General features: G+C 74.6%; 47 protein-coding genes, 1 other RNA gene and 1 pseudogene (1 of these 49 running past the window's edge). 25 read left to right on the top strand and 24 right to left on the bottom strand.

Annotated features, from left to right (window positions below):
• The 6 genes from JN535_RS21675 to JN535_RS19720 all read left to right on the top strand — a co-directional run.
• Positions 1-3284: the 3' portion of a DUF4132 domain-containing protein gene (locus JN535_RS21675; RefSeq protein WP_205207511.1), read on the top strand. 445 nt of this gene lie to the left of the window's left edge; only the last 3284 of its 3729 coding nucleotides appear in the window; its start codon lies off the left edge, out of view; it ends in the stop codon at positions 3282-3284.
• Positions 3285-3439: 155 nt separating this feature from the next.
• Positions 3440-4576, top strand: coding sequence for an ATP-binding protein (locus tag JN535_RS19735; RefSeq protein ID WP_205207510.1), 1137 nt, complete (start codon positions 3440-3442; stop codon positions 4574-4576).
• Complete coding sequence (locus JN535_RS21055) at positions 4567-7077, top strand: DUF5682 family protein (RefSeq protein WP_307869025.1); 2511 nt, start codon at positions 4567-4569, stop codon at positions 7075-7077. The genes JN535_RS19735 and JN535_RS21055 overlap by 10 nt, the downstream gene beginning before the upstream one ends.
• On the top strand, positions 7074-8318 hold the full coding sequence (locus tag JN535_RS21050) for a VWA domain-containing protein (protein ID WP_307869024.1): 1245 nt from the start codon (positions 7074-7076) through the stop codon (positions 8316-8318). Before JN535_RS21055 ends, JN535_RS21050 begins: the two co-directional genes overlap by 4 nt.
• A complete protein-coding gene (locus JN535_RS19725; protein WP_205207508.1) occupies positions 8315-10483 on the top strand; it encodes a hypothetical protein in 2169 nt (722 codons plus the stop codon). The genes JN535_RS21050 and JN535_RS19725 overlap by 4 nt, the downstream gene beginning before the upstream one ends.
• On the top strand, positions 10480-12177 hold the full coding sequence (locus JN535_RS19720) for a bifunctional 3'-5' exonuclease/DNA polymerase (RefSeq protein ID WP_205207507.1): 1698 nt from the start codon (positions 10480-10482) through the stop codon (positions 12175-12177). The genes JN535_RS19725 and JN535_RS19720 overlap by 4 nt, the downstream gene beginning before the upstream one ends.
• Positions 12178-12234: 57 nt before the next feature.
• Here the strand turns inward: JN535_RS19720 and JN535_RS19715 are convergent, their stop codons facing one another.
• Together JN535_RS19715 and JN535_RS19710 are read right to left on the bottom strand one after the other, a co-directional pair.
• Complete coding sequence (locus JN535_RS19715; protein ID WP_240201499.1) at positions 12235-12699, bottom strand: VOC family protein; 465 nt, start codon at positions 12697-12699, stop codon at positions 12235-12237.
• Complete coding sequence (locus JN535_RS19710) at positions 12665-13573, bottom strand: AraC family transcriptional regulator (protein ID WP_205207506.1); 909 nt, start codon at positions 13571-13573, stop codon at positions 12665-12667. Before JN535_RS19710 ends, JN535_RS19715 begins: the two co-directional genes overlap by 35 nt.
• A 94-nt stretch (positions 13574-13667) precedes the next feature.
• Between JN535_RS19710 and JN535_RS19705 the strand changes: the two genes are divergently transcribed.
• Genes JN535_RS19705 through JN535_RS19695 form a run of 3 tightly spaced genes read left to right on the top strand, consistent with a single transcriptional unit; the run spans position 13668 to position 16709 of the window.
• On the top strand, positions 13668-14678 hold the full coding sequence (locus tag JN535_RS19705) for a Nif3-like dinuclear metal center hexameric protein (RefSeq protein WP_205207505.1): 1011 nt from the start codon (positions 13668-13670) through the stop codon (positions 14676-14678).
• 52 nt (positions 14679-14730) lie between these two features.
• Entirely contained in the window at positions 14731-15474 is a 744-nt protein-coding gene (locus JN535_RS19700) for a zinc ribbon domain-containing protein (protein ID WP_205207504.1), read from the top strand.
• Positions 15471-16709 carry a bifunctional RNase H/acid phosphatase gene (locus JN535_RS19695; RefSeq protein ID WP_205207503.1) on the top strand — a complete coding sequence of 413 codons (1239 nt, stop codon included), beginning with the start codon at positions 15471-15473 and terminating at the stop codon, positions 16707-16709. Before JN535_RS19700 ends, JN535_RS19695 begins: the two co-directional genes overlap by 4 nt.
• Positions 16710-16833: 124 nt before the next feature.
• On the opposite strand, the gene JN535_RS21325 is transcribed toward JN535_RS19695, so the two are convergent.
• The 3 genes from JN535_RS21325 to JN535_RS19685 form a co-directional block, all read right to left on the bottom strand.
• A complete protein-coding gene (locus JN535_RS21325; protein WP_275892272.1) occupies positions 16834-16962 on the bottom strand; it encodes a hypothetical protein in 129 nt (42 codons plus the stop codon).
• Complete coding sequence (locus JN535_RS19690) at positions 16959-17180, bottom strand: hypothetical protein (RefSeq protein WP_205207502.1); 222 nt, start codon at positions 17178-17180, stop codon at positions 16959-16961. The genes JN535_RS21325 and JN535_RS19690 overlap by 4 nt, the downstream gene beginning before the upstream one ends.
• A gap of 76 nt (positions 17181-17256) precedes the next feature.
• Positions 17257-18099, bottom strand: a complete 843-nt coding sequence (locus JN535_RS19685; RefSeq protein WP_205207501.1) for a YaaA family protein — start codon at positions 18097-18099, stop codon at positions 17257-17259.
• 86 nt (positions 18100-18185) lie between these two features.
• On the opposite strand from JN535_RS19685, the gene JN535_RS19680 reads away from it, so the two are divergent.
• Positions 18186-18569 carry a tautomerase family protein gene (locus tag JN535_RS19680; protein ID WP_205207500.1) on the top strand — a complete coding sequence of 128 codons (384 nt, stop codon included), beginning with the start codon at positions 18186-18188 and terminating at the stop codon, positions 18567-18569.
• A gap of 66 nt (positions 18570-18635) precedes the next feature.
• Here the strand turns inward: JN535_RS19680 and recQ are convergent, their stop codons facing one another.
• Together recQ and JN535_RS19670 are read right to left on the bottom strand one after the other, a co-directional pair.
• Entirely contained in the window at positions 18636-20465 is a 1830-nt protein-coding gene (recQ, locus tag JN535_RS19675; RefSeq protein ID WP_307869021.1) for a DNA helicase RecQ, read from the bottom strand.
• Between the two features lie 67 nt (positions 20466-20532).
• Positions 20533-22611, bottom strand: a complete 2079-nt coding sequence (locus JN535_RS19670; protein WP_307869020.1) for a HelD family protein — start codon at positions 22609-22611, stop codon at positions 20533-20535.
• Between the two features lie 118 nt (positions 22612-22729).
• Here JN535_RS19670 and rnpB point away from each other — a divergent pair.
• An RNA gene (rnpB, locus tag JN535_RS19665) (RNase P RNA component class A) lies at positions 22730-23142 on the top strand.
• Between the two features lie 194 nt (positions 23143-23336).
• On the top strand, positions 23337-23933 hold the full coding sequence (locus tag JN535_RS19660) for a hypothetical protein (protein WP_205207498.1): 597 nt from the start codon (positions 23337-23339) through the stop codon (positions 23931-23933).
• 110 nt (positions 23934-24043) lie between these two features.
• Here the strand turns inward: JN535_RS19660 and JN535_RS19655 are convergent, their stop codons facing one another.
• The 4 genes from JN535_RS19655 to JN535_RS19640 all read right to left on the bottom strand — a co-directional run bounded on the left by JN535_RS19655 (position 24044) and on the right by JN535_RS19640 (position 25521).
• Entirely contained in the window at positions 24044-24643 is a 600-nt protein-coding gene (locus JN535_RS19655; RefSeq protein ID WP_307869018.1) for a hypothetical protein, read from the bottom strand.
• Between the two features lie 92 nt (positions 24644-24735).
• A complete protein-coding gene (locus JN535_RS19650; RefSeq protein WP_205207496.1) occupies positions 24736-25029 on the bottom strand; it encodes a hypothetical protein in 294 nt (97 codons plus the stop codon).
• 65 nt (positions 25030-25094) lie between these two features.
• Positions 25095-25316 carry a hypothetical protein gene (locus JN535_RS19645; protein ID WP_205207495.1) on the bottom strand — a complete coding sequence of 74 codons (222 nt, stop codon included), beginning with the start codon at positions 25314-25316 and terminating at the stop codon, positions 25095-25097.
• 1 nt (position 25317) lies between these two features.
• Positions 25318-25521, bottom strand: a complete 204-nt coding sequence (locus JN535_RS19640) for a hypothetical protein (RefSeq protein ID WP_205207494.1) — start codon at positions 25519-25521, stop codon at positions 25318-25320.
• A gap of 309 nt (positions 25522-25830) precedes the next feature.
• Between JN535_RS19640 and thiD the strand changes: the two genes are divergently transcribed.
• From thiD to JN535_RS19625, 3 genes are all read left to right on the top strand, one after another.
• Positions 25831-26649, top strand: coding sequence for a bifunctional hydroxymethylpyrimidine kinase/phosphomethylpyrimidine kinase (thiD, locus tag JN535_RS19635; RefSeq protein ID WP_205207493.1), 819 nt, complete (start codon positions 25831-25833; stop codon positions 26647-26649).
• 237 nt (positions 26650-26886) lie between these two features.
• Positions 26887-29508, top strand: coding sequence for a phosphoenolpyruvate carboxylase (locus tag JN535_RS19630; RefSeq protein ID WP_205207513.1), 2622 nt, complete (start codon positions 26887-26889; stop codon positions 29506-29508).
• A 328-nt stretch (positions 29509-29836) separates the two neighbouring features.
• Positions 29837-30202 (top strand): STAS domain-containing protein, encoded by a 366-nt coding sequence (locus JN535_RS19625; RefSeq protein ID WP_307869015.1) that lies wholly within the window; start codon positions 29837-29839, stop codon positions 30200-30202.
• A 52-nt stretch (positions 30203-30254) separates the two neighbouring features.
• Here the strand turns inward: JN535_RS19625 and ppgK are convergent, their stop codons facing one another.
• Both ppgK and map read right to left on the bottom strand, forming a co-directional pair.
• Complete coding sequence (gene ppgK, locus JN535_RS19620; RefSeq protein WP_205207491.1) at positions 30255-31052, bottom strand: polyphosphate--glucose phosphotransferase; 798 nt, start codon at positions 31050-31052, stop codon at positions 30255-30257.
• Entirely contained in the window at positions 31049-31960 is a 912-nt protein-coding gene (map, locus tag JN535_RS19615) for a type I methionyl aminopeptidase (RefSeq protein ID WP_205207490.1), read from the bottom strand. The genes ppgK and map overlap by 4 nt, the downstream gene beginning before the upstream one ends.
• A 68-nt stretch (positions 31961-32028) precedes the next feature.
• Between map and JN535_RS19610 the strand changes: the two genes are divergently transcribed.
• Together JN535_RS19610 and JN535_RS19605 are read left to right on the top strand one after the other, a co-directional pair.
• The gene (locus tag JN535_RS19610; protein WP_205207489.1) at positions 32029-32250 is read left to right on the top strand and encodes an SPOR domain-containing protein; all 222 of its coding nucleotides are present in this window, start codon (positions 32029-32031) and stop codon (positions 32248-32250) included.
• Positions 32247-33164 (top strand): N-acetylmuramoyl-L-alanine amidase, encoded by a 918-nt coding sequence (locus tag JN535_RS19605; RefSeq protein WP_205207488.1) that lies wholly within the window; start codon positions 32247-32249, stop codon positions 33162-33164. Before JN535_RS19610 ends, JN535_RS19605 begins: the two co-directional genes overlap by 4 nt.
• Before the next feature lie 26 nt (positions 33165-33190).
• Here the strand turns inward: JN535_RS19605 and panB are convergent, their stop codons facing one another.
• Both panB and JN535_RS19595 read right to left on the bottom strand, forming a co-directional pair.
• The gene (gene panB / locus JN535_RS19600) at positions 33191-34039 is read right to left on the bottom strand and encodes a 3-methyl-2-oxobutanoate hydroxymethyltransferase (protein ID WP_205207487.1); all 849 of its coding nucleotides are present in this window, start codon (positions 34037-34039) and stop codon (positions 33191-33193) included.
• A gap of 58 nt (positions 34040-34097) precedes the next feature.
• The gene (locus JN535_RS19595; protein WP_205207486.1) at positions 34098-35801 is read right to left on the bottom strand and encodes an NAD+ synthase; all 1704 of its coding nucleotides are present in this window, start codon (positions 35799-35801) and stop codon (positions 34098-34100) included.
• Positions 35802-35918: 117 nt separating this feature from the next.
• Here JN535_RS19595 and glnA (JN535_RS19590) point away from each other — a divergent pair, with 117 nt between their 5' ends.
• The 3 genes from glnA (JN535_RS19590) to JN535_RS19580 are packed head-to-tail and all read left to right on the top strand — an operon-like array spanning position 35919 to position 40794.
• Positions 35919-37256: a type I glutamate--ammonia ligase gene (gene glnA / locus JN535_RS19590; RefSeq protein WP_205207485.1), complete on the top strand. Its 1338-nt coding sequence runs from the start codon at positions 35919-35921 to the stop codon at positions 37254-37256.
• The gene (locus JN535_RS19585) at positions 37253-40402 is read left to right on the top strand and encodes a bifunctional [glutamine synthetase] adenylyltransferase/[glutamine synthetase]-adenylyl-L-tyrosine phosphorylase (protein WP_205207484.1); all 3150 of its coding nucleotides are present in this window, start codon (positions 37253-37255) and stop codon (positions 40400-40402) included. The genes glnA (JN535_RS19590) and JN535_RS19585 overlap by 4 nt, the downstream gene beginning before the upstream one ends.
• 2 nt (positions 40403-40404) lie before the next feature.
• Positions 40405-40794: a hypothetical protein gene (locus tag JN535_RS19580; RefSeq protein ID WP_205207483.1), complete on the top strand. Its 390-nt coding sequence runs from the start codon at positions 40405-40407 to the stop codon at positions 40792-40794.
• 23 nt (positions 40795-40817) lie between these two features.
• On the opposite strand, the pseudogene JN535_RS19575 reads toward JN535_RS19580, so the two are convergent.
• Positions 40818-41480: pseudogene (locus JN535_RS19575) on the bottom strand (NADPH-dependent F420 reductase); the annotation flags it as partial.
• Positions 41481-41545: 65 nt separating this feature from the next.
• Here JN535_RS19575 and JN535_RS19570 point away from each other — a divergent pair.
• The gene (locus JN535_RS19570; protein WP_240201498.1) at positions 41546-43141 is read left to right on the top strand and encodes an SLC13 family permease; all 1596 of its coding nucleotides are present in this window, start codon (positions 41546-41548) and stop codon (positions 43139-43141) included.
• 122 nt (positions 43142-43263) lie between these two features.
• Positions 43264-44952, top strand: coding sequence for a flavin-containing monooxygenase (locus JN535_RS19565; protein WP_205207481.1), 1689 nt, complete (start codon positions 43264-43266; stop codon positions 44950-44952).
• Positions 44953-45016: 64 nt separating this feature from the next.
• Here the strand turns inward: JN535_RS19565 and JN535_RS19560 are convergent, their stop codons facing one another.
• Both JN535_RS19560 and glnA (JN535_RS19555) read right to left on the bottom strand, forming a co-directional pair.
• Positions 45017-45928: a glycoside hydrolase family 19 protein gene (locus JN535_RS19560; RefSeq protein ID WP_205207480.1), complete on the bottom strand. Its 912-nt coding sequence runs from the start codon at positions 45926-45928 to the stop codon at positions 45017-45019.
• 158 nt (positions 45929-46086) lie between these two features.
• Positions 46087-47511: a type I glutamate--ammonia ligase gene (gene glnA, locus JN535_RS19555; protein WP_141390845.1), complete on the bottom strand. Its 1425-nt coding sequence runs from the start codon at positions 47509-47511 to the stop codon at positions 46087-46089.
• Positions 47512-47771: 260 nt separating this feature from the next.
• Between glnA (JN535_RS19555) and JN535_RS19550 the strand changes: the two genes are divergently transcribed.
• Positions 47772-48248, top strand: coding sequence for an RDD family protein (locus tag JN535_RS19550; RefSeq protein WP_205207479.1), 477 nt, complete (start codon positions 47772-47774; stop codon positions 48246-48248).
• Positions 48249-48378: 130 nt separating this feature from the next.
• Here JN535_RS19550 and JN535_RS19545 read toward each other — a convergent pair whose 3' ends face one another.
• The 5 genes from JN535_RS19545 to JN535_RS19525 form a co-directional block, all read right to left on the bottom strand.
• The gene (locus JN535_RS19545; RefSeq protein ID WP_205207478.1) at positions 48379-49122 is read right to left on the bottom strand and encodes a DUF4191 domain-containing protein; all 744 of its coding nucleotides are present in this window, start codon (positions 49120-49122) and stop codon (positions 48379-48381) included.
• Positions 49123-49132: 10 nt separating this feature from the next.
• Positions 49133-50143 carry a lipoyl synthase gene (gene lipA / locus JN535_RS19540; protein WP_205207477.1) on the bottom strand — a complete coding sequence of 337 codons (1011 nt, stop codon included), beginning with the start codon at positions 50141-50143 and terminating at the stop codon, positions 49133-49135.
• Positions 50144-50251: 108 nt separating this feature from the next.
• Positions 50252-51604, bottom strand: coding sequence for an MFS transporter (locus JN535_RS19535; protein WP_205207476.1), 1353 nt, complete (start codon positions 51602-51604; stop codon positions 50252-50254).
• 83 nt (positions 51605-51687) lie between these two features.
• Positions 51688-52374: a lipoyl(octanoyl) transferase LipB gene (lipB, locus tag JN535_RS19530; protein WP_205207475.1), complete on the bottom strand. Its 687-nt coding sequence runs from the start codon at positions 52372-52374 to the stop codon at positions 51688-51690.
• Positions 52375-52383: 9 nt separating this feature from the next.
• Positions 52384-52887: a MarR family winged helix-turn-helix transcriptional regulator gene (locus tag JN535_RS19525; RefSeq protein WP_240201497.1), complete on the bottom strand. Its 504-nt coding sequence runs from the start codon at positions 52885-52887 to the stop codon at positions 52384-52386.
• A gap of 38 nt (positions 52888-52925) precedes the next feature.
• Here JN535_RS19525 and JN535_RS19520 point away from each other — a divergent pair, with 38 nt between their 5' ends.
• A complete protein-coding gene (locus tag JN535_RS19520) occupies positions 52926-55295 on the top strand; it encodes an MMPL family transporter (protein ID WP_240201496.1) in 2370 nt (789 codons plus the stop codon).
• On the opposite strand, the gene JN535_RS19515 is transcribed toward JN535_RS19520, so the two are convergent.
• On the bottom strand, positions 55208-55921 hold the full coding sequence (locus JN535_RS19515; protein WP_240201495.1) for an HNH endonuclease family protein: 714 nt from the start codon (positions 55919-55921) through the stop codon (positions 55208-55210). The two genes, JN535_RS19520 and JN535_RS19515, sit on opposite strands and share 88 nt — an antisense overlap.
• Before the next feature lie 151 nt (positions 55922-56072).
• Between JN535_RS19515 and JN535_RS19510 the strand changes: the two genes are divergently transcribed.
• Complete coding sequence (locus JN535_RS19510; RefSeq protein WP_205207471.1) at positions 56073-57113, top strand: Gfo/Idh/MocA family protein; 1041 nt, start codon at positions 56073-56075, stop codon at positions 57111-57113.
• Positions 57114-57314: the final 201 nt, after the last annotated feature.

Raw genomic sequence — 57314 nt, 5'->3', positions numbered from 1 at the left:
TGCTGGTCAACGACATGTCGCGGCGCGCGAGCGACCGCCGCAGGGGCAAGAATGGGAAGGGCGCGCCGGACCGCTGGACGCCGGACCTGCTGCTGGCGCTCGCGGTCGAGGGCGGCGTACCGGAGGCGGACGCGACGGCGGTCGTGCTGCGCGAGCTCTTCGAGCGCCCGACGTCGGCGGGCTGGGCTTCGCGGCACCTCGGCCCGGCGCTCCTCGGCGCCCCGGCGCGCGAGTTCGTGGTCGCGCACGTCGACGTCGCGACGCAGGCGCTGCCGGGCGTGAGCGCGGCCGGCCGGACGGAGCTGGTCGAGCTCGTCGCGGGCGACGCGGAAGCGACGGACGCGCTCGCCCCGCTGTTGGCGCGGCTTGCGGCGGACACGAGCAAGGGGGTCCGCGAGGCGGCGGTCGCCGCAGTCGCGCAGCTCCCCGGTGAGCGCCAGCGCGAGATCCTCACCCCGCTCCTCACGGTCCTCGCGCCGGCCCGGCTCGGGGCGGTCGTGACGCGTCTCGCGGAGGTCGACGGCGGGCTGGCCGACCTCGAGCAGGCCGCCGAGCAGTCGACCGGGGCACGCGCAACGCTCCTGCGCGACACGGTCGAGCGCGCCCGCGTGCTCGACGCCGCGCGGGACGACGAGCCCGAGATCGACGTGCCGCCCTTCGAGCCGCTGCCGGAGACGGTTCTCGGCGACGAGTTCGTGCAGGCCGCGCGGGCCGCGATCGACACCGCCCTCGAACGGGCCCGAGCCGAGCAGGCGGCACACCCCGGCAGGAAGGACGACGACGGGTGGCCGCGGTGGCGGCGCCTGGCCGTCGAGCAGGACCTCAAGGAGCTGCCCGGCATCACCGACGAGGACCTCCGGGTCTTCGCGGCGTTCCTGTCCGGGACGAGCACCCGTCGTCCCGGCGGCGTCGCGATGCGCCGGCTGTCGGCACCGGGCGTCTTCTCGCGCCTCCCTGGCGTCACCCTGCTGCACCGGCTGCGGCTGCAGGCGAACGAGGCGCGCGGCCACAGCGAGCGGTTCGGCTGGCACCGGCTCAACGAGGGCGACATGCTCGACGTCGACCTGCGCGTCCTCGACGAGGCGCTGCGGCGCATCGGTCGCGACGACGCCGAGGCGCTGATCGACCAGCTGTACTTCTCGTCGTGGTGGGCGACCGACACGGTGACGCCCGAGAACGCGTGGCCGTACTACGCGGGTCGGCTCGACCGGCTCGCCGCGGCGCTCGACGACCGTGAGCGCACCTACGGCACCACCAAACCTGCCCGGGCGCTCGCGGTCCTCGCGCAGCTCCCGCACGTCCCGCGCCGGTTCCTGCCGCGACTGACCGAGCTCGCGCTCGGCGAGGGCCGCACCTACCGCGCAACGGCGCAGGAGGCGCTGAGCACCCACCCCGGCGTGCGGGGACTGGCCGAGCAGGGGCTCGCGAACGGCCGGTCGGAGGTGCGCCGGACCGCGGCGGAGTGGCTCGCCCGGCTCGGTGACGCGGGCGCGGTCCCCGCACTGCGGGCCGCTCTCGCGAAGGAGCGCAGCGAGGTCGTCCGGGCGGCGCTCCTCACCTCCCTCGAGAGCCTCGGCGAGGACATCTCGGTCGACCTCGCACCGGCGGCGCTGCTCGCCGAGGCGACCAAGGGCCTGCGCGCCAAGGCCCCGGTGAGCATGGCGTGGTTCGACCTGGGCTCCCTGCCCGACGCGCGCTGGGCCGCGGACGGTTCACCGGTGGACCCCGCGATCCTGCGCTGGTGGGTCGTGCTCGCGGTCAAGCTCAAGGACCCGAGCGGTGCCGGGCTCCTCGAGCGGTACCTCTCCCTCCTCCAGGAGGAGGACCGCGCTCGGCTCGGTGCGCACGTCCTCAGCTCCTGGGTCGCGCAGGACACGCGCAACCCGTCGCCGCAGGAGAGCGACGCGTACGCCGCCGCGGGGGCACAGCTGCGCTACGACCAGTACCAGGCGTGGGCCAAGCGTTCGCCGGAGTACTACTCGGTCGAGGCATCCAAGACGGTCGAGGACCACCACCGCGACCTCTACCGGGAGCACCAGGCGACCTACCTCGGCTCGGCGGTCAAGGACAAGGGCATGCTCGCGCTCACCGTCGCGATGCCGGGCGGCGAGCTCGCCGCGACGTTCCAGCGCTACGCGAAGGCGCACGTCGGTCGCCGGGCGCAGACCGAGGCGCTCGTCCACGCGCTCGCGGCGAACGGGCAGCCTGCGGCGATCCAGGAGCTCCTGGCGGTCTCGCGCCGCTTCCGGCAGGCGACGGTGCAGGAGACGGCGCAGCGCCTCGCGGCCGAGCTCGCGGACCGGCGCGGCTGGACCGCCGACCAGCTCGCGGACCGGACCGTGCAGACGGCGGGCTTCGAGGACGACGGCCTGCTCCACCTCGACCTCGGGTCGCGCGAGTACGTAGGGCGCATCACGCCCGCGTTCACGCTCGAGCTCACGAGCGACGCGGGCAAGGTCGTCAAGGCGCTCCCGGCCGCGCGGGCGCAGGACGACCCCGAGCTCGTCGCGGCCGCGAAGAAGCAGCTCACCGCGAGCCGCAGAGAGCTCAAGGCGGTCGTCACGCTCCAGACGCAGCGGCTCTACGAGGCGATGTGCGTGGGCCGCACCTGGACCGCGCAGGAGTGGCAGGAGTACCTGCTCGGTCACCCGGTGATGTCGCGGCTCGTCGAGCGGCTCGTGTGGGTCGAGAACCCTGGCACGGACGAGGCTCGCCCGTTCCGTCCCGACGGCGGCGCGCTCGTCGACGCGGACGACGAGGACGTCGAGCTCGGCGAGGGTTCGACGGTCGGTCTCGCCCACGCGGTGCTGCTCGGTCCGGAAGCCACGGCCGCGTGGGCGGCACACCTCACGGACTACGAGGTCACCCCGCTCTTCGCGCAGCTCGACGTCGCGACGCCGGACGTCCCGGCGGGCGCGACGGCGATCGACGACCACAAGGGCTGGTTCTCCGACAGCTTCTCCATCCGGGGGCGCGCCACCAAGCGCGGCTACACGCGCTCGCAGGCGGAGGACGCCGGGTGGTTCAGCGCGTACACGAAGTCGTTCGCGAGCGCGGGGATCGTCGTGCAGATCGAGTTCACGGGGTCGTTCGTCCCGGAGGAGAACATCGCGGCCGCGGTGACCGCGCTGACGTTCGAGCGGACCGGCCGCGGGTCGGGTCGCGGGACCGCGCGGATCGCGGACCTCCCGCCCGTGCTCGTCGCGGAGGCGTACCGCGACTACGTCGCCGTCGCCGAGGCGGGCGCCTTCGACCCCGACTGGGAGCGCAAGAGCCAGTACTGACCGTCCCGGTCGGCCCGCACCAGGGCCGACCGGTACGGCGCGGTGCGGGCGCCGGGTGGCGGCGCCCGCACCGCCCGTCGTGTGGGACGCGGCTCCTACGCTGACCTGCAGGACCACGGGCACGGCGCCCGCGACCCGACGAAGGAGGAGCCCGGGTGACGAGCACGACGACCGGTGATGCGCAGGTCGCGGCCGGAGGACCGGGCGAGCTGCGGCCGCCCGCCGAGGTCCGGTACGCCGACGAGCTCGCGGCGCTCGCCGAGGCGGACGCGCGGCGCGGCGCCGACGTCCCGCCCGGATGGCGCCTGAGCCCCCGCGCGGTCCGCGCGTTCGTCGTGGGCGACGCCGAGCTGGGCGTGAGCCGCAAGTTCTTCGGCGACGACCCGCTCGTCGACCGCGCGGTCGTGTCGCTGCTGGGCCGCCAGGGACTCATGCTCGTCGGCGAGCCGGGCACCGCGAAGTCGCTCCTGTCCGAGCTGCTCGCCGCCGCCGCGAGCGGCACCTCGACCCTCACGGTCCAGGGCACCGCGGGCACGAGCGAGGACCACGTGCGCTACTCGTGGAACTACGCCCTGCTCATCGCCGAGGGACCGAGCGAGCGCTCGCTCGTCCCCTCGCCGGTCTACCGGGCGATGGAGAGCGGGCGGATCGCGCGGTTCGAGGAGATCACGCGCTGTGCGCCCGAGATCCAGGACACCCTCGTGTCCGTGCTCTCGGAGAAGCAGCTCATGGTCCCCGAGCTCGGCGCCGACGCGCGCGTCGCGGCCCGTCCCGGCTTCAACGTGCTCGCGACGGCGAACCTGCGCGACCGCGGCGTCCACGAGATGTCGGCGGCGCTCAAGCGTCGCTTCAACTTCGAGACCGTCGGGCCCATCCGGGACCGCGCGTTCGAGATGGAGCTCGTCGAGAGCCGGCTCACGGCCGAGCTCGGCCCGGCCTCGGAGCGTCCGCGGCTCGACCGCGACGTGCTCGAGGTGCTCGTCACGGTCTTCCAGGACCTGCGCACGGGCACGACGGCGAGCGGCGCCCCGGTCAAGCGGCCCGAGACGGTGATGTCGACGGCCGAGGCCGTGAACGTCGCGGTCGCGGCGTCGCTCGAGGCGCGGTACCTGGGCGACGGCACGGTCACCGCGGGCCAGGTCGCGCGCCAGGTGGGCGGCGTCGCGCTCAAGGGCGACGAGGAGGACGCGCGCCGGCTGCGGCACTACGTCGACAACGTCGTGCGTGAGCGCGCGCGGTCCGACGCGCGCTGGAAGGACTTCCTCACCGCGGCGGGCGACCTGTGGCGCTAGGCCTGCGCGCGGCGTGGGACGCCGCGCCGCCCCGGCTGCGGCAGGCGGTGCAGGACCTGGTCACCCTCCGCGAGCGCGACGGCGTGCACCTGGTCGGCGTGCGCCACCACAGCCCGGCGTGCGCGGTCGCCGTGGCCGCCCTGATCGAGGAGGTCTGGCCCGCCGTCGTGCTCGTCGAGGGGCCGGAGGAGTACACGCGGCTCCTGCCCGCGCTGCTCGACGAGCGCACGGTCCCGCCGGTCGCCGTCCTCAGCCTCGCCGGCGATCCCACGGGCGCGGCGAGAGGCGGCACGCGCGGCGCCGGGTTCTACCCGCTCGCGCGGTACTCGCCCGAGTGGGTCGCGCTCCGGGCGGGGCACGCTCTCGGCGCCGAGCTCGCGTTCGTCGACTCGCCGTGGGCGGCGCGGGCCTCGGGGGAGGAGGACGGGCCCGACGACCCGACCGCGCGTACCGTCCTCGCCGAGCGGCACCTCGCGCACTCGCGCACCGTCGCCCGCCTCGCGGAGCGCCTCGGGTGCCGCGACCACGACGAGCTGTGGGACCACCTGTTCGAGGCGCGGGACACCGCGCGCCTGCGCGACTGGCGCGAGCTCACCGACGACGTGTTCGCGTGGGCGGCGCTCGCGCGCCTGGACTACGAGGACGAGGTGCTCGTCGCGGACGGGTCCCTCGACCGGGAGGCGCGCATGTCGGCGCGCGTCGCCGAGCACGCGGCGCGCGCGGACGGGCCGGTCGTCGTCGTGACGGGCGCGTTCCACACGCTGCCCCTCGTCGAGGCGCTCACCGGGAGCGCGCACGGCGAGGCGGTCGTCGCGCGTCGCCCGGCCGGCGGCTACGGAGGCCTGGCCGACGCCCCCGCGTGGCTCGTGCGGTACGACGACGAGCGGCTCGACGCGCTGCGTGGGTACGGCGCCGGCATGCCGACCCCGGGGTACTACGACCGGCTCTGGGCCGCCCACCACGACGCGGGCGGTCCCGCGGGCGCGGCGAACGGCGTCCTCGTGGACGTCGGGCGTGGGGCGAGCGCGCGTGGTGCGCTCGTGAGCGTCGCGCAGTCCCAGGCCGCCGTCGAGCACGCCCACCGGCTCGCGGCGCTGCGTGGACGGCCGTGGCCGTGCCGCACGGACCTGCTCGACGCGATCACGTCCTGCTACGTCAGGGACCCCGACGACCTCGACGCCGCGGGTGACCGGCCGCTCGGGCTCGCGGTCGCGGAGGTGTTCGCCGGGCACGCGCTCGGCGACGTGCCGCCCGGTGGCGCGGCCCCGCCGCTCGTGGAGGAGGCACGCTCGCGCGCGCGGGCGCTGCGCCTGGAGGTGTCCGACTCCGTGCCGCGCACCGCGCGGCTCCATGCGCGACGCAGGTCCGCGCACCGCGATCGCCGCCGGTTCCTCGCGCTGTGCGCGTTCCTCGATCTTGGCTTCGCGCGCCGCGTCTCCGGCCCCGACCACGTCGCCGGGCGCGGGCTCGGCCTCGTCCTCGAGGAGTGGGAGTACGCGTGGACGCCGCTCGTCGAGGCGCGGCTCGTCGAGCTGTCGCACCGTGGCGCGACGCTCGAGGCGGTCGCCGTGGCGCTGCTCGACGACGCGCGCGACCGGGCGCGCGAGGAGCGGTCGAGCGACGCGGTGGCGCGGCTCGTCGCGCAGTGCGTCGTCGTGGGCCTGCCCGACCGGCTGCCCCCGCTCGTCGCGCTCGTCCGCTCCACGCTCGACGTCGACCCGTCCCTCGCCTCGGTGGTGGGCGGCATGCGGCGCCTCGTGGGGCTCTGGCGCGCCCGCGCCGAGCTCGAGCTCGGCGAGCACTCCGTGGCCCTGCTCGACCTCGCGGAGCAGGGCCTCGCCACCGCGGCCTACCTCGTGCCCGACCTCGCGGCCGCCGACGAGGCGACGCAGGACGACGCGCTGTCGAACCTCGTCGCGCTGCGCTCCCTGGTCCGAGACCTGCGCGACGCAGGTCGTGACGGAGCCGGCTCGGCGGCGGAGTCCGTCGCCCGGGCGCTCGTGCAGGTCCGCGAGGACGAGGACGCGTCGCCCGCGGTGCGCGGCGCGCTCACGGCGTTCGCCGCCGTCGACGGCGAGCTCGACGACGAGCCGGGCAGCGACGGCCTCGTCACGCGTATTCGGGCGCACCTCGCGCCGGGCGCGGACCCGGTGGCGGCGACGGCGTTCCTCGGCGGCGTGATGCGTGCCGCGCCCGACCTCCTGCTCCACACCCCCGAGATGTTCGACGCGGTCGACGACGGGCTCCGCGGCCTGGACGAGGCCGCGTTCCGTGCCGTGCTGCCGGACCTGCGGCGGGCGTTCACATGGCTGCGGTCGACGGAGACGCACCGGCTCGCGGAGCGCGTCGCGGCACGGACGGGGACGAGCGCCGCCGCGCTGGACCGGCACGTCGACGTGACCGAGGACGACCTGCGCGCGGGGCTGCTCGTCGAGCGCGAGCTCGTCGCGGTGCTGGAGCGCGACGGCCTCGGGGCCTGGGCGCGCGGGGGAGCGTCGTGACGGCCGCGAGTGCCGGCACGGCGGACCAGCCGGCCGCGACGTCGAGCGGGACCCCGCGCCACGGGCTCGGGCCTGCCGTGGGAGGGCCTGCCCGGAGCCGCGCGGACGACGACGAGGTCGCGCGCCGGTGGCGGCTCGTGCTCGGCCGCTACGCGGGCGACGCGTTGCCCGTCTCGCCGCAGGACCAGCGCCTCGACCGGACGCTCGGCCACCTGTACGACCGCGAGTACACCGCCCGTGGGCACCGGCACGGCGACGGCGACGACTCCCGCGCCGGGCGCGGCGGCGGCGGGCGAGGGGGCTCGGTCGTGGCGGGCCTGGACTGGCTCGAGTCGGCACGTGAGCTGTTCCCGCGCGAGACGTTCGAGCGCATGCAGGTCGAGGCCGTGGGCCGGTACGGGATGACGGAGCTGCTCGCGGACCCGCGCGCCGTCGACGCGGTCGAGCCCAGCACGGAGCTGGCCTCTGCGCTGCTGCGCGCCCGGGGTCGGCTCGGGCCCGGCGTGCAGGACGGCCTCAAGCGGCTCGTCGCGCGCGTCGTGGAGGACGTCGTGCGGCGCCTGCGCCCGCGCTTCGAGACCGCCGTGGACGGGCGTCGCGACCGGACGCGCCGCTCGTTCGTGCGCTCGAGCCGCACGTTCGACGCGGCCGCGACCGTGCGCGCGAACCTCGGACGCTGGGACCCGGAGCGGCGCCGCCTGCTCGTCACGGACCTCCGGTTCTCGGCCCGGCGACGGCGCGCGCTGTCGTACGACGTGGTCCTGCTCGTCGACCAGTCCGGCTCGATGGCCTCGTCCGTGCTGTACAGCGCGGTGAGCGCCGGCATCCTCGCGGGGCTGCCCGGCATCACGGTGCGGCTGGTGCTGTTCGACACGTCCGTCGTCGACATGTCGCACCTCGCGCACGACCCCGTGACGGTGCTCCTCACGGCGCAGCTCGGCGGCGGCACTGACATCGCCCGTGCGGTGCGCTACGCCGAGCAGCACGTGCGCGACCCGCGCCGGACCGTCGTGGCGCTCGTCACCGACTTCGAGGAGGGCGGCTCGGTGTCGCAGCTCGTGGCGAGCGTCGGGCGGCTGCACACGTCCGGCGTGCGGCTGCTCGGCCTCGCTGCGCTCGACGGTCAGGCGAACCCCGCGTACGACCGCGGCGTCGCCCGTCGGCTCGCGGAGCAGGGCATGGAGATCGCGGCTCTCACGCCGGAGCGGTTCGCCGAGTGGCTGGGGGAGGTGCTCCCGTGAGCGACACCCCGGGGCTCGGCCCGTGGGCGGCGGTGTACGCGGGGTACGACGACGCCGGGCTCGCCACGCTCGCCAACGCCGGCCTGGTCCGTCGCGCGCGCAAGGACGTCGCCGCGGGCAAGGTCGCGGTGGTGGAGCAGCGCGCGGACGGGGCGGTGCTGTCGGTCGGGGGCGCACGCGTCGAGCTCGACGCGCGCGGCCCGGCCGGTGCGCGATGCGCGTGCCCGACGCCGGGCGCGTGCCAGCACGTCGTGGCCGCGTGCCTGTGGGCGCGCGACACGGCGGCCGAGTCGGTGGTAGAGGCGGTGACCGGACACGTGGAGCCGGTCGCGGCGGTCCGCGGCGACCCGGCGGTGACGCGAGGGCCAGCGGGCACTCTCGCCGATGCCGATGCCGATGCCGGTCCCGGCACCGGGTTGCGGGCCGACCCGCTGGGCGAGGTCCTCGCGCTCGACCCGCGCGGGGTACACCGCGCTGCCGGGACCGCCGTCGTGCGCGCGGTCGCGCAGGAGCGGGAGCAGGCTGAGGCGACGACGCGCGGCGGCCCGACGGACGTCACGGTGGACGGTCCCCGCGTGGTGGTCTCCTGGCCCGACGCCCCGCGCGTCACGTACGTCGCGGGGGCCGGGTTCGCCGGGATGTTGGTCGAGCGCGAGCGCACCGGCGTCACGTCCCCGACGGGGCGCGCGTCGGACGACCGGCGGTGGCGTCTGGAGGCGCTCGCCCGGGTCTGGGATGCGCACGGCCGTTCCTGGCCGTGGCCCGAGGAGACGACTGCCCCCGCGCCGCGCGCCGCCGGGGTGCCGGACGCCAGGACGGTCGCGGACGAGGTCGCGGGCGCGGTCGAGCGGGTGCTCGACGTCGGGCTCTCGCACCTCGGCCGCGACGACCTGGAGGAGCTGCGGGGCGCCGGCGTGGTCGCCCGGCTGGGTCGCCGGCCCGCGGTGCAACGGCTCGTCACGTCCGCGCTCGGGCGGCTCGAGGCGCTCGCCGACCGTCGCGACGCCGTGGACGAGGAGGAGTGCCTGCTCGCGCTGGCAGAGCTCTGGGCGTTCGTGCGGGCCGAGCCCGCGCCGGACGCTGCGGCGCCCGACGAGCGCGTGACGGACCTCCCGCACCTCGTCCCTCTCGGGGCGCGCTGGTGGGTCGCGGCGTCGGGCGCACGGGGCGTCACCGTGCACCTGTGGGACGCCGTCGCCGGGGCGACACGGGCGGTCACCACCGGACGGCCGCCCGGCGCCGACCCGACGTTCCGCCGCTCGTGGGACCTCCCGCTCGTCTGGGGCCGCTCCGTCGAGGCGTTGTGCCGCGGCCCGTTCGCTCTGCGCGGGGCGACCGAGCGGGCCGGGGTGCTGCGCCCCGGCGAGGGCCCGGTCGTGGAACCGCTCGGGACGCTGACCGCCGATGCGCTGCGCGACGTCGCCGAGCGGACCGCGGGGACCGACGCACGGGCCGAGGTGGGCTTCGGCCGCCGGCCGGCCGTGGTGCGAGTCGTCATGGTCCGGGACGCGGGCCCCGTCGGCGTCGACGAGGTCGCGCAGGAGATCACCTGGACCCTCGTCGCGGCGGACGGCACGCCGACCGTCGTGCGCGTCGATGCGTCGGACGAGGCGGCCTGCGACGCCCTGCTCGGGGTCGCAGCGGGGAGCCGCCGACTTGTCGCCGTCGCGGTCGAGCACGACCTCGAGACGCGTGGGTCCCAGGCGATCGGCCTGTTCGTCCAGGGCCCCGGGGGAGCGCTCGGGCTCGTCGTGCCGACGCTCACGCCGGCCTACGACCATCGCGCCTGGTCGAGCGCGTGGACCAGGCTGCGTGCTCGCGTCCGCGCGCTGCGCGGGCGAGCCGCGACCCAGGTGCACGAGGTCGCGGCGCCGCCCCCCGTCGAGGACGTCTGCGCCACGGTGCTCGACACCGCCGTGGCGCTCGCGGCGACCGGCCGCCGACACCTCAGCCCTCACCAGCGGGCCGCGCTCGACCGCGCGGCGCGGACCGCGGACGACCTCGGGGCGCCGACCCTCGCGGGTGCGGTCGCGCTCGTCACCCACGAGCCTGACGCCGCGCGCCTCCTGCGCGCGGCGCTCGTCGCCTCGCGGGGTCGCGCCCTGGCGCGGGCCGTGGCCTCGTCCCGCGAGCCCCGGTCGGACCAGCGGGCGGTGCGCGCATGAGCACCTACGCCGTCCACGTCGGGTCGCCCGAGCACGGCCGGGTCGAGCACGTCGTCGACGGCCCCGCGGAGCCCTTCCGCGAGACATGGGACGACACGAACCGGTGGTACCCGCGCCTCCTCGCCGAGGGCCGGCGCGTCGAGCGCTCGCACGACCTGCGCCTGTGCCACGTGGTGCTGCGTCGCTCGCAGCTCGCCGCGGGATCGGTGCTCGCGCGGCGCGACCCGGGGCCGTGGGACGCGCTCGCCGCGGTGCCCGCGGGCCGCGAGCCGACGTCCGCGCCGCGTCCCGTCGGTCTGTTCGAGCTCGGGCCGCAGGACGCGCCGCCTGTCGAGCTCGACACGGTGGCGGAGCTGCGCGACCAGCTCGCCGCGGTCGCGGGCGCCGACGGTCCCGACGGACCAGGGCGGCTCCGGATGCTCCTCGCCGCCGAGTCGGCGGGGGCGCTCGTCGCGGCGGAGATGCACCACGCGGGCGTCCCGTGGCGCGTCGACGTGCACGACGCGATCCTCACGGACGCGCTCGGCCCGCGCCCGCGTCCCGGCGAGCGCCCCGCGCTCATGGAGGACCTCGTCGCGCGCATCCGCACGGCGCTCGACGCGCCGCCGAGCCTCAACCCGGACTCGCACCCGGACCTGCTCAAGGCGTTGCAGTATGCGGGCGTCGGCGTGCGCTCGCTGCGCAAGTGGGAGCTCGAGCGCACGGACCACCCCGTCGTCGAGCCCCTGCTCGAGTACAAGAAGCTCTCGCGGCTCCTCACCGCGAACGGCTGGTCCTGGCTCGACGCCTGGGTCCGCGACGGGCGGTTCCGCACCGAGTACGTCGTGGGTGGCGTCGTCACCGGCCGATGGTCGTCGAGCGGCGGCGGGGCGCTGCAGCTCCCCCAGCAGGTGCGCCGCGCGGTCGTCGCCGACCCGGGCTGGAAGCTCGTCGTCGCGGACGCCGCGCAGCTCGAGCCGCGCGTGCTGGCTGGGCTCGCCCACGACGAGCGCATGGCGGCGGCGGGACGCGGGGGCGACATGTACGCGGGCATCGTCGCCTCGGGAGCGGTCGCGACCCGCGACCACGCGAAGGTCGGGATGCTCGGCGCGATGTACGGAGGCACGACGGGCGACAGCGCGCTCGTCCTGCCGCGGCTCGCGAAGGCGTTCCCCGACGCGATCGGCCTCGTGGAGCGCGCCGCGCAGGCGGGCGAGCGCGGCGAGGTGGTGTCGACCCTCCTCGGTCGCAGCTCCCCACGGCCCGGCGAGTCGTGGCAGGCGGCCCAGGAGGGCGCCTACGCGGTCGAGGAGGGCGGCGCGGACGACGTCGGAAGCAGCCGGACGGGCGCGGACGCGCAGGCCCGCGCCCGGTCGTACACCCGCGCGTGGGGCCGATTCACGCGGAACTTCGTCGTGCAGGGCACGGCGGCCGAGTGGGCGCTGTGCTGGCTCGCCTCGATCCGCCGGCGGCTGTGGGACCTGCCCGTCGCGTCGAACCCGGGCGCCGCGCCCGCGCCGTTCGCCGACCGGGCGCACCTCGTGTTCTTCCTCCACGACGAGGTCGTCGTGCACGCGCCGGCCGAGCTCGCCGAGGCGGTGGCCGACGAAGTCCGTGCGGCCGCGGCGGAGGCGGGGCGCCTCCTCTTCGGGGAGTTCCCGGTCGACTTCCCGCTCACCGTCGCGGTCGTCGACCATTACGCCGAGGCGAAGTGAGGGACGGGCGACGGGCTGCAGCGGGCCCGTCGCCCGGTCGCGCCGTCGCCCTCGGCGTCAGCGCCGCGGCTCGCCGCGGTAGGTGCCGAACGACCACAGGTTGCCCTCGGGGTCCTGGAGCACGAGCTCGCGGCTCCCGTAGTCCGTGTCCCGGAGCGGGACGACGACGCGTCCCCCGGCTCCCGGCGCTCGCTCGCGGAGCCGGGCGTCGAGCGCCTCGATCTCCTCGTCGGGGACGACGACGTACGTGCCGCAGGTCCCGGGCTCGCGCGACCACTCCCGCTCCGGGGAGTGGCTGCCGAGCATGATCGCGCCGCCGTGCGGCCAGTCGAGCTGCGCGTGGGCGACGTCGCGGTCCTCGCCCGCCATGACGGTCGTCGCGACGAACCCGACGACGTCGGTGAGGAACGCGACGAGGCCGCGGGCGTCGCGCGCCTGGAGCGTCGGCCAGACGTGCTGCGTCGGAGCCGCGCCGATGTCGGAGGTGTCAGCGGTCGTGCGGGTGCTCTGTTGGATGCTCATGACCCCACCCTGGCCCGTCGGTGTGTCCGCCGGCTTGGATGTTCCCGAGCTCTTCGCGTACCCAGGTGGTCGGACTCGTGCCGGCGAACCGGCGGAAGTCGCGCACCAGGTGGGAGTGGTCGGCGTACCCGGTCTGCGCGGCGACGTCGGCGAGCGTCCGGGCGTCCTGGCCGAGGGCGACGCGCTGCACCTGGCGTCGAGCGGCGTCGAACCGCACCAGGCCGCGCGCAGATCGGGGCGTGACGCCGAGCTCGGCCCGGAACAGCGTCTCGAGCTGCCGCTCGCCGAGGGCGACGTGTCGCGCGACGTCGCGCACGCGCGCCCGGCCCCGGCTGCGGACGAGCAGGCGCCAGGCTTCCGCGACCTCGACGCGCACCTCTGTGCGGACGGGCGGGGCACCGCGTCCGCGGGGCGGGCCGTCGCGGTCCGCGAAGGCGGCGAGCACGGCCGCGAACGCGTCCGGCCACGACGCGGCCTCGGCGACCTGCTCGCGCAGCCGTCCGGCGACGGGGCCGAGGACCGCGTCGGCGTCCTCGACCAGCCCGAGGTCGCCCGCCCGGACGCCCGTCAGCTCCCGGCACGCGAGGGGGTCGAGCCCGAGCTGGACGCCCGCCTGCCGCGCCGGCTGGTGAATGTACGCCGGGCGCGTGTGCAGACCGCCGACCAGCGACTCGTAGCGCAGGGGGTCGGCGTCCGGCGCGGGGGACGTCGGGACGGCCCCCGCGGTGCTCACCACGAGCGTGAGCCACGGCGACGGCAGGCCGCGGTGGACGGACGGCATGCCGTCCGTCGTCTCGGTGCGCAGGCGGTAACCGACCATCGACACGATGCCGCTCGGCAGCGCGGCGGGCTGGGCTCGCACGAACTCGTGCACGACCCCACGCTAAGCGGTGCGCGCACGGCACACAGCGCGAGCGGGCGCTGCCATCCGGAGGTGGCGCGACCCTCCGGCGGGATAGCCTGCCGCCATGACCGTCGCGCCCGACCCGAGCACCGACACGTCGTCCACCGACACGCCTCGCACTGACCCGGCGGCCGACGGCGCCGTGCCCCCGACGCTCGGTCGCGTCGTGCGGACGCTGGACGAGCTGTACCCGCCGTCGACGGCCGAGGCCTGGGACGCCGTCGGGCTCGTGGCCGGGGACCCGAGCGCGCCCGTGCGCAAGGTGCTGTTCGCCGTCGACCCGGTCGAGGAGGTCGCGGACGAGGCGCTCGCCTGGGGTGCGGACCTCCTGGTCACGCACCACCCGCTGTTCCTGCGCCCCGTGCACTCGGTCGCGGCCACGACGTTCAAGGGCTCGCTCGTGCACCGGCTCATCCGGGGCGGGTGCGGTCTGTACGTCGCGCACACGAACGCCGACGCGGCGGAGCGCGGCGTCGCCGACGCGCTCGCGGACGCCCTCGACCTGCTGCACCGCGTGCCGCTCGTCGCGCACCCGGCGCTGTCGCCGCGCGAGGCGCCGCGCACCGGCACCGGTCGCGTGGGCCGCCTCGCGGAGCCGACGACGCTGCGCGGCTTCGCGCAGCGCGTCGCGGAGGTGCTCCCGCCCACGGTCCAGGGCGTGCGTGTCGCGGGCGACCTCGACGCGACCGTCGAGTCGGTCGCCGTCGTGGGTGGCTCGGGCGACTCGCTGTTCGACGCCGTCCGCGCGAGCGGCGCCGACGTCTACCTCACGTCCGACCTGCGCCACCACCCGGTCTCGGAGCTGCGCGAGCGAGCCCGGCTCGAGGGCGACGGCGACGCGGGGACGCCCTTCCTCGTCGACGTGCCGCACTACGCCTCCGAGTGGCCCTGGCTCCGCTACGCTGCCGAGGACCTCGCGCGCGCCCTCGCGCGCGCGCACCCCGGCACGAGCGTCGAGACGCGCGTGAGCACGCTCGTCACGGACCCGTGGACCGCACGGATCTCGTCGGCGCCCGCCGAGCCGCCCGCGGACCCGCGCCCCGACCGGCCCGACCCCGACGCCCCGTCCGCCTGACGCCCCGACCCTGCACGCCGGCCCCGCACGGGGCCCACGAAAGGAACCACCTGTGGCCACTGCACCGTCCGCCGACCAGCTCCGCCTGCTCGACGTCCAGGAGCTCGACACGCGGGCGCAGCAGCTCGCGCACCAGCGCAAGAACCTGCCCGAGCACGCGCGCATCGCCGAGCTCGACGCCCAGATCGCGGACCTGCGCGGCAAGCTCGTCGAGTCCCGCACCGCGGTGAGCGACCTCAAGCGCGAGCTCACCAAGGCGGAGACCGACGTCGAGCAGGTGCGCACGCGCGCCGCGCGCGACCAGTCGCGGCTCGACTCGGGGCAGGTCGGTGCCAAGGACGCGCAGGCGCTCGTCGCGGAGCTCGAGTCCCTCGCACGGCGCCAGGGAGTGCTCGAGGAGGTGGAGCTCGACGTCATGGAGCGCCTCGAGGCGCACGAGGAGGCGCTCGCGAAGCTCGAGTCGGCGAACGCCGAGCTGGAGGCCGCGAGGGCCGAGGTCGTGGCTGCGCGCGACGCGCGCTATGCCGAGCTCGACGCCGAGGCGGGCCAGGTCGCGGCCAAGCGCACCGACGCGGTCGCGGGCCTCGATGCCGCGCTCCTCGCCCTCTACGAGCGCGTGCGCGACCAGAACGGCGGCCGTGGCGTGGTCGCGCTGCGCGGCCAGCACGTCGACGGGCTCAACGTCTCGCTGAGCCCGGCCGAGCTCGCGGCGATCACGTCCGCGGCGCCCGACCAGGTGGTGCGGCTCGAGGACTACGGCCACATCGTCGTGCGGCCGGAGGGCGCCGGCGCGTGAGCGCGGCAGGTCCGCGGCACCTCGTCGTCGAGGCCGACGGCGGGTCGCGGGGGAACCCGGGCCCGGCGGGCTTCGGTGCGCTCGTGCGCGACGGGGAGAGCGGTCAGGTCCTCGCCGAGCGCGCCGCGTACCTCGGGACGACGACGAACAACGTCGCCGAGTACTCAGGCCTCGTCGCCGGGCTGCGCGCCGCGGCCGAGATCGACCCGGGCGCCCGGGTGACCGTGCGGATGGACTCGCGGCTCGTCGTCGAGCAGATGTCCGGTCGCTGGCAGATCAAGCACGACGACATGCGCCGCCTCGCGGCCGAGGCGGCGTCGGTGCTGCCCGCGGGGCAGGTCGCGTACGAGTGGGTGCCGCGCGCGCAGAACTCCGCGGCGGACGCGCTCGCGAACGAGGCGATGGACACGGCGGGGACGGTCGTGCGCGACTCCCCCCAGGGTGTCGACGTCGCGCCGGGTGCCGGCGACGACGAGCCGGACCGGGCGGCGGACGCGCCCGCCGACGTCCCGGGCGAGTCGGTCGCGTTCGACACCCCCGCCCGCCCGTCCGGCGCCGCCGTCCGGTTCGACGACGCTCCCGCTCTCACGGTCGTCCTCGTGCGGCACGGGCAGACGCCGCTCACCGTCGCGGGCGCGTTCAGCGGGTCGTCCGTGCCGGGCCCGTCGCTGACGGCGCGCGGTCGCACGCAGGCGGCGCAGGCGGCCGACCTCGTGTTCCGGGTCGGGCGCCAGGCGTGGCCCGACCTGCCCCGGCCGACCGCGATCGTCGCCTCGCCCATGGTGCGCGCGCAGGAGACGGCGCGCGCGGTCGGCCGCCGGCTCGGCGTCCACGTCACGACGGACGACCGGTTCGCCGAGGTCGACTTCGGGGAGTGGGAGGGGCTCACCGCCGCGGAGGTCGACGCCGCGTGGCCGGGCCGCCTGCTCGCGTGGCACACGACCGGCACGACCGCGGCCCCGGGCGGCGAGTCGTACGCCGACGTCGGGGCGCGCGTCTGGCATGGGCTCCAGGACCTCGTCGAGACGCTCCTGCCGGGTGCGGGACCGGCGGGCCGGACGGCGGTCGTCGTGGGCCACGCGGTGCAGGTGCGTGCCGCGATCGGGACGGCGATCGGCGCGCCGCCGTCGCAGTGGTCGCGCGTGCGCGTGCCGCCGGCGTCGGTGAGCATCCTGCGCCTGTGGGCGGACGGCACGAGCGAGCTCACCGCACAGGGCGTCCCGAGCGACCTCTGAGGCTGCGGACGTCCTTCGCGAGGTAGAACCCCCCGGTCGCGAAGCAGAGCGCCGCGCCGTCTACCTGAGGGCAGCGGGTTCGACCTCGCGGCCGGTGCTCGGCGCTCGGCGGCGCGGGGCAGGTTCACCCCTTTCGGGGCTTTTTCATTGTTGGTGGCTCTGCGAGGGCGTGCTCGACGGCCGTCGCGACCCAGGCGTCGAGCTCGTCGGGGTCGGCGACTCGTGCGCCGTCGACGAGGATCATCCCCGTCATCGGGCGACCACCCATCTCCATGACAGCCCCGCCCCGTTCCAGCGCCGCGTCCGTGCCCTCCTTGCCGACCCGCACATGAGGTCGTCCCGGGTGACGCCGAGCGCCATGTGCGTGTTGACGAGGAACGCGATCCCACCGAACATCTTCCGCTCGTCGAACGGGGCGCGCGGTCCCAGGGCGGCGCGGATCCGCTCGGCGAGGCCCTCGCTGTAGACCATGGGTCCACTGTGTACCTCGTCCCGCCCGGCCGCAGCGGGTGCAAGCCCGGGTCCGGGCGATCGCTCGGTCGACCGCTCAGGAGATGACGAGCTCGAGCGTGAGCGGCCCGCTCCGGGTGGTCGCGTCGTGGAGGGTCGTCTCCAGGAGGCGGTAGCTCAGGCCGGATCCCACCTCCGTGCCGATCACCGTGCCGACGAGCTCGCCCGCGGCGTCGAGCAGTCCGTCGGCCGACGACGGCGGTTCTCCGGTCCGGCGCAGCAGGTGCCCGGCGAGCACACCGCGCGTGTGCTTGGCGTTGTGCGAGACGACGGTGCGCTTCCCGGCGTGCTCGCGCACCACGCGCACCGCGACCCAGTCGGCGGAGCGCGGCCCGGAGGTCGCGGGCTTCCACGCGCCCACGTACGTCGCGGACCGGCAGTCGACGACGACGTCGCCGGTCGCGCGCTCGCCGAGCACGGGGGCGAGGTGCGGGCGCCACGCGGCGGCGAGCCTCCCGACACCCGGCAGGTCCACCGCCATGGAGAGCCGGTACGCGGGAACCCGGTCGGCGGGGGAGAGCGCCCCCCACAGCGCCGACACGACCCGGACGTCCTCGCGCGCTCGCCGCGCCGCCTCGCCGCCGGACGCGAGCGCGCCCGCGAGGTCGGCGGCGCCGTAGAGCACGCCCGTGTACACGTCGGCCGCGGGACCCGCGGGTGCGGTGCGCAGGGACGTGTTGCGCCGCACCTCCTCGGCCAGCCCGGGCGTCGTGCCCAGGACGTCGTGCGCGTCCGGACGCGCGCTCGCGGAGGCGAGCGCGTCGAGCACCTGCGCGCGGTGCGCGGTGAGGGCGGGAGAGCTGAGCGAGCCGAGGTCGACGGGCGCGGCGCCGTCGGGCGCGGGGGTCTTGCCCTCGGACGGGGGGAGCAGCACGAGCACCGGGTCACTCTACGAGCGCGCGCGACGTCCCCGCCGCGGGTGACCGGGGCCGACGGCGTGGGGTGCGTCACGGCTACGCTCGCCCGATGGCCCAGGTGAAGATCTACGGACGGCGCAGCGTGTGGGGCGAGCGGCGGGCGGAGGTGTCCGACGCGCTGCACGACGCGCTCGTGCGCACCTGGCGGCTCCCGCCGGACAAGCGGTTCCACCGGTTCCTGCTCCTGGACGACGACGACCTGGTCGCCCCGCGCTCGGACGCGTACCTCGTCGTCGAGGTCGTCTGCTTCACGGGCCGCACGCGCGACGCCAAGCGCGCGCTGGTCGCGGCCCTGTACGACGACGTCGTGCCCGCCCTGGGCCTGACCGCGGACGACGTGGAGCTCGTGGTGCTCGAGGCGCCGCGCGAGAACTGGGGCATCCGCGGGGTCAGCGGCGACGAGCTCGCGCTGTCCTACCGCGTCGACGTCTGACACCGACCCCAGGACTTCTCCGGCTTCAGGCGACGGGGGGACGGCCCGAGCCCGGTGTGCGGCGGCTCATCCCGCCTCGGCGACGACGGCCAGCACCGCGTCGCCGTACCGGGCGAGCTTGTTCTCGCCCACGCCGCTCACCAGCGCCAGCCTCTCGAGCGAACCGGGCCGGGCGGTCGCGATCCCTCGGAGCGTCGCGTCCCCGAACACGATGTACGCGGGGACCCCCTGAGCCTTCGCTTCACCCGCCCGCCAGGCGCGCAGCGCCTCGAAGAGCGGGACGTCGGCCTCGGCCAGCTCGGCGCCGGCGGCCACCTTCCGTGCCCTCGACGCGCGCACCGGACGAGCCGGCTCGTGCCGCATCCGGACCTCGCGCCGCCGCGCCAGGACCTCCCCGCTCCCCTCGGTGAGCACGAGCGTCCCGTGCACGCCCTCGACCGTGAGCAGCCCTTGGGCGAGGAGCTGACGCACCACGGCCCGCCACTCGTTCTCGGACAGGTCCTTCCCGACCCCGAACACCGACAGGTCCTGGTGCCGGAACCGTCGGACCTTCTCCGTGTCCCGGCCGAGGAGGATGTCCACGACCTGCCCGACGCCGAAGCTCTGCCCGCGCTCGCGGTCCAGACGGAACACCGTCGAGAGCACCTTCTGCGCGGCGACCGTCCCGTCCCAGGCCTCGGGCGGGGCCTGGCACGTGTCGCACGACCCGCAGCCCCCCGGGTGCTCCTGCCCGAAGTAGGCGAGGAGCTGGGCGCGGCGGCACTCGACGGTCTCGCAGAGGGCGAGCATCGCGTTCAGGTGCAGGCCCAGGTTGCGCCGGTGCGCGGCATCGCCGTCGGACGTCTCGATGAGCTTCCGCTGCTGCACGACGTCGGCGAGGCCGTAGGCGAGCCAGGCGGTGGACGGTAGTCCGTCACGCCCGGCGCGCCCCGTCTCCTGGTAGTACCCCTCGACCGACTTCGGCAGGTCGAGGTGCGCGACGAACCGGACGTCGGGCTTGTCGATGCCCATGCCGAAGGCGATCGTCGCGACCATGACCAGGCCGTCCTCGCGGAGGAACCGGGACTGGTTCGCGGCGCGCACCGACGCGGGGAGCCCCGCGTGGTAGGGCAGCGCCTCGATCCCGTTCTCGACGAGCGTCGCGGCGGTCTTCTCCACCGACGCGCGCGAGAGGCAGTAGACGATCCCCGCGTCCCCGGCGTGCTCGGTGCGCAGCAGGTCGAGCAGCTGCTTCTCCGGCCGGTCCTTGGGCACGATCCGGTAGGTGATGTTGGGCCGGTCGAAGCTGGAGACGAAGTGTCGCGCGCCCTCCAGGTCGAGGCGCTGGGCGATCTCGGCCCGCGTGGCCGCCGTCGCCGTCGCGGTCAGCGCGATGCGCGGGACGGACGGCCAGCGCTGGTGCAGCACCGACAGCTCGAGGTAGTCGGGCCGGAAGTCGTGGCCCCACTGGGACACGCAGTGCGCCTCGTCGATCGCGAAGAGCGCGATCTCGGTTCTGTCGAGCAGGTCGAGGGTGACGCGGCTCCGGAGCCCCTCGGGTGCCACGTAGAGCAGGTCGAGCTCACCCGCCACGAGCGCGCGCTCCACGGCGCGGCGGTCCTCCGAGGACAACGTCGAGTTGAGGAACGCCGCGCGGACGCCGAGCGCGGCGAGCGCATCCACCTGATCCTGCATGAGGGCGATGAGCGGTGAGACCACGACGCCGGTCCCCGCGCGGACCAGGGCCGGGATCTGGTAGCACAGCGACTTGCCCCCGCCGGTCGGCATGAGCACCAGGGCGTCGCCGCCGCCGACGACGGTGTCGATGACGGCGGCCTGGTCGCCGCGGAACGAGTCGTACCCGAAGACTCGCCGGAGCACGTCGAGAGCCGAGTCGGTCGCAGTCACTGTGGCCACCTGGGCACCCTACCGACGAGGTCCGACACGGCGCGTCCCGCGCGTCCGTGCCACGCGGAGGCGCCCGTCACGGACGACGGAGCTCGGCGGGCAGGTCGCCGCGGTGGCGGACGGCGAGGGACGTCACCGCGCGGGTCAGGCAGACGTACAGCCGCCGCAGCCCCGTGACCCGGTCGGGCTCGCCCCGGACGACGCCCTCCGGGTCGTCCAGCACGACGTGGTCGAACTCGAGCCCCTTCGCGAGCGACGCGGGCACGAGGTCGAGGCGCGCGTCGAACTCGACCGCGCCCTCGTCGTCCGCCGCCTCGCCGACGTCCGCGAAGGGGAGGCCGGCCTGGGTGAGCGCCCTGCGCGCGGCCTCCGCGCCGCCGTCGGGCACGATGAGCCCGACCGAGCCCTCCCGGGCGAGCGCCGTGCGGACCAGGTCCACCAGCGGGTCCGTGGTGAGGACCAGCTCGCCCCGGGCGCGGCGGACGGCGACCGGCGGGTCGAGGTCCGGCGCGATCGACGGCAGCAGACGCGCCGCGAGCTCGATGACGTCACCGGGGACGCGGAACCCGGCGGTGAGCTGCTCGACGTGGCCGTCGGGCTTGCCGAGGTGCGTCAGCGCGTCGGTCCACGAGGAGACCCCCCACGGCGTCGTCGCCTGGGCCAGGTCGCCCAGCACCGTCAGCGAGCCGGTGCGCGCCCGGCGTCCGAGGGCGCGCAGCATCATCGGCGACAGGTCCTGCGCCTCGTCCACCACGACGTGCGCGACCGACGCGCCGCGCGCGAGCAGGTCCGCGACCTCGTCGAGCAGGACGAGGTCGGCCAGCGTCCAGCGGGCCGTGCCGGGCGTCCGGGAAGGTCGCGCCGGGCGCAGCTGCTCCTGCTCGGCGGCGGTGAGGACGCCGTCGGCGCTCGCGGCGAGGAACGCGGGGTCGACGAGGAGCCGGTGCAGCAGCGCCGTCGGCGTGACCTTCGGCCACACCGCGGCGGTGTAGTCCCGCACCGGGCGGGTGCGCGCGAGCGCGTCCCAGGCCCGCTCGTCGAGCGCCTCCCCGGACTCCTCGATCTGCACGAGGATCCGGTGCGCGAGCGCGTGGCGCAGGTGGTCGCGACCGGCGTCGAAGCGCGGCTCCCGGTCGACCACCTGCGCCACCAGCTCCCGTGCCTCGTGCGCGGCGACGCGCCAGCGGCGCGCACCGCGCGGCACCACGAGCGCGTCGGACGGCTCGGCGAGGTGCGACCACACGGCGCGTCGGAGCACCTCGGCCATGCGTGCGTCGCCCTTGAGCCGGGCGACGTCGGCGGGCTCCGTCCCGCGCAGGCGGCCGTGCGCCGCGACGATCGCCTCGACGGTGGTCTGGGTCGCGTCGACCTCACCGAGGGCGGGCAGGACGTCGCGGATGTACCGCAAGAAGCTCGCGTTGGGCCCGACGACGGTCATCCCGGCGCGGCTCACCCGCTCCCGGTGGGCGTAGAGCAGGTACGCGGCGCGGTGCAGCCCGACGGCGGTCTTGCCCGTGCCGGGCGCCCCCTGCACGACGACGGTCCGGTCGAGCCCGCCGCGCACGATGACGTCCTGCTCGGGCTGGATGGTGGCGACGATGTCGCGCATCGGCCCGGTGCGGGGGCGCTCGATCTCGGCCTCGAGGATCGCGGAGGGCGCCGCACCGGGTTCCGGGGCGGTGAGCGCCTCGTCCTCGAAGCCGGTGAGAGCGCCTCGCTGGAAGCCGTAGCGTCGGCGGACGGCGACGCCCATCGGCTCGGTGCGGGTGGCGCGGTAGAAGGGCGTGCTCACCGGGGCGCGCCAGTCGACGACGAGCGGGTCGCCCTCGGGGTCGGAGACGTGCCGGCGGCCGATGTGGAAGACCTCGGCGGGCTCGTCGCCCGCGCTGTCGAGGTCGATGCGTCCGAAGAAGAGCGGGACCTCGGGGTCGTCGGCGAGCTGGGCGAGCCGACGGGCGAGTGCCGCCTCGAGATGCTCGGCGCTGACCCGGTCCCCGGCGAGGGCGTTGAGCGACCCGGCCTGCTCGCGCATGCGGGCGAGCTGCGTGCGGGCGTTCTCGAGGAATTCCTGCTCCCGGGCGAGCTCGTCCGAGGCGTCCCCGGCGGGTGCCTCGGTCGCGGCGTCGAGGGTGGACGGTACGGCGGTGGCGGGCACGACAGACCTCCGGGAGCCGGCTTCGAGGGGGTGGGCCATCCTACGGGGCAGCACGCCCCCGATGGACCGGTCGCTGGTCCGACGAGTCGCCCGGGAGCGGTAATCTTGCTGGCGCGGACGAGTCGGTCGGACGGTCGCGTCGAGGGGCCTCGGTCCCTCGCCGAGGAACGTCCGGGCTCCGAAGGGCAAGGTGGTGGGTAACGCCCACCCGGGGAGACCCGCGGGACAGTGCCACAGAGAACAGACCGCCGCGTCGGGAAGGGCTTCGGCCTGACCCGGTGCGGTAAGGGTGAAACGGTGGTGTAAGAGACCACCAGCGGACCGGGTGACCGGTCCGGCTCGGTAAACCCCACCTGGAGCAAGGTCAGACAGACTGTGTCTGAGGGCTGCCCGCCCGATTCTCCACGGAGAAGCACAGTCGGGTAGACCGCTCGAGCCCTGCGGCGACGCAGGGCCTAGATGGATGACCGTCGCCCGCGCGAGGGTGACCTCGCGCGGGAACAGAACCCGGCGTACAGACCGGCTCGTCCGCATCGCCCCATCTGACCGGTGCGAACGGCCCAGATCGGCGGTGGACCCGTCACAGCTCTTGTCGCAGCACGACTTTCGCCATGCCTTCGCCTTCGCTCGACCCTGTGGTGTGTCGGCTCGATTCTCACCGAGCGATCGCAGCGACCCGAGCGACGTCCGGCGTCGTGGAAGGATCGACCGTGGGAGGAGATCGCATGCAGGTGATCGACACGCCGGAGCACTCGGCGTTGACCTACGTGCCCCGCACACCCGAGCTCGCGCTGGTGACGGGGGTCGCGCTGGTCCAGGGCAGGCACGCCGGGCTGAAGCTGGACATCGCACCGTTCGGCGACCCTGAGCTGGTGCCGGCCGAAGAGGTCTGGCTGTCCGACGACGGCGACGCGTTGGCCTTCCGTGCGGCGGGAGAGCGGTACGAGGTCCGTAGCACCGCGCGTCACGACCGGCTCCTCTTCGCCGCGGCGGTCGATCTCGCCTCCCGTGACCGCCCGCTGCGGCACGACGGTCGGGACCGGATCGAGGTGCTGTTCGAGCAGGGGCGGCTGGACTCGCTGCACGTGGGTCGGTACGAGGAAGGCGACCCGGACGAGTACGTCACGGTGGTGTTCCGCGACGCGGGCATGTTCCTCGTGCGCGCCGCTCCGCACGAGCGGGTCCGGCTGCGCAGCCTCGTGATCAGCGACGGCGTCATCGTCGCCGAGACCGGGAGCGGACAGCTGCGGTACGAGGTCGATGCCGAGCCCTTCCTCCTCGATCTCCTGGCATCGCTCGTCTCCCTCGGCCCCGATCGATAGGGTGCCGGCCGTCAGGCGCGAACCCCGGCGGACGGTGTCGGTTGCCCGGAGTCGCGCGGAGGGGACGCGTGCACCGGGGCGTCGGCTCGCCTGTCGTCGCGCGGGCGAGCTCAGCCGGCGAGCGGCGACGGGATCTTCGTCGAGCGGTACGAGGTCCCGTCGCGGGTCGGCCGCCACCGTCGCCAGTGCTTGGTCGACAGGCGGACCGGGAGGTGGCGCTGGAGATGCCGCGCCGCGCCCGGCAGGCGATCGTCGGCCGGGAGACTGAGCCACAGCGAGATCGACGACGCTGTCGTCCCGATGGACGCACGCACGCCCGACCCGCCGAGGACGCGGCCGTACCCGTCCACCGGGAACCGGGCGAACGTCTCGGGCGACACGCCCTGCTGCGGCTCGCCCGTGCACGGATCGCGAAGGCGGACCTCGGCATCCCACACCAGGGATGCCAGTGGGTGCCCGTGCTCTGCCACCGCGTCACCGCCCGCGTCCTCGAGGGCCGCCAGGACGGCGTCGACAGCCTCGGGCCGGACGCGCCACTCCGAGCGCGTCCGGTCCTGCAGACGCGGGCCGCCCAGGGAACCCGTCGCGAACGCGCGCAGCCGCTCCGACGGCGCGGGCGCGCCTCCCTTCCGCACGACCAGGGTCACGGTGGGATCCTCGACCGGCACGACGCACACGTCGAGGAAGGACTGCACGGCCTCCCAAGCCACGCGGGGCTTCCTCGTCCGCAGGCCATGAGCACCGCCGGAGGCGGCGGGCAGGCCGTCGTAGGTCACCACCTCGACGGCCGGGAGAGCCCCGCTCAAGCCTGCTCCCGTCCGGGTGCGCCATCGCCGTCCGTCAGGTCGGGCAGCCCTGCCTCCCGGCGGCGGCGGACGATGTACGCGATGCGCGGTTCGGGGTTCTCACTGCTGGAGCGGATGTTGCGGAACGCGTTCAACCACCGCTGGTTCCACGTCCGTCCGCCGGAGAGGACGTGTCCGCGCGCTTCCATCGCGATCGTGCGGTCGTAGGCCTCCATCGCGCCTTCCCGCTCCGCCTCCGTGTCGGCGATGCGGACGCGGCCGCCGTCATCCACCGTGATGTCGATGCCCATCCACCGCTTCGCCGCCCGGATCCGCCGCCGAGCCGCCCGGGAACGCCGACCCGACGGCTCCTCGCTCATGAATGCTCCCGGGAAGAAGCGACGCCCGCGATCGACGCCGCGAGGTCGTCGGGGTTCAGGCGCGCGTCGCGCGATCCCAACCCGTCACAGCGCGTGTACAGCGCCAGGAGCTGGCCGCCCAGGCCGTACGGCAGGGATCGGTCCGCCCGCACCACCGCGTCGAGCGGCGGCCTCGGCCGCAGCCTGCCGACGGCCCCGCGAGCATGCAGCTCGGTCATGTCATGCGCCGGTGTCGGGCCGCCACCCGGAGGGGACGCTGTCCGGCGTCCGTCCTGCCCTCAGGCGGTCGATGTGGTACTCGGCCCAGGACGTGACCATCCGTTCGGGCGTCGCGTGGTAGAGCTCCGACAGGGCGTCCAACGCCCGAGCACGCTCGGCGTCGAGCTCGATGGTGAGCTTCTGCGGACGCGATCCCCCGGGCACGGCGCCATCCTATCGGCGACGCTCGCGGTCACGACGGTCCGGGCGTGCGTGGTCGGGGAGGTCCCGGCGGGCGCTGCGATGACGTACCGCCTCCCGCGGTCCGGGTGCGGCGGCGGGGCTCACCGCCGGTCCGACGGCCGCGGAGCACGGCGACCCCGGTCCCGGGGAGCAGGGCACGAGCCTCACGGATCGGCGGTAGGCTTGCATGCCGATCCGCCGCGGAGAGCAGCCGGTCCGCCGGCCCGTCCGCCCGCCGCTCCCGGTACGACCGGGAGGACGGACCCCGTCCTACTCGTGCCGAGGAGCACCATGTCGCACCACGACTCGCACACGCCTCCGCTCGCCTACGTCATCGCCGGGTCCGAGGCGACCGGCGGCGCCGGGATCCAGGCCGACCTCAAGACGTTCCAGGAGCTGGGTGCGTACGGCGTCGGCACGCTCACGTGCATCGTCTCGTTCGACCCGAAGAACGACTGGGGCCACCGGTTCGTCCCCGTCGACCCGCAGGTGATCGCCGACCAGTTCGAGGCGGCGACCGTCACGCACGAGCCGTCGGTCGTGAAGATCGGCATGCTCGGCACGCCCGCGACGATCGACGTCGTGGCGAAGTCGCTGCGCTCGCGCACGTGGGAGCACGTGGTGCTCGACCCGGTGCTCATCTGCAAGGGCCAGGAGCCTGGCGCCGCCCTCGACACGGACACCGCGCTCCGTGCGCAGGTCCTCCCCCTCGCGACCGTCGTCACGCCCAACCTCTTCGAGACCCGCACGCTCGCGGGGGTGGAGACGATCGAGACGGTCGAGGAGCTCGTCGACGCCGCGCGCAAGGTCCAGGCGCTCGGCCCGCGCGCCGTCGTCGCGAAGGGCGGCGTCGAGCTGCCCGGCCCGGACGCGGTCGACGTGCTGGTCGACGGCGACGAGGTGCACGTGCTGCGCACGCCGAAGATCGGCGAGGAGCGCGTGAGCGGCGCGGGCTGCACGTTCGCCGCCGCGATCACCGCGGAGCTCGCCAAGGGCGCGTCGGTGCTGGACGCCGCGCGCGTCGCCAAGGACGTCGTCACGGCCTCGATCGAGGACCGCGTGGCGTCGAACGCGCCGTTCGACGCCGTCCGCGTCGGCGCGCGCCGCTGACGGCGACCGGTCCCGGGGGCGCGGGCTGCGACCCCCGGTCGACCGGCGCTCGACCGACGATCACCCCTCGGACGCCTGCACGTCCCCTGACGGTCAAGGAATACTCTCGTCACCGTGAACGACCTCTCCCCTTCGGAACTGTCCCCGTCGCCGGGTGCTGCCGACGGCCCCGACCGGGCCGCCGCCGACGTCTCCGACGACACCGGGCACGCGGGGCGCGGCCTCGCCCGCCACGACGTGCCCGCCCCGCTGCGCGACGACGTCCGCCTGCTCGGTGGCCTGCTCGGCACCGTGCTCCGCGAGACGGGCGGCCAGGACCTCCTCGACGACGTCGAGCGCCTGCGCGAGCTGTCCATCCGCGCGTACGACGACCCGTCCGGCGCCGTGCTGGCCGAGGCGGAGACCCTCGTCGAGGGCCTCTCCATGGCCCGCGCCGAGCAGGTCGCCCGGGCCTTCACGTGCTACTTCCACCTCGCGAACCTCGCGGAGGAGTACCACCGCGTACGAGTCCTGCGTGAGCGCGAGGCCGAGTTCGCGACCCGCGCGACGACGCCCGACGACTCCCTCCCGGAGGCGTTCGAGCAGCTCGTCGCGGAGGTGGGCCGCGAGGAGGCGCTGCGACGTCTGCGCGGCCTGGAGTTCCGCCCGGTGCTGACGGCGCACCCGACCGAGGCCCGCCGTCGTGCGGTGTCGGGCGCCGTGCGCCGCATCGCGACGCTGCTCGACGAGCGCGACGCCCAGCGCCTCGGTGGCACGTCGCTCGCGGAGAACGAGCGTCGCCTGCTCGCCGAGATCGACACGATGTGGCGCACGGCCCCCATCCGCGAGCACAAGCCGTCCGTCCTGGACGAGGTCAAGACGGCGCTCGGCGTGTTCGACGCGACGATGTTCGACACGTTCCCGACCGTCTACCGCCGCCTCGACGACTGGCTGCTCGGCGACGAGGCCGGCCGCGAGGAGCCGCTCGTGCGGCCGTTCGTCAGCCTCGGCACCTGGATCGGGGGCGACCGCGACGGCAACCCGAACGTCACGGCCGAGGTCACGCGCCAGGCCGCCGCGATCGCCGCGGACCACGCGCTCGCCGCGCTCGAGCAGCAGACGCGCCTCGTGGGGCGCAAGCTCACGCTCGACCAGGACGGCACGCCGCCGTCGGACGGGCTGCGCGCCCTGTGGGAGCGCCAGCGCCGGCTCTCGGAGGCCGTGACCGTCGCCGCGTCGGAGGCGTCCCCGCGCGAGCCGCACCGCGCGGTGCTGCTCGTCGTCGCGGACCGCATCGCCGCGACGCGCGCCCGCAACGCGGACCTCGCGTACTCGTCCGCCGAGCAGCTCGAGTCCGACCTGCGCGTCGTCCAGGAGTCCCTCGTCGCTGCGGGCGCGCCCCGTGCGGCGTACGGGGACCTGCAGCAGCTCGTGTGGCAGGTCGAGACCTTCGGGTTCCACCTCGCGGAGCTCGAGGTGCGCCAGCACTCCCAGGTCCACGAGGGTGCGCTCGCCGAGATCGCGGAGAAGGGCCTGCACGGCGACCTCTCCGACCGCACGCGCGAGGTGCTCGACACGTTCCGCGCGCTGGGCGCGGTCCAGCAGCGGTACGGCATCCGTGCCGCGCGCCGTTACATCGTGTCGTTCACGCAGAAGCCGGAGCACCTCGCCGCGGTGTACGAGCTCGCGGAGCTCGCGTTCGAGGGTTCCGACGAGGCGCCGGTCGTGGACGCGATCCCGCTGTTCGAGACGTTCGCGGACCTCCGCGCGAGCGTCGACATCCTGGAGTCGATGCTCACGCTGCCCCAGGTGCAGCGTCGGCTCGCCGAGAACGGGCGCCGCGTCGAGGTCATGCTCGGCTACTCGGACTCGTCCAAGGACGTCGGGCCCGTGTCCGCGACGCTCGCCCTCCACGACGCGCAGAGCCGCATCGCGCAGTGGGCCGAGCGCCACGACATCACGCTCACGCTGTTCCACGGCCGCGGCGGCGCGCTCGGCCGTGGCGGCGGCCCGGCGAACCGCGCCGTGCTCGCCCAGCCCCCGGGCTCGGTGGACGGCCGGTTCAAGCTCACGGAGCAGGGCGAGGTCATCCTCGCGCGCTACGGCGACCCGACCATCGCGTCGCGCCACATCGAGCAGGTCGCCGCGGCGACCCTGCTCGCGTCGGCACCGTCGACCGAGAAGCGCAACGCCGAGGCGACCGACCGCTACCGCGACCTGGCGGCCGCGCTGGACGAGTCGTCGCGCCGGCGGTTCCACGAGCTCGTGCGCGCGGACGGCTTCCCGCAGTGGTTCTCCCAGGTGACCCCGCTCGAGGAGGTCGGCCTGCTGCCGATCGGCTCGCGCCCGGCACGCCGCGGCCTGTCCGTCTCCTCGCTCGACGACCTGCGCGCGATCCCGTGGGTGTTCTCCTGGTCCCAGGCGCGCATCAACCTCGCGGGCTGGTACGGGCTCGGGACGGCGCTCAAGGAGTTCGGCGACGTCGAGCTGCTGCGCGATGCGCACCGCGAGTGGCCGCTCTTCGCGACTCTCCTCGACAACGTCGAGATGTCGCTCGCCAAGACGGACGAGCGCATCGCGGAGCGCTACCTCGCGCTCGGCGAGCGTGACGACCTCGCGCAGGCGGTCCTCGACGAGCTGCGCCTCACGCGCGAGCAGGTCCTCGCGGTCACGGGGAACGCGTGGCCGCTCGCCGGCCGCCGGGTCCTCGGCCGCGCGGTCCAGCTCCGCAGCCCGTACGTGGACGCGCTGTCGCTGCTGCAGGTCCGCGCGCTGCGCGGTCTGCGCTCCGGCGCGGAGGGTCCGGTCAAGGACGAGCTGCAGCACCTCCTGCTGCTCACCGTGAACGGGGTCGCCGCTGGTCTGCAGAACACGGGCTGACGCCCCGCGGTCCCGTCACGACGGCCGCCACGCCGACCCGGCACCCGGGTCCGTGGCGGCCGTCGTCGTCTGGACACCCGTCCAACTGTTGAATGAATCCTCAACGATCGCTCCGGGGAACGATGTCGAAACGGCCCTGGGTAAAGTCTTCGCCAGAGGCCTACCAGCCAGCGGCATCCGTGGGGTACGCTGGCGACGTCCGATCACGCCGGAGCCTTCTCGTCGCCCGATGACGTACGACAGCAGGCCTCGACCGATCGACAGCGTCAGGCAGGTGGCGCGTACTCGTCGGGGTGGGCGAGGCAGGGGCAGGACGAAGGGCGGGGCAGTGTTGGTGCAGGAGCTGGAGCGGAGCGACGCCGAGACGGGAACGGGCGGCATCCGGCTGCTCGAGGAGCCCGAGGCGAGCGTCGTGGACATGTGGGGCGAGATCGACGTCGCCCTCCGCAGCGAGGCGAGCGCCGCGCTCGCGAACGCGCTCGAACGGGACGTCCCCGTGGTGATCGACACGTCCAAGGTGACGTTCATGGACTCCACGGGCATCGCGTTCCTCGTGCAGTTCTACACGATCGGCTCCGAGGAGGGGCTGTCCGTGACGCTGCGCAACCCGCCGACGGTCGTCACCGACGTCCTCGAGATGCTCGGCGTCATCGACATCTTCGGCACGGACCGCCACGAGGTCACGACGAGCTGACCTCCGGTCGGGGGTCCGACGGCGGGGCGGCCGCCCGGCGCGCCCGCGCCGGTCAGCGCGCGTCCGCCGCGAGCGACGCCGCGCCCACGATGCCGGCGGCGTTGCGGAGCCGGGCCGGGACGATCGGGGCCCGCAGGTGCAGCAGCGGCAGGAAGTGCTCGTGCTTCTTGCTCACGCCTCCGCCCACGACGATGAGGTCGGGCGAGAACAGGTCCTCCACCACACCGAAGTAGCGCTGCAGCCGCTCGGCCCACTGCGCCCAGTCCAGGTCCTCGCGGTCGCGCGCGGCGTCGGACGCGCGCGTCTCGGCGTCGTACCCGTCGATCTCGAGGTGCCCGAGCTCGGTGTTCGGCAGCAGGTGGCCCTCGACGAGGATCGCGCTGCCGATGCCGGTCCCGAGCGTCGCGACGAGCACGACCCCGTCCGCCTCGCGGGCGGCGCCGTACCGGACCTCGCCGACCCCGGCGGCGTCCGCGTCGTTCACCGCGACGACGTGACGCCCGGTCTCGCGCGCCACGAGGGCCGGGAGGTCGACTCCGGTCCACGACTTGTCGAGGTTCGCGATGAACCGGACGACGCCGTGCTGCAGCGGCGCGGGAAACGCGACGCCGATCGGCACGTCCGGCGGGAGGTCGTACTCGCCCACGAGCTCGGCGATCACCTCGGCGACGGCCTGGGGCGTCGACGGCTGCGGCGTCGGGATCCGGTGGCGCTCCTGCGCGAACTCGCCGGTGGCGAGGTCGACGGGAGCGCCCTTGATGCCGCTGCCGCCGACGTCGATGCCGAACGCGGTGCGGGGGCGGTCGATCTGCGCCGGGGGCGCGGCGTGAGAGTCCTGGTGAACGTTCATGGCAGTGTGAGGATCTCCGCTCCGTCGTCGGTCACCAGCAGCGTGTGCTCGAACTGCGCGGTCCGCGAGGCGTCCGCGGTGACTACCGTCCACCCGTCGTCCCACATCCGCCACTCGGACGTCCCGAGCGTGAGCATGGGCTCGATGGTGAAGACCATCCCGGGCTCGATGACCGTCGCGTGGTCGGGCGCGGCGTCGTAGTGGGGCACGACGAGGCCCGAGTGGAACGCGCGCCCGACGCCGTGCCCCGTGTACTCGCGCACGACCCCGTACCCGAACCGGGCCGCGTAGCGCTCGATGACGCGGCCGACCACGTTGATCTGGCGGCCGGGGGCGACGGCCTTGATCCCGCGGGCGAGCGCCTCGCGCGTGCGCTCGACGAGCAGCGCGGACTCCTCGTCGACCTCGCCGACCGTGAACGTCGCGTTGGTGTCGCCGTGGACGCCGCCGACGTACGCGGTGATGTCGACGTTGACGATGTCGCCCTCGACGAGCGCGGTCGAGTCGGGGATCCCGTGGCACACGACCTCGTTGAGCGACGTGCACAGCGACTTGGGGAACCCGCGGTAGCCCAGGGTCGACGGGTACGCGCCGCGGTCGAGGAGGAACTCGTGCCCGACGCGGTCGAGCTCGTCGGTCGTCACGCCCGGCGCGACGTGCCGCCCGACCTCCACGAGCGCCTGCGCCGCGACGCGCGACGCGGCACGGATCCGCTCGATCGTCTCCGTGTCGTTGACCTCGCTCCCGGTGAACGGCCGTGGGCCGGGTCGCCCGACGTACTCGGGACGCTCGATCGAGGCCGGAACCGCGCGCGGCGGTCCGACGACGCCGGGCACGAGCGGCCCGCGACGCCCCCAGGGCGGGGGAGCGACGGCGTCGGGCGAGGTCGGGGACGGGGTGGGGCTCATGGCGGCCAGTCTACGAACGTGCGGCGTCGTGGACGGCCGGGCGGGCCGAGATGGGGGAGGATCGGTTCATGAGCACCGGATCACGCTTCACCGACGACGGCGAGCCCGCGGCCGAGGACGAGTACTACTTCGACACCCGCACGGGGGAGGTGCACCGCGGCCCAAGCGGCTCGTGGTCGCACCGCATGGGCCCGTACCCGACCCGTGAGGCCGCGCAGAAGGCGCTGGAGACCGCGCGCGAGCGGTCCGACGCGTGGGACGAGGAAGACCACCGCGAGCGCGGCGAGTGACCCACGCCCCTCCGCCCGGCCCGCGACGCGTCTGGTCGGGACGCCTCGGCCTGCTCCTCGCAGGGCTCGCCGTCGGCGCGCTGACGTTCCTCGTCGCGCTCCAGGTCCGGGCGGGGTCCGGTGCGGGCCCGACGACGGTCACCCCGTCCGACGAGGCCTTCGCCTCGACCCCCGCACCGGAGGCGACGACCGCGTCCCCGGCCCCGACCGTCACGGAGACCGGGCCGCCGCCCCCGCTCGCGGGCGTCACGGTCGCCGTCGACCCCGGGCACAACGGCGGCAACGGGGCGAACCCGCTCACGGTCAACGCGCCCGTCCCCGACGGGCGGGGCGACACCAAGGCGTGCAACACCGTGGGCGCGTCCACGGACGCGGGCTACCCGGAGCACGCGTTCACGTGGGACGTGAGCAGCCGCCTCGCGGAGGGGCTCACCGAGCTCGGCGCCGTCGTCGTGCTCACGCGTCCCGACGACGCGGGCGTGGGTCCGTGCGTCGACGCGCGGGGTCGCTTCCCCCAGGAGAACGACGCCGACGTCCTCGTCTCGATCCACGCCAACGGCACGGAGGACCGGAGCGCGCACGGGTTCTTCGCGATCGTCTCGGACCCGCCCGTCGTCGAGGCCCAGGGCACGCCCAGCGTCGCGCTCGCCCACGAGCTCGTGGCGGCGCTGACCGAGGCCGGGTTCGCTCCGTCGTCGTCGGTCGCCGGGGACGACGGCCCGATCCAGCGGCGCGCCGACCTCGCGACGCTCAACCACGCCGAGCGCCCCGCGGTCATGCTCGAGCTGGGGGAGATGCGCAACCCCGACGAGGCCGCTGTCATGGAGTCCGAGGAGGGTCGTCAGCGCTACGCCGACGCCCTCGCCGCGGGCCTCGCCGCCTGGGTGGCCGACGGCGGAGCGGACGCCGGCTGAGCGCCGCCGCTCCCGGCCGCGGGAGGTCAGCGCGCGAAGCTGTGCGCCTCGTCGGGGAACGTCCCGCCGCGCACGTCCGCGGCGTAGTCGGCGGCGGCCTGGCCGAGCGCGGCGCCGACCTCGGCGTACCGCTTGGCGAAGCGCGGCGACCAGTCCGTCATGCCGGCCATGTCCGTCCAGACGAGCACCTGGCCGTCGCACGCGGCGCCCGCGCCGATGCCGATCGTGGGGATGCGCAGGATCTCGGTGATCCGCGCGGCGACCTCGACCGGCACCATCTCGAGCACGACGGCGACCGCGCCCGCCTCGGCGACCGCGAGCGCGTCCTCGCTGAGGCGCTCCGCGGCGTCGTCGCCCCGGCCCTGGACACGGGGCCCGCCGAGCGCGTTCTCGGACTGGGGCGTGAAGCCGAGGTGGCCCACGACGGGGATGCCCGCGTCGGTCAGCGCGCGGATCTGCGCGGCGATGCGGCGCCCGCCCTCGAGCTTGACCGCGTTCACGCCGGTCTCCTTGAGGAACCGGACGCCCGTGGCGAGCGCCTGCTCCGCGCTCGCCTCGTACGAGCCGAAGGGCAGGTCGACGACCGTGAACGCGCGCCGCGCGGCGCGCGCGACGGCGCGGGCCGGGGGGATCAGGTCGTCGACCGTGACCGGGAGCGTCGTCGCGTGCCCGTGCATCGTGTTGCCGATCGAGTCGCCGACCAGCAGCATGTCGATCCCGGCGTCGTCGAAGATGCGCGCGGTCACCGCGTCGTACGCCGTGAGCATCGTGATCTTCTCGCCGCGCGCCTTCGCCTCGGCGAGGTGGTGCACGCGGACGCGGCGCGATCCCGTGCCGCCTGCGGGGGCGGGCTCGGGTGCGGTGTGAGCAGACATGACGGCCTTTCCTGGGTGCGGGGTACGGGTCGGACGGCGCGCGGGGTGGCCGGCGGCGTCAGTCGAGCGGCTCGCGCCAGCGGTTGGTGATGGGCAGGCGACGGTCGCGGCCGAACGCGAGGGCGGTGACCTTGGGGCCCGGCGGGTACTGACGACGCTTCCACTCGGCGCGGTCGACGAGCGTGACCACCTTGTCGACGACCTCGGGGTCGAACCCGCGCGCGAGCAGCTCGGCTCGGCCCTCGGCATGCTCGATGTAGGCGTCGAGCACCTCGTCGAGGAGATCGTAGGGGGGCAGCGAGTCCTGGTCGGTCTGGCCCGGGCGCAGCTCCGCCGACGGCGGCTTGGTGATGGACGACTCGGGGATCGGCGGGATCTCGCCCCGGTCGACCGCCTGGTCGTTGCGCCAGCGCGCGAGCTGCCACACGCGCGACTTGTCGACGTCCTTGAGTGGCGCGAAGCCGCCGATGCTGCCGGCGTCGTAGATCGTCGCGTACCCCGTCGCGAGCTCGGACTTGTTGCCGGGCGCGATGACGAGGTGGCCCTCGCGGTTGGAGATCGCCATGAGGATCACGCCGCGCACGCGCGCCTGGAGGTTCTCCTCGGCGACGCCCTCGAGCGCGAGCTCGCCCTGGAACGCCTCGACCATCGGCGCGATGGGCTGGACGCGGTAGTCGGCGCCGAGCCGCTTGGCGAGGTCCGCGGCGTCGTCCTTGCTGTGGTCGGACGAGTACTGCGAGGGCATCGAGACGCCGACGACGTTCTCGCCGCCGATCGCGTCGGCGGCGATCGCCGCGGTGAGCGCGGAGTCGATGCCGCCCGAGACGCCGAGGATCACGGACCGGAAGCCGTTCTTGCGCACGTACCCGGCGAGGCCCGTGACGCACGCGCGGTAGACCTCCTCGTCGGGGTGCAGCTCGGGCGCGCGCGGGCCGCGCGGCGCGCCGTCGGCCGGCAGGTCCCACACGAGCAGGTCCTCGACGAACTGCGGGGAGGCCGCCACGACGGCGCCCGTCGCGTCGGTGACGAACGAGCCGCCGTCGAACACGAGGTCGTCCTGGCCGCCGACGAGGTTGACGTACGCGACGGGGGCGCTCACCTCGCGCGCGCGCCGCGCTGCGAGGTCGGTGCGGACGTGGCCCTTGCCCTCCTCGTACGGGGAGCCGTTGAGCACGAGCAGCAGGTCGAGCCCGTTCCCCGCCTCGTCGAGCGTCGCCATCTCGGCGACCGGGCCGCCGTCCTGCCAGATGTCCTCGCAGATCGCGATGCCCACGCGGCGGCCCTCGACCTCGACGACCGTCGTGGTCTCGCCCGGCGCGAAGATGCGGAACTCGTCGAACACGCCGTAGTTGGGCAGGTGGTGCTTGTCGTACGCGGCCTGCACGACGCCGTCGCGTAGCACGACCGCACGGTTCGTCGGGAGGTCCGCGGGCGAGCCCGAGGCCTCGCGCTCCGCCGCGCCCGCGCCGCGCGGGGCGCCCGAGGTCCCGACGGTGCCGAGCACCACGGTGATCCCGCCCAGGCCGTCGGCGGCGAGCCGCGCCGCGATGTCCGCGGCGGCGTCCCACGCCGCGCGGCGGAACGACGCGCGCAGGGCGAGGTCCTCGATCGGGTAGCCGGTGAGGGTCATCTCCGGGAACGCGACGAGCTGCGCGCCCGCCGTCGCGGCCTCCCGGGTGCGCTCGAGGACGAGGGCGGCGTTGCCGTCGAGGTCCCCCACGCACGTGTCGACCTGTGCCAGCGCGACGCGCAGATCAGCCATGGCGCCAGCCTAGACGAGCGGGGCGTCGCGGCCGGTCCGGGGGCCCGTCCCGACGCGCGACGTCCGCCACACGACCGTGTCACCCGTTCGTCACACGGATCAGGCAGGATGTACCGCATGGACAGGCAGCAGGAGTTCGTGCTCCGCACGGTCGAGGAGCGCGACATCCGCTTCATCCGGCTCTGGTTCACCGACGTGCTCGGCATGCTCAAGTCGGTGGCGATCGCGCCGGCGGAGCTCGAGTCGGCGTTCGCCGAGGGCATCGGGTTCGACGGCAGCTCGATCGAGGGCCTCACGCGCGTGTACGAGGCCGACATGATCGCCAAGCCGGACCCCACCACGTTCCAGGTGCTCCCGTGGCGCGGCGAGCGGCACGGCACCGCGCGCATGTTCTGCGACATCCTCACCCCCGACGGCGAGCCGTCCCTCGCGGACAGCCGCAACGTGCTCAAGCGCGCCCTCGCCAAGGCGAGCGACAAGGGGTTCACGTTCTACACGCACCCCGAGGTCGAGTTCTACCTGTTCAACCAGCCGGCCGACGCCGAGCACGGCCTCGTGCCGGTCGACCAGGGCGGGTACTTCGACCACCTCGCGCGGGGATCGACGCACGACTTCCGCCGCGCCGCGATCACGATGCTCGAGTCCATGGGGATCTCGGTCGAGTTCTCCCACCACGAGGCGGGACCCGGCCAGAACGAGATCGACCTGCGCTACGCCGACGCGCTGACCACGGCCGACAACCTCATGACGTTCCGCACGGTCGTCAAGGAGGTCGCGCTCGAGCAGGGCGTGTTCGCCTCGTTCATGCCCAAGCCCATGGCCGAGCACCCCGGCTCCGGCATGCACACGCACCTGTCGCTCTTCGAGGGTGACCGCAACGCGTTCCACGAGCCCGGCGCCCAGTTCGAGCTGTCCAAGACGGCGCGCCAGTTCATCGCGGGTCTCCTGGTCCACGCCGCGGAGATCACGGCGATCACCAACCAGTACGTGAACTCCTACAAGCGCCTGTGGGGCGGCGCCGAGGCGCCGAGCTACGTGTGCTGGGGCCACAACAACCGCTCCGCGCTCGTGCGCGTGCCCATGTACAAGCCGGGCAAGGGCAACTCGAGCCGCGTCGAGTACCGCGCGCTCGACTCGGCCACGAACCCGTACCTCGCGTTCGCCGTCATGCTCGCCGCGGGCCTCAAGGGCATCGAGGAGGGCTACGAGCTCCCCGAGGCCACCGAGGACGACGTCTGGGAGCTCACCGACGCCGAGCGTCGTGCCCTGGGCATCAAGCCGCTCCCGCAGTCGCTCGACGAGGCGATCGCGGTCATGGAGAAGTCGGAGCTCGTGGCGGAGACGCTCGGGGAGCACGTCTTCGACTTCGTGCTGCGCAACAAGCGCCAGGAGTGGGACGGCTACCGCGCGCAGGTCACGCCGTTCGAGCTGAAGCGGTTCCTCCAGGTCCTGTGAGCGCGACGACGTCCGGTCGGTCCGGCGGCTCCCGCCGGCCGACGCTCACCGGCCGGCTCGCGCGCGTCGGCTTCGCCGACATCTCGCGCTCCGCGAGCCTGCTCGCCGACCCGGACCTCGCGCTCCTGCTCGACGGCGCGCGGGGCCAGGGAGCGGTCGTCGCGGAGGGTGGCGTCGACCCGGCGTCCGTCGTCGACGACGAGCTGCTCGCCGCGTTCGGGGCGGCGGCCGACCCCGACCTCGCGCTGCTCCAGGTCGTACGGCTCGCGGGCGCCCTGCGTCCTGACGTCGAGGCGCGGGGCCCGCTCGCCGAGCTCGCTCGGCGCGCCCTGCTGCCCGGCGAGGCGCGCGACCGCCTGCTGGCGGTGCTCGGAGCCTCGGTCGCGCTCGGCGACGACGTCGTGCGTCGCCCCGAGCTGCTCGAGGTCGTCGCCGACCCGACGCCCGGGACGGGCGTGGACGTGCGCGACGTCCGGGCGGAGCTGCTGCGCGCCGTCGGCGCGGATCCCGAGGCCGCCGTGCCCGTCGTCGACCAGGCCGGGCCGGAGCGCGTCGACGCGCTGCGCCGCGCCTACCGGGAGCGGATCCTGCGCATCGCCGCGACCGATCTCACGGTGACCGACCCGCTGACCCGCATGCCCGCGGTCGGGGCGGCGCTCGCGGACCTCGCCGCCGCCGCGCTCGAGGGGGCGCTCGCGATCGCCCGCGCGGGGCTCGACGACCGGGGCGCTGGCGTGCGGCTCGCCGTCATCGGCATGGGCAAGTGCGGGGCGCGCGAGCTCAACTACATCTCCGACGTCGACGTCGTCTACGTGGTCGAGCCCGTCGAGGGGTACGACGAGGCGTACGCGACGAGCGTGGGTGCGCGGCTCGCGACGGGGCTGGCGCGCGTGTGCTGGGGCACGTCGGGCGAGCCCGCGCTGTGGCAGGTCGACGCCGCGCTGCGCCCCGAGGGCAAGCAGGGCCCGCTCGTGCGCACGCTCGCGAGCCACGTCGCGTACTACGAGCGCTGGGCCAAGACCTGGGAGTTCCAGGCGCTGCTCAAGGCGCGCACGGTCGCGGGGGACCGGGACCTGGGTCGCGCGTACGAGGAGGCGATCGCCCCGTTCGTGTGGTCCGCCGCGGGCCGCGAGAACTTCGTCGAGGACTCCCAGGCGATGCGCCGGCGCGTCGAGGACCACGTGCCCGTGGCCGAGGCCGACCGCCAGCTCAAGCTCGGCAAGGGCGGCCTGCGCGACGTCGAGTTCACCGTCCAGCTCCTCCAGCTCGTGCACGGCCGGGCGGACGAGTCGATCCGCAGCCGTGGGACTCTCACGGCGCTCGCCGAGCTCGCCGCGGCCGGGTACGTGGGCCGCGAGCACGCGGCCCGGCTCGGCGTCTGCTACCGGTTCCTGCGCTCGCTCGAGCACCGCATCCAGCTCTTCCGGCTCCGGCGCACCCACCTCGTGCCGACCGCCGAGGACGAGCTGCGCCGTCTCGCGCGCTCGCTCGGCATGCGCGCCGAGGGCGCCGAGGGCCTCACCGAGCGCTGGCGCGCGACGCGCCGCGAGGTGCGGGGCCTGCACGAGGAGATCTTCTACCGCCCGCTCCTGCCCGCCGTCGCGCAGCTCTCCCCGGACGAGGTGAGCCTCGCGCCGGAGGCCGCGAAGGCACGCTTCGCGGCGATCGGCTACCGCGACCCCGCGGGCGCGATGCGCCACGTCACCGCGCTCACCGAGGGCGTGAGCCGGCGCGCGGCGATCCAGCGCCAGCTCCTGCCGGTCATGCTCGGCTGGTTCGCCGAGGGCGCGGACCCCGACGCCGGCCTGCTCGCGTTCCGCACGCTCTCCGAGACGCTCGGCGCGACCCACTGGTACCTCAAGCTGCTGCGCGACTCCGGCTCCGCGGCGCAGCGGCTCGCGCACCTGCTCTCGAACTCCCGCTACATGGCGGACGCCCTCGCCCGGTCGCCCGAGTCCGTCCGGTGGCTCGCGGACGACGCCGACCTCGCACCGCGCGGCATCCAGCGGCTCACGTCCGAGACCGACGCCATCCTCACGCGTGCCGACGAGGTCGAGCCCGCCACGGTGAGCCTGCGCGCGGTGCGCCGCCGCGAGCTCGCGCGCACCGGTGCCGCCGAGCTGCTGGGCGTCGTCGACGCGGTCGACGCCGCTCGGAGCATCTCCGACGCCGCGGACGTCGTGCTCGCGGGTGCGCTCCGCGTCGCGGAGTTCGTCGCGCGCGGCGAGCTCGGGTACGACGCCCAGGACCCCGGCTCCGCCCCGGCGCGTCTGCTCGTCGTCGCGATGGGTCGCCTCGGCGGGCGTGAGATGGGCTACGGCTCGGACGCCGACGTGATGTTCGTGCACGACCCCGCGCCCGGCGCCGAGGGCGCCGACGCCCAGGCGTACGCGCTCGCGGTGGCGACGCGGCTGCGCCAGCTCCTGTCCGCCGTCGGACCGGAGCCCACGCTCCCGGTCGACGCCGACCTGCGGCCCGAGGGGCGCAACGGCCCGCTCGTGCGCTCGCTCGCCTCGTACACGGAGTACTACGAGCGGTGGTCGAGCGTCTGGGAGGCGCAGGCGCTCCTGCGCGCGCGTCCGGTCGCGGGTGACCTCGACGGTCTCGGCGAGGCGTTCACCCGGGTCGTCGACGGTCGGCGCTACCCGCAGGGCGGCCTCGACCACGCGGAGGTGCGCGAGGTGCGGCGCATCAAGGCGCGCGTCGAGTCCGAGCGGTTGCCGCGCGGCGTCGAGGCGTCGCGCCACCTCAAGCTCGGCCGCGGAGGAGTGTCCGACGTCGAGTGGACCGTCCAGCTCCTCCAGCTCCAGCATGCCCACGACGTGGCCGGGCTGCGGACGACCTCGACGGTGGACGCGCTCGGGGCCGCCGTCGCGGCGGGCCTCGTCGACACCGACGACGCCGCGGTGCTCGGCGAGGCGTGGCATCTCGCCTCCCGCCTGCGCAGCGCCCTCGTGCTCTGGTCCGGCCGGACGACCGGCACGACCGTGGACGTGCTCCCGCACGACCGGTTCGCCCTCAACGGTCTCGCGCGCGTGCTCGACCTTCCGGACGTCGGCACGGGCGCCGAGCTCGAGGAGCACTTCCTGCGGACCGCGCGGCGTGCCCGGACCGTCATGGAGCGCGTCTTCTACGGCGAGGACTGACCGTGGCCCGGCGCGACGAGCCGCCCGTCCCGGGCCTGCTCGATCGACGTGAGCCTCGCGTTCTCGGCGGTGCGGGCGACCGACGCACGGCGCCGGAGCGCGGTGGCCGGCCGGGCGGGTCGTTCCACGGATCTCGACTGCGCTGGGCGGGGTGGATCGCCTGGGCGCTCGCGGCGTTCGCGGTCGTGCTGACCGTCGTGTGGCAGCGCCCCGAGCCCCTCGGCGCCGCAGTCTTGTGGGGCCTGGCCGGCGCCAGCTGCCGAGGCTCAGCGCGTCTCGTGGAGGGCCCGCTCGGACCGGCCCGCGCGCTCGCGCTCCTCGGCCTGGTGGTCGCTCTCCTCGTGCTGCTGATCCTGGGCGCGGCCCTCGTCGCCCGGGGCGAGCGCGCCTGACGGGCCCGCCCCGGACGAGCAGGTCAGAGGGTACGAGGCGCGCGGGCGAGGTTCTCGCGCAGCTCGTCCGCGTCCTGGCGTGCGACGTACGCCGGGCGGTCGCGCTCGACGCGCCAGGACTCCGCGAGCGGGCTCGTGTCGACGGCGTCGAACCCCAGCTCGTCGTAGAACTGCACGACCCACGCGGCGGCCTCGGGGAAGTCGCTCGCGGTCGCGAGCGCGCGGCGCCCCGGGGTTCCCGCAGGGGAGCCGTCGGTCGTGATCTCCGCCGCCCGGATGTGGTTGAACGCCTTGGCCACCTTGGACCCGGCCAGGTGCTCCTGGAGCAGGCCCGACGACGTGGCCTCGCCCCGGTCGAGCGCCTCGACGTGCCCGTCGCGCTCCCAGTAGTAGTTGTTCGCGTCGAGCACGATCTTGCCGTCGAGCGGCTCGACGGGGACCTCGCGGTACGCCCCGAAGGGCACCGCCACGAGGGCGACGTCCGCCGCGCGTGCCGCCTCCTCGGGGGTCGCCGCGCGTGCCCGCGGACCCAGCTCGGCGACGAGGTCGTCGAGCGTCCGAGGGTCGCGCGAGTTCGCGATGACCACGTCGTAGCCGTGAGCGATCGCCGCCCGGGCGACCTGTGAGCCGATGTTGCCTGCGCCGATGATCCCGAGAGTCGTCATGGTCATCGACAACGCACCGGCGCGCTCGCTATTCCGACCTCCCGGACGCGACGACCTGTGGCATCCTGACGTCCCAGGGGGTGCCCATGATCGATCCGCTGGTCGCGACCTTCGTCATCCTGGCGCTGGCGGTCGTGGGCTTCATGACGAACCGGCTCCCGCTCGTGGTCGTCGCGCTCTTCGTGCCGGTCGCCCTGTGGGCCACCGGTGTGCTCGCGCTCGACGAGGCGCTGGGCGGTTTCAGCGACCCGATCGTGCTGTTCATCGCGACCCTGTTCGTGCTCAGCGACGCGCTGGACTCCACGGGGATCACCGCGTGGATCGGCCAGTGGCTCGAGCGGCGCGCGTCCCTCGGCCGGGCGGGGCTGCTCGCGCTGATGGTCGGGGTCGCCGCCCTGCTCGCGGCCGTCATCAGCATCAACGGCGCGGTCGCGGCGCTCCTCCCGGTCGCCGTCGTGGCCGCCGCGCGGGCCGGCATCGTGCCCTCGCGCATGCTCATCCCGCTCGCGTTCGCCGCGGGCGCCGGCTCCCTGCTCACGCTGACCGGCACGCCCGTGAACATCATCGTGTCCGAGGCGGCGGCCGAGGCGGGCGGTCAGGAGTTCGGCTACTTCGAGTTCGCGCTGGTGGGGATCCCGCTCGTCCTCGCCACGGCCGTGCTCGTCGTGACGCTGGGCGACCGGCTGCTCCCCGAGCGCGTCCCCGAGCACCTCGCCGACACGGCCACCGACCCGCGCGAGCGCGTGCGTTCGTGGCGCGAGAGCTACCCCGCCGAGCTCGACACGGGTCGCCTGTTCACGGGCGGCACGGGGGTCGTCGAGGTGCTCATCGCGCCTCGCTCGACGCTCGTGGGGCGCCGGGTGAGCCCCGGCATGACCACGCGGGACGAGGACCTCGTCGTCCTCGCCATCCGCCGTGGCGACGGCAGCTCGACCGGGCCGGACAGCGAGGCCCCGTCGGGCCCGATGACGCTCCAGCCGGGCGACGCCGTGCTCGTGCGCGGACCCTGGGACGCGCTCCACCGGTACACCCAGTCGCCCGACGTCATCGCCGTCGACTCCCCGAAGAGCCTGCAGCGCGGCGTCCCGCTCGGACGCGGCTGGCGGCGCTGCCTCGGGGTGCTGGTCGCGACGATCGTGCTGCTCGCGACCGGGGTCGTGCCGCCGGTCATCGCGGGCCTGCTCGCGGCGGGCGCCCTCGTGCTCCTGCGGGTCGTGACCGTGCCGCAGTCGTTCCGCGCGATCTCGTGGGACACCGTCGTGCTCATCGCGGCCCTCATCCCGCTGTCCGCGGCGTTCGTCTCCTCGGGCGCAGCCGACGCGATCGCGGACGTCGTGCTCCGGGTCACCGGTGGCGGGTCACCGCACCTCGCGCTCCTCGTCGTGTGCCTGCTCACGCTCGTGCTCGGCCAGTTCATCTCGAACGTCGCGACCGTCCTCGTGATGGCTCCGGTCGCGGTGTCGTTCGCCCAGACCCTGGGCGTGAGCGTGCAGCCGTTCATGATGGCGCTCACGGTCGCCGGGGCCGCGGCCTTCCTCACGCCGATCGCGACCCCGGTCAACCTCATGGTCCTGCAGCCGGGTGGTTACCGGTTCGGTGACTACTGGCGCCTGGGTCTGCCGCTGGCGCTGGTGTTCGTCGCCGCCGCGGTCCTGTACGTGCCGCTCGTCTGGCCGTTCTGAGCCGGCCTCCAGGACGTGCCGGCTCGCTCTGGCACGAAGCACCGGCGCGTGGGACGGTATACCGCGTCGCGAGGGCAGCGCGCACGTGACGTCCTGACGGAGCTGGAACGGGGGAGCGGTACATGGGGGATTCGGAGAGCAGCGGCGAGACCTACGACGCGGTCGTCATCGGGGCGGGTTTCTCCGGCCTGGCGATGCTGCACCACCTGCGAGAGGCCGGTCTCTCCGTCCTCGTGGTCGACGGCGCCGGGGGAGTCGGCGGGACGTGGTGGGCCAACCGGTACCCGGGCGTGCGCACCGACTCGGAGTACCTCGCGTACGCGTTCTCGTTCTCCCGCGAGGTGCGCGACGAGTGGGACTGGAGCGAGCGGTATCCGCGCGGTGAGGAGATCCGCGCGTACCTGGAGTTCGTCGCCGTCCGGCTCGACCTGCGGCGCGACATCCGGCTGAGCACGACCGTCGAACGGGCCGAGCACTCGGACGCCACGAACCTGTGGACGCTCACCCTCGCCGACGGGTCGACGCTGCGCGCCACCTACCTCGTCTCGGCGACGGGGCTGCTCTCTCGTCCCCTGTACCCGGACCTCCCCGGCCTGGACACGTTCGGCGGGCCCGCGTACCACTCGGCCCGGTGGCCGCACGAGGGGGTGGACCTGACCGGCAAGCGTGTCGGGCTGATCGGCGTCGGGGCGTCGGGGATCCAGATGCTGCCCGAGCTCGCCGCCCAGGCGGCCCACGTCACCGTCTTCCAGCGCACCCCGAACTACGTCCTGGAGACCACCAGCCCCGCGGTCACCGCAGACGAGCTCGCCGCCCTGCGCGAGGACTACGACGCCGTCTTCGAGCGCGCGGCCCAGCATCCCTTCGGCGTGCCGATGGAGATCCCGACGCGGTCCGCGCTCGAGGTGGACGACGACGAGCGCCGCCGGGTGTTCGAGTCCCGCTGGGAGGCGGGGGGCTTCCGGTTCGCCAACGAGTGCTTCACCGACCTCGTCTCGAGCCCCGAGGCGAGCGCGCTCGCGTCCGAGTTCCTCCGCGGCAAGATCCGGGAGATCGTCACCGACCCCCGGACCGCCGAGGCGCTCTGCCCCACCACCTACACGTTCATGGGCAAGCGCCCGCCCACCGGGCACGGCTACTACGCCGCGTACAACCGGGAGAACGTCGAGCTCGTCAACGTCCTCACGACCCCGATCACGCAGGTCACGCCGCGCGGTGTCGTCGTCGGCGACGTCGAGCACGAGCTCGACGTGCTCGTGCTCGCGACGGGCTTCGACGCCATGACGGGGGCGCTCACCGCGTTCGACGTCGTCGGGCGCGAGGGCATCACGCTGCGCGAGCGGTGGGAGCGGGACGGGCTGCGGACCTACCTGGGGATCTCCGTCCACGGGTTCCCCAACTTCTTCCTGTCCCTCGGCCCGCAGACGCCGCTGTCCAACCTCACCGTGCCGGTCCAGCGCGGCGCGCAGTGGCTGCAGCGTGCGCTCACGTTCGCGCGGGAGAACGGCGTCGCGCAGCTCGAGGCGACGCGCGAGGCCGAGGAGTGGTGGTACGAGGAGACCGAGCGCGCGGGGCGAGCCACGGTCATGTACGAGGAGGGCAAGAAGGCCGGCGCCTGGTTCGTCGGCGGGAACGTCCCCGGCAAGCGCGAGGAGATGGCGGTGTACCTCGGCGGGGGACCCGTCTACCAGGACGAGTGCGCACGGGCCGCGGCCGAGCAGTACGCCGGGTTCCGCCCGGGCTCCGGGCTGCCGACGGCCCACGTGCCCGCCGCCGCGACCGAGACCGCTGCGGTTCCTGCGGCAGGCTGACCGGCGGGTGTGGTGCGCCCCCTGCGCGCACCGCACCCGCCTCGCTGCACGCGGGACAGCCCGGTCAGCAGTACAGGCCCGAGCCCGGGGCCACGCCCAGGACCTCGGTGATGCGCACGTACCGGTCCACCCGCGACTGCACGGACGCCGGGTTGCCGCCCTCGCACTCGAGCGCACCGTTGAGCGAGTTGATCGTCTGGCCGAACCCAGCGCCCGAGACCATCGCCTGGTGCGATGTCATCACCCCCGGGCCGTTCTGCGTGTTCCAGTACCACAGCGCCGTCTGCCAGGCGACGGAGGGGTCCTCCTCGACGAGCCAGGGGTCGTTCAGCAGGTCGATCCCGAGCGCGTCGCCCGCGGCCTTGTAGTTGACGTTCCAGCTGAACATGATCGGCCCGCGACCGTAGTACGCCGTCTGGCCGGCGGGGCAGCCGAACGGCTGCTCGTCGTCACACTTGATCCAGTAGTTGGCCTCGTTGATCTCCTTCACGTACCGCAGCCCGACCGACTCGAAGTCCGCGTGGGTGAGGAACGCGGCGACCTCGCGGGTCCGCGTCTCGGACGTGCCCGTGCTCGCGAACGCGGGGTAGGAGCCCAGCACGTCGACGAACCCGTCGTACGTGTAGAACGGGTGCCGGTTCGGGAAGATCGCGTCGAACTCCGCGCGGCTCACGACGAAGTCGTCGCCGCCCCCGACGCACCGGCCGGCGTCCACCCAGACGCTCGTCGACCCGGGCGTCTCGCGCTGGGTCCACCAGCGGGCCGTCCAGTTCCGGCCGTGGTGCGACGCCGTCTGGTCGCCCGAGTACGCCGTCGTGGCCGACCACGTCGCGGCGCACGCGACGGCGCTCGCGGACGGGTCGGCGCTCGCGGCGGACGGGGATGCGCTCGCCGGGGCGGGGAACGACGCGACGACGACGGTCGACACCAGCGCGGACGCGACGGCCGTGAGGGCGCGCCGGAAGCGTGTGCTCATGAATCCCCCTGCTCTCGTGGCGGCATCGTTACCGCCGCTCACAAACCTAGCGAGGGGTTCACGTTCGGGCAAGGGATCAGCAGTATCGATCAGAGAGACGACGGCGGCCCGCCACCGGGAGGGTGGCGGGCCGCAGTGAGACCTGTCGGCGTGACCGATCAGATGTCGTAGTAGAGCTCGAACTCGTGGGGGTGCGGGCGCAGGCGGATCGGGTCGATCTCGTTGGTGCGCTTGTAGTCGATCCACGTCTGGATGAGGTCCGGCGTGAACACGTCGCCCTGCGTGAGGAACTCGTGGTCAGCCTCGAGGTTGTCCAGCGCCTCGGCGAGCGAGCCGGGGACCTGCTGGATCTGCGCGTGCTCCTCGGGCGGGAGCTCGTAAAGGTCCTTGTCGATCGGCTCCGGCGGCTCGATGCGGTTCTTGATGCCGTCGATGCCGGCGAGGAGCTGCGCGGCGAACGCGAGGTACGGGTTGGCCGACGGGTCCGGCACGCGGAACTCGACGCGCTTCGCGGCGGCGGACGAGCCGGTCACCGGGATGCGGATGCACGCGGAGCGGTTGCGGGCCGAGTAGACCAGGTTGACCGGGGCCTCGTAGCCCGGGACGAGGCGGTGGTAGGAGTTCACCGACGGGTTCGTGAACGCGAGGAGCGACGGCGCGTGCTTGAGCAGACCACCGATGTACCAGCGCGCGAGGTCGGAGAGACCGCCGTAGCCCTTCTCGTCGAAGAACAGCGGCTTGCCGTCCTTCCAGAGGGACTGGTGCGAGTGCATGCCCGAGCCGTTGTCGCCGAAGATCGGCTTCGGCATGAACGTGACGGACTTGCCGGCCTCGAACGCCTCGTTGCGGATGACGTACTTGAACTTCATCAGGTCGTCGGCCGCGTGCAGCAGCGTGTTGAAGCGGTAGTTGATCTCCTGCTGGCCGGCGGTGCCCACCTCGTGGTGCGCGCGCTCGACCTCGAGGCCGACCTGCTCCAGCGTCGCGCACATGTCGTCGCGCAGGTCCGCGAAGCGGTCGGACGGGGAGACGGGGAAGTAGCCGCCCTTGTAGCGCGTCTTGTACGCGAGGTTGCCACCCTCCTCCTCGCGGCCCGTGTTCCACGCGGCCTCGATCGAGTCGAGGTAGTAGAAGCTCGAGTGCTGGTTCGTCGCGAAGCGTGCCTCGTCGAAGAGGTAGAATTCGGCCTCGGGCGCGAAGAACGCGGTGTCGGCGATGCCGGTGGAGCGCAGGTACGCCTCGGCCTTGGCCGCGATGTTGCGGGGGTCGCGCGAGTACGGCTCACCCGTGAACGGGTCGACGATGGAGAAGTTCACGACGAGCGTCTTGCGCTTGCGGAACGGGTCCACGAACGCGGTCTTGACGTCCGGCACGAGCTTCATGTCCGACTCGTGGATCGCCTGGAAGCCGCGGATCGACGACCCGTCGAACATCAGGCCGTCCTCGAACGCCGACTCGTCGAACTGCGAGACGGGGATGTTGAAGTGCTGCATGATGCCGGGCAGGTCGCAGAACCGGACGTCGACGAACTCGACGCCCTCGTTCCGCGTGAAGGCGATTGCCTCCTCCGCGTTGTTGAACATCCGTTGCTCCTTGATCGGGTGGTGCCGTCGGGCTGCGCGGCGTACCCGCCGCTGACGTGGCGCCCACGAACCTAGGCCGAGGCGGTTTCCCCGCCGTGTACCCATTGTTTCGGTCGTGTTACGTCCGGCGTCCCCGTGTGACGTTCGTGCTACACGAGGGCGCGCGGCAGCCGCCGGCGGCGGTGTGCCGTTCGGCACGATACCGCCGTGCGCGACCGAACCGCCGAGGTCGTCCACCGACCGGCACGTACCCTGGTCCCGTGGTTTCACGCGAGGACATGGGTTCGTGGCTCGAGGGCACCCCGGGCGGTCAGCACGACGGTCGCGGCGCGCGGCTCGGTCTCCCGCCGGACGGACCGGGCTCGCTCGCGACCCTGGGGCGGCGCGTCGTCGCGCTCGTCATCGACTGGGTGCTCGCGACGCTCGTCGCGTTCCTGTTCTTCCGGCCTGCCGCGCCGGGCTTCTTCGAGGGCATCTCCGCGCTGCCGGTCTGGTCGCAGCCGCTGGTCTTCGCGATCGAGAACGTCCTGCTCGTGAGCACGCTCGGCTTCACGGTCGGGCACCGGGTCATGGGCATGCGGGTCCGCCGCCTGGCCGAGCCCGCGCGCATGGTCGGCGTCGGCCGCGGTCTGCTGCGCACCGTGCTGCTGTGCCTCGTCATCCCCGCCGTCGTGTGGGACGCGGACGGGCGCGGGCTCCACGACCGTGCGGCGGGCACCGTCCTGGTGCGCACCTGACGGCTGGCCCGAACCACGGCTGGTCCACGACCAGCGTCCCGCCGCAGAGTCCTCCGGACGACGACGCCCGGCCGGTGAGGAGCGATCCTCGCCCGGCCGGGCGTCGTCGTGCAGCAGGAGAAGAGATCCGTCAGCGACCCTTGAGGCCCTTGCGGTCGGGGCGCGCGCGCGTCGGGTCGATGCCCTTGGGGATCGGCAGGCGCGAGACGCCCAGGGCGCGCAGTCGCTTGGACACCTCGGCCGTCTCCGGCTTGGTCAGCGACGGCTTGAGCTTCTGCACCGCACGGGGGAGCTTGGGGAGCGCGACCTGGCCCTCCTCGTTGCCCACCTGGATCGTCGTGATCGGCACGTTCGGCAGCACGCGGGCGACCCGCTTGCGCTCGGCGTCGAGCTGACGCTTCGCGCGGTGCGCCGGGCCCTCGCTCACCAGGACGACGCCGGCCCGGCCGACGCCGCGGAACACGAGGTCCTGCGTGCGCGGGTCGATCGCGACGGGCTCCTCGTCGAAGGTCCAGCCGCGGCGGATCGTCCCGAGCGCGGCGCGCGCCGCGCCGGGCTGGCCCTCGATCTGCCGGTACGCCGCACGCTCCGCGCGGCGCGTGAGGACGAACATCGCGCCGAGTGCCGCGAACGGGATGCCGACGATGAGCGTGTAGACCCACTGGCCCCACCACAGGCCGATGCCGAGCGCGACGGCGAGGATGCCGACGAACACGCCGAGCATGACCCACGTGACCGCGGGGTCCTGCTTGCGCGTCATCTGGTAGGCGGCCCACACCTGGTGGTACCAGCGCTGCTTCTTGGGCTTCTTCTGCTTCGCGACCTGCTCGCCGGCGGCGGGCGCGCCGGTGCTGTCCGAGTTCTTGCGGGCCATGCGGGTCAGTCTAGTGGGGCGAGCGGGCCAGCAGGCTCGCGGCCTCCTGGCGGGACGTCGTCGGCTCGGCGAGGTGCGCGAGCGCCGCGGGGATCTCCATGCCGCGGCGCGTCATGGCCTGCCCCCACAGGCGTCCCGCGCGGTACGACGACCGCACGAGCGGGCCGGACATGACGCCGAGGAAGCCGATCTCCTCCGCGGCGTCGGACAGCTCGACGAACTCCTCAGGCTTGACCCACCGGTCCACCGGGTGGTGGCGCAGCGACGGGCGCAGGTACTGCGTGATCGTCACGAGGTCGCAGCCGGCGTCGTGCAGGTCCTGCAGCGCCTCCTTGGCCTCGTCGATCGTCTCGCCCATGCCGAGGATGATGTTCGACTTGGTCACGAGCCCGGCCTCGCGCGCCCGCGTGAGCACGGACAGCGAGCGCTCGTAGCGGAAGCCCGGGCGGATCTGCTTGAAGATGCGGGGCACGGTCTCGAGGTTGTGCGCGAGCACCTCGGGGCGCGACGCGTTCACCTCGTCGAGCAGCTCGGGGATCGCGTTGAAGTCGGGGATGAGCAGCTCGACGCCGGTGCCCGGGTTGAGCTGGTGGATCTGGCGGACGGTCTCCGCGTACAGCCAGGCACCGCCGTCGGGGAGGTCGTCGCGCGCGACGCCCGTTATCGTCGAGTAGCGCAGGCCCATCGCCTGGACGGACTCCGCGACGCGGCGCGGCTCGTCGGCGTCGAAGTCCGCTGGCTTGCCCGTGTCGATCTGGCAGAAGTCGCAGCGCCGCGTGCACTGGTCGCCGCCGATGAGGAACGTCGCCTCGCGGTCCTCCCAGCACTCGAAGATGTTGGGACAGCCCGCCTCCTCGCAGACCGTGTGCAGGCCCTCGCGCTTCACGAGGCCCTTGAGCTCGGAGTACTCAGGACCCATCGTCGCGCGGGTCTTGATCCACTCGGGCTTCTTCTCGATCGGCGTCGCGGCGTTGCGGGCCTCGACCCGCAGCATGCGCCGTCCTTCAGGTGCGATCGTCACGGGTGTCTCCCGGTCGTCGTGGCGAGTGAGCGCCGACGTCGCGCCGAGCAGGCAGGCGGGCGGCCCACCGTTCGGGTGCGCGCGCCCTGGTACGACGCCGGACTCCGGTCAGACTACGCGCTCGCGCTCGTCGTCTCCCGCGCGTCGCTCACCCTGTGGACGTGACGTCAGCGACACCCCGGTCACGACGAGCAGGACTGCCGCGACGACGGGCAGCGAGAAGGCGGTCGTCGTCGAGACGGCATCGGCGAGCGCGCCGCCCCCGGACGCGCCGATCGCGACGCCGACGACGTTCGCGCTCGCCACGAGCGTCATGGCCGATGCCGTCCGCCCGGCGGGCGCGCGGTCGCCCGCGACGGTGAACACCGTGACCATGACGGGCCCGACGAACAGGCCGGTCGCGGCGACCGCGACGACGACGGCCGCCAGCGAGCCGCTCGAGGCGGCGAGGGAGGCGGCGAGGACGAGGCCGAGAGTGCCGGCCACGAGCCCGACGGCGAACGTGATCCACCGGCTGCGCGGGCCCCAGCGGCGGGGGAGCGCGACGACCGACAACGCCGTGACGGCCGAGCCCACGCCCATCACGGCGTAGACGAGTCCCGCGCTCCCGGGCACCCCGGCGTCGCGCGTCAGCGCGGTGAGCGCGGCCTGGGTCCCGCCGAACAGCAGGCCCATCGCGAGCATGCCGACGAGCACGACGGCCTCGCGCCGCACGAGCGTCGCGATCCCGACCGAGCGCCCGCCCGCCGTCGTCTCGCCCCGGGGCGCGGCGTCGTCGGACGTCGCCCGCGGGGCGGCCGCACGCGCGGTGGGGTGGAGCGCGAACGCGGTGCCGAAGACGGCGATCCCGCCCGCGGCGACGAGGACCGCGACCTGGGGCGAGCCGGCCGACGCGAGGACCCCGACGAGGGCGGGGCCGAGCACGAAGCTCACCTCGTCGGCGGTGCTCTCGTAGCTCATCGCGGCCTCGACGGTGCGCGGCTCGTCGGCCGCGAGGCGGAGCCAGCGCACGCGCGCGAGCGGGCCGACCTGGGGTGCGCTCGCCCCGGTGACCGCTGCGGCGGCGAGGACCGCTGCCGTCGCGCCGGGCGTGGCGGCGGCGAGCACGAGGCCGAGCACGGCGAGCGTCGCGACGGGGACGGCGACGAGCAGGACCCGGCGCTGCCCGACGCGGTCGGCGAGCGCGCCCTGGGTCGGGCCGCCGAGGGCGGTGCCGAGCGCCGTCGCGGCCGACGCGAGGCCGCCGAGCGCGACGGACGACGTCGTCGACGACACGAGGAGCAGGGTCCCGATCGTGAGCATCGAGAACGGGAGCCGGGCGAGGAACGCCACGGGGAGGAACGTGCGTCCGGCGAGCTGCGGCAGCCGGGCGTAGCCCGTGCGCGCGGGCGCGTCAGGTCGTTCAGGGGGGTGGGGGGCGGTGCGGGGGCGCGACGTCGGGCGCGCGGGGGTGGTGGTCATGCGGTCCAGGTCCTCGGGGTACGTCCTGCCGCGCGCCGACCCACCCGTACTCCGGCGCGCGAGGATTCCCTGGAGTCCCCAGCCTAGCCCGCGAGAGCGTCCTGCGGGGAGGTGCGCTGCGTGTCGTCGGTCGCCGTCGCGGCGAGCAGCGGGGCGAGCGTGTCCTCCAGCGCGGCGACGAGCAGCGGCGCGACCTCCGCCAGCGTGACCTCGCGCCCGAGCTCGGCGGTGAGCGACGTCACGTCGGCGTCCTCGATCCCGCACGGGACGATCCGGTCGAAGCGCGACAGGTCGGGGACGCAGTTGAGGGCGAGGCCGTGCATCGTCACGCCCTTGGCGACCCGCACGCCGATCGCGCACACCTTGCGGTCGCGCCGGGTCTCGTCCGTCGCGACCCAGACCCCGCTGCGGCCCTCGACGCGCATCGTCGCGAGGCCGAGCCGCGCGCACACCGCCATCACGGCCTCCTCGAGCGCGCGCACGTACGCGACGACGTCGACCGGCTCGGCGAGCCGCACGATCGGGTACGCGACCTGCTGGCCGGGGCCGTGCCAGGTGATCTTCCCGCCGCGGTCGACGTCGACGACGGGCGTGCCGTCGTCGGGCCGCTCCGAGCGGTTGGTCCGGCGCCCGGCGGTGTAGACGTCGGGGTGCTCGACGAGGATCAGGGTGTCCGGCCGGGCGCCGGCGACGACGTCGTCGTGCACCGCGCGCTGGAGGTCCCAGGCCTCGTGGTACTCCGTGAGACCGGGCAGCGAGAGCAGCTCCATCGGCCCAGGCTAACCCTCGTCCAGGGGTGAGCGGGGAAGGGTCTTGAGGAGCGTGAGCAGCGCCTCGCGCAGCGCTGCCACCTGGACGTCGTCGAGCCCGCGCGTCGCGAGCTCCTCCGCGGGGCGCCTCCGGGCGGCCGCCAGGCCGGCCTCTCGCCCGGCCGGGGTGATCGCGACGGCGCGACGGCGCCGGTCGGTGGGGTCGTCGGTGCGGGTGACGTAGCCCGAGCGTTCGAGCCGGGCGACGATCCGGCTCATGGTCTGCTCGGTCACCCCCGACTCGTCGGCGAGCACCCGCTGTGAGCGAGGACCGCCGAGCAGGTGCATCAGCACCGGGAAGCCCGCGTGGTTGAGGTCCCACTTCCCGAGGTGGGCGTTCCACTCCCGCTCGATCCGGCGCGCGACGGCGAACAGGAGGCGGCCGGTGGCCCACTCCTGGGGCTCGGTGGGCGTGGGGTCCCCGACGTCCGGGTCGGCGTACGGCCCGGTGCGGTCCCTCGGTGACAGCTCCAACGTGCGTTCCTCCCTCCACCATGGCACCATTCCTCAGCATGCTGAGCAATCGGACGGGCGGGTTCCTCCGCGGACTGGTCATTGTCGCAGTCATCGGTCTGTGGATGGCCATCGGCGCACTGGGCGGACAGGCGCAGGGTCGCCTGAGCAGCGTGCAGACCAACGACGCCGCGGCGTTCCTCCCCGCGAGCGCCGAGTCGACGCGCGCCGCCGAGGTGGCGCAGGAGTTCACCGACTCCGAGACGCTCCCCGCGCTCGTCGTCGCCACCACAGGGGACGGCAGCGCCCTCACGCCCGACGGTCTCGCCGCGCTCGACGCCTACGCGCAGGCCGTGCCCGACGCCCCGCTCGAGGGCACGTCGGGCGACGAGCCCGCCACCGTGGGCGACGTCTCCGTCGCCGACCCCGTCGTCGTGCCGTCCGAGGACGGCGAGGCCGCGCTCGTCGTCGTCTCGCTCGACGCCGCCGTCGCGTCCGACCGGATCGGGGCCGAGGAGGACAGCGTGAGCGAGCTCGCGGTGGGCGCGCTGCGCGACCTCGCCGCCGCCGACGCGGCCGACGGAGGGCTCGCCGGGACATCGCTCGACGTGTGGGTCACCGGCCCCGCCGGGTTCGTCGCCGACCTCGTGACCGCGTTCGGCGGGATCGACACGGTCCTCCTGCTCGTCGCGCTCGGGGCGGTGCTCGTGATCCTCGCGATCGTCTACCGGTCGCCGATCCTGCCCTTCATCGTCATCCTCACGGCCGTGCTCGCGCTGACGCTCGCGGGGCTCGTCGTCTACCACCTCGCGGCGGCCGACGTCCTCACGCTCAACGGGCAGTCGCAGGGCATCCTCTCGATCCTCGTCGTCGGCGCCGCCGTCGACTACTCGTTGCTCGTCGTCGCGCGGTACCGGGAGGAGCTGCGCCTCGTCCGCTCGACCACGACCGCGCTGCGCCGCGCCGTGCGCGCCTCGGTCGAGCCCATCGCCGCGAGCGCCGGGACGGTGATCGCGGGCCTGCTGTGCCTCCTGCTGTCCGACCTGTCGTCGAACCGCAGCCTGGGTCCGGTCGCCGCGATCGGCATCGCCGCGGCGTTCGTCGCCGCGCTCACGCTCCTGCCGGCCCTCCTGCTCGTCGCCGGGCAGCGCTCGCGCGGGCTGTTCTGGCCGCGCATGCCCCGGTACGAGGGCGCCCACGCCGCGCACGACGGCGGAGCGGCGGACACGCAGGCCGCGACCGCCGCGAGCGACGACGCGGTGAGCATCGAGGGCCACGGCGTGTGGTCGCGCGTCGCCAGCTTCGTCGGACGGCACGACCGGCGCGTGTGGGTCGTCACGGCGCTCGTGCTCGCCGCGTGCGCGGCGTTCGTCCCGACGCTCGACGCCGAGGGCACCGGCGACTCCGAGGTGTTCCTCGCGGACGTCGACTCGGTGGCCGGCGAGGAGTCGCTCACCGAGCACTTCGAGGGCGTCTCCGCCCAGCCCGCGACGGTCGTCGCCCCGGAGGCGGACCTCGACGCCGTCGTCGCGGCGGCCGAGGGCACGGACGGCGTCGCCGCGGCGACCCCCGTCACCGACCAGCCCGCCGTCGCCCCTGGTGCGCCCGCCCAGGGCGACCCGCTCGTCGTCGACGGGCAGGTGCGCGTCGACGTCACCACGGACGCGCCGTCCGACAGCCAGGAGGCCGTGGAGACCGTCGCGGCGCTCCGCGGCGCCGTGCACGACGTCTCGCCCGAGGCCGTCGTCGGCGGCGCGGCCGCCGAGCGCCTCGACACCCAGCTCGCGGGACAGCGCGACCTGCGCATCATCGTGCCGGTCGTCCTCGCCGTGATCCTCCTCATCCTCGTCCTGCTGCTGCGCTCGGTCGTCGCGCCGGTGCTGCTCATGCTCGCGAACGTGCTGTCGTTCGGCGCCGCGCTCGGCGTCGCCGCGATCGTCTTCAACCACGTGCTCGACTTCCCGGGCGCCGACCCGGCCGTCCCGCTCTACGCTTTCTGCTTCCTCGTCGCGCTCGGGGTCGACTACTCGATCTTCCTCATGACGCGCGTGCGCGAGGAGAGCCTGCGGGTCGGGACACGGCGCGGCGTGCTGCGCGGTCTCGCGGTCACCGGGTCCGTCATCACCTCCGCGGGCGTGGTGCTCGCGACGACGTTCGCCGCGCTCGGCATCATCCCGCTGCTGTTCCTCGCCCAGCTCGCGTTCATCGTCGCGTTCGGGGTGCTCGTCGACACGCTCGTCGTGCGGTCGCTGCTGGTGCCCGCGCTCGTGCACGACGTCGGCCGTCGGGCCTGGTGGCCGAGCGCGCTCGGGCGCACGGACCGGGGGCCGGGGGAGCCGGCTCAGCCCGCGGGGACGGGCTCTGCCGGGCAGTCCTCGAGCACGCGTGCCATCGCCTCCGACTCCGACGGCGTCACGGAGAGCTCGTAGGCCGTCTTCACAGCGATCTGCCGCGCGACGTACGGGCAGCGGAACGCGTGGTTCGGGGGCAGCCACGCGGACGCGTCGCGCGCGCCCTTGGACTGGTTCGCGGGGCCGTCGGACGCGAGCAGGTTGAGCGGGTCGTTGGCGAACTGCCGGCGCGTCTCGTCGTCCCAGGCGCGCGCGCCCTTGCGCCACGCGTCGAGCAGCGGGACCACGTGGTCGATCTGGACGGCCATGCTGGTCGCGTTGCCGCGGCGGAAGTCGATGGTCTCGCCGGTGTACGGGTCCTGGAAGGTGCCCGTGCGCACCTCGCAGACCTCGCCCCGCGTCGAGAAGGTGAGGTCGGTGAGGTCGCGCGCGAGGATGTCGTTGCGGGTGTCGCACCCGTTGCCGTCGACGTCCGCCCACGCGGGACCGAAGAGCCCGCGCTCGTAGCCCGTGTCCGGGCCGGGCCCCTTGACCTCGAGCCGGGCCAGCGCCTCGAGCGCGCTCCCGGGAGCAGGGGCCGGCTCGTCGTCGGCGGCGACGGACCGCTGGTTGATGACGTTCGCAACGACGATGGCGACCGCGAGGGCGATGAGGACGTAGCGCAGGACGCTCCGACGAGGGACGCGGCGGCTCGTGGTGCTCAAGGGACGACCTTCCCGAAACCGATTCTCGGCCCGACCCGCGCGAGGCGGTACGCAGCGTTCCATACCGGACCAACGCGCACATTCTGCCAGGTCCCAGAGCGTGCTCGGACCACTCCGCAGGACCGCTCCGGTCGAGGCTAGATTGGGCGGCATGGACACCGCCGCGCACACGCTCAGGGTCGGGATCGTCGGGTACGGAGGGGCGGGTCGCGGCATCCACGCGCGCCTGGTCCGCGAGGCCGGGCACGTCGTCACGGCGGTCGTCGTCCGGTCGCCCGAGCGCCGCGCCGCCGCGGTCGAGGACTGGCCCGACGCGCACCTGCACGACGACCTCGACGCGCTCCTCGCCGACCGTGCCGCCTACGACGTCGTCGTCGTCGCGAGCCCGTCGGCCCTGCACGCCGACCACGCCACCGCGCTCGCCCGAGCCGGCGTGCCGGTCGTCGTCGACAAGCCGCTCGCGCTCGGCGCCGCGGCGTCCCGCGCCGTCGTGGACGTGGCCGAGGAGACCGGGACGCCCCTCACCGTCTTCCAGAACCGGCGCTGGGACCCCGAGCAGCTCACGCTGCGCTCCGTGCTCGACCGCGGAGAGATCGGGCGCGTCCACACGTTCGAGCGCCGGTGGGAGCGGTGGCGTCCCGTGCCGCAGCAGCGCTGGAAGGAGAACGACCTCGTCGGAGGCGGCCTGCTCCTCGACCTCGGGCCGCACCTCGTCGACTCCGCGACCCAGCTCTTCGGTCGCGTCACCGGCGTGTGGGCCGAGCTGCGCTCGCACACCACGCCCACCGAGGACGACGTGTTCCTCGTGCTGCACCACGAGCCCGACGCCGACGGGAACGCCGTCGTGAGCCGCCTCTGGGCCGGCTCCGTCGTCGGTGCCCCGGGGCCGCGCACGCGCGTGCTCGGGACCGCCGGCGCGTACGTCGTGACGACCTTCGAGAACGACGCGTCTCCCTTCGAGGTGTTCGACGACGCGGCACCGGACGGCACCCTCGGCTGGGTCACGCGTGGTCGCGACCGCGAGCCCGTCCCGCAGGCGCCCGGCGGGCACGCCGACTTCTACCGCGCCGTCGCCGCCTGGCTCCTCGACGGCGGTCCCGTGCCCGTCGACCCGCGCGACGCCGTGCGGACCGCCGAGGTCCTCGACGCCGCCCGCCGCAGCGCCCGCGAGGGCAGGCTCCTCGACGTCTGACCCACCCGAGGGCTGAGCCGACCGAGGGAGAACCTCGGTCGGCCGAGGTAGAGCCGTGGTCGCGCGAGGTAGAGCCGTGGTTCTTGTGCTCGACGGCGTGTGGTTGCCCTGGGTGGGCGGGGTGGGTGGTGGTGCCGCGTCTACCATCCGCCGCTCGTTCCTCGCGGCTCCCGCCAGGCCCGACCACGACGCGGCACCACC

The sequence above is a fragment of the Cellulosimicrobium cellulans genome, from assembly GCF_016921195.1.
Classification (GTDB): Bacteria; Actinomycetota; Actinomycetes; order Actinomycetales; family Cellulomonadaceae; genus Cellulosimicrobium; species Cellulosimicrobium cellulans_F.
This window is presented reverse-complemented; position numbering and strand designations above follow the sequence as displayed.

Bases quoted from the DNA above. Each gene is read 5' to 3' on its own strand.
- map (WP_205207490.1), bottom strand. From the start codon at position 31,960: ATGAGCCCCACCCCGTCCCCGACCTCGCCCGACGCCGTCGCTCCCCCG.
- JN535_RS19595 (WP_205207486.1), bottom strand. From the start codon at position 35,801: ATGGCTGATCTGCGCGTCGCGCTGGCACAGGTCGACACGTGCGTGGGG.
- JN535_RS19660 (WP_205207498.1), top strand. From the start codon at position 23,337: ATGCAGGTGATCGACACGCCGGAGCACTCGGCGTTGACCTACGTGCCC.
- JN535_RS19510 (WP_205207471.1), top strand. From the start codon at position 56,073: ATGGACACCGCCGCGCACACGCTCAGGGTCGGGATCGTCGGGTACGGA.
- JN535_RS19560 (WP_205207480.1), bottom strand. From the start codon at position 45,928: ATGAGCACACGCTTCCGGCGCGCCCTCACGGCCGTCGCGTCCGCGCTG.
- JN535_RS19645 (WP_205207495.1), bottom strand. From the start codon at position 25,316: ATGACCGAGCTGCATGCTCGCGGGGCCGTCGGCAGGCTGCGGCCGAGG.
- JN535_RS19720 (WP_205207507.1), top strand. From the start codon at position 10,480: ATGAGCACCTACGCCGTCCACGTCGGGTCGCCCGAGCACGGCCGGGTC.
- JN535_RS19535 (WP_205207476.1), bottom strand. From the start codon at position 51,604: ATGACCACCACCCCCGCGCGCCCGACGTCGCGCCCCCGCACCGCCCCC.
- thiD (WP_205207493.1), top strand. From the start codon at position 25,831: ATGTCGCACCACGACTCGCACACGCCTCCGCTCGCCTACGTCATCGCC.
- JN535_RS19680 (WP_205207500.1), top strand. From the start codon at position 18,186: ATGGCCCAGGTGAAGATCTACGGACGGCGCAGCGTGTGGGGCGAGCGG.
- lipB (WP_205207475.1), bottom strand. From the start codon at position 52,374: ATGGAGCTGCTCTCGCTGCCCGGTCTCACGGAGTACCACGAGGCCTGG.
- JN535_RS19610 (WP_205207489.1), top strand. From the start codon at position 32,029: ATGAGCACCGGATCACGCTTCACCGACGACGGCGAGCCCGCGGCCGAG.
- panB (WP_205207487.1), bottom strand. From the start codon at position 34,039: ATGTCTGCTCACACCGCACCCGAGCCCGCCCCCGCAGGCGGCACGGGA.
- JN535_RS19715 (WP_240201499.1), bottom strand. From the start codon at position 12,699: ATGAGCATCCAACAGAGCACCCGCACGACCGCTGACACCTCCGACATC.
- JN535_RS21325 (WP_275892272.1), bottom strand. From the start codon at position 16,962: ATGACGGGGATGATCCTCGTCGACGGCGCACGAGTCGCCGACCCCGAC.
- ppgK (WP_205207491.1), bottom strand. From the start codon at position 31,052: ATGAACGTTCACCAGGACTCTCACGCCGCGCCCCCGGCGCAGATCGAC.
- JN535_RS19705 (WP_205207505.1), top strand. From the start codon at position 13,668: ATGACCGTCGCGCCCGACCCGAGCACCGACACGTCGTCCACCGACACG.
- JN535_RS19565 (WP_205207481.1), top strand. From the start codon at position 43,264: ATGGGGGATTCGGAGAGCAGCGGCGAGACCTACGACGCGGTCGTCATC.
- JN535_RS19520 (WP_240201496.1), top strand. From the start codon at position 52,926: ATGCTGAGCAATCGGACGGGCGGGTTCCTCCGCGGACTGGTCATTGTC.
- glnA (WP_141390845.1), bottom strand. From the start codon at position 47,511: ATGTTCAACAACGCGGAGGAGGCAATCGCCTTCACGCGGAACGAGGGC.
- JN535_RS19570 (WP_240201498.1), top strand. From the start codon at position 41,546: ATGATCGATCCGCTGGTCGCGACCTTCGTCATCCTGGCGCTGGCGGTC.
- JN535_RS19650 (WP_205207496.1), bottom strand. From the start codon at position 25,029: ATGGGCATCGACATCACGGTGGATGACGGCGGCCGCGTCCGCATCGCC.
- glnA (WP_205207485.1), top strand. From the start codon at position 35,919: ATGGACAGGCAGCAGGAGTTCGTGCTCCGCACGGTCGAGGAGCGCGAC.
- JN535_RS19545 (WP_205207478.1), bottom strand. From the start codon at position 49,122: ATGGCCCGCAAGAACTCGGACAGCACCGGCGCGCCCGCCGCCGGCGAG.
- JN535_RS19690 (WP_205207502.1), bottom strand. From the start codon at position 17,180: ATGGTCTACAGCGAGGGCCTCGCCGAGCGGATCCGCGCCGCCCTGGGA.